Raw genomic sequence first — 56,824 nt, forward strand, 5'->3', positions numbered from 1 at the left:
ACAACGGAGTCGCAACCGGCACAATCCACTGAAGCTGAGCTTCCTGTGCATCATTTACTGATTGGCGGCATGAGCTGCGCCAGCTGCGTAAGCCGCGTGGAACAGGCGCTGCAAAAAGTGCCGGGCGTCAGCCAGGCTCGCGTCAATCTCGGTGAGCGCAGCGCGCTGATCATGGGTGATGCAAGCGCCGAAGCGCTGGTGAGCGCGGTCGATCAGGCTGGTTATTCCGCCGAAGTGATCGAGGATGAACAAACCCGCCGCGAACGCCAGCAGGTTAGCGCGCAGCACGCCATGCGCCGTTTTAGCTGGCAATCGGCGCTGGCGTTGCTGCTCGGCGTGCCGATGATGGTTTGGGGCATGCTCGGCGACAACATGATGCTGAGCGCAGATAACCAAACGCTGTGGCGCACGCTCGGCGTGATTACCTTGCTGGTGATGGTGATGGCCGGCGGCCACTTCTATCGCAGCGCGTGGCGCAGTTTGCGTCACGGCACAGCCACCATGGACACGCTGGTGGCGCTGGGAACCGGCGCGGCGTGGCTCTATTCGATGAGCGTCGCCCTTTGGCCCGAATTCTTCCCGCATCAGGCGCGTCATCTCTATTTTGAAGCCAGCGTGATGATCGTTGGCCTGATCAATCTCGGCCACGCGCTGGAGCAGCGCGCACGCCAGCGCGCCTCGCAGGCGCTGGAACGATTACTGGATTTAACCCCGGCGCAGGCGCGGGTCATCAGCGATCAGGGTGAAACGCTGTTGCCGCTCAGCGAGGTTCAGTCCGGCATGACGCTGAAGCTGGTCACTGGCGATCGCGTACCGGTGGACGGTGAGGTCGCCAGCGGTGAAGCCTGGCTGGATGAAGCGATGCTGACCGGTGAAGCAGTGCCGCAGGCCAAACAGCCGGGAGATAAAATCTTTGCCGGTACGCTGGTACAAGACGGCACGCTGCACTTTGTGGCGCGCGCCATCGGCAGCCACACCACGTTGGCGCGCATTATCAATCTGGTGCGTCAGGCGCAAAGCAGCAAACCGGATATTGGCCGACTGGCGGATCGCATCTCCGCCGTATTTGTGCCGGTGGTGGTGGCGCTTGCGCTGCTGAGCGGGGTGATTTGGTATCTGGCGGGTCCGCAGCCGCAACTGGCTTACACGCTGGTAATTGTCACCACGGTGCTGATCATCGCCTGCCCTTGCGCTTTGGGTTTAGCCACGCCGATGTCGGTGATTGCGGGCGTCGGGCGCGCCGCAGAGCTGGGCGTGCTGGTGCGTGACGCCGATGCGCTGCAGCGAGCCAGCGAAGTCGATACTATCGTGTTCGATAAAACCGGCACCCTGACGCGCGGCACGCCGCAGGTCAGCGATGTGGTGCTGTATGGCGAGTGGAATCGCGAGCAGGTGCTCAGCGCGGCGGCGCAGATGGAGCAAGGCTCCAGCCATCCGCTCGCCAAAGCGATTCTTGAGGCTGCGCCTGCGGTGAACGCCGAAGCGGTTAAGCAATTTCGTACAATACGCGGCAAAGGCATCAGCGCTACAGTGGTAAACAGAACGCTGCTGCTGGGGAATCAGGCGCTGCTGGATGAGCAGCAGGTTGATTACCGCGCCGCGCAGGACGATATCGCGCGCTTCGCCGCACAAGGCGCAACGCCGGTGCTACTGGCCGACAATCAGCAGCTGCTGGGATTGATCGCGCTGCGTGACAGCTTGCGTCCCGAGAGTAAAGCGGCGCTGCAGCGTCTGCATCAGCAAGGTTATCGCCTGATTATGCTGACCGGCGATCACCAGAAAACCGCGCAGGCCATTGCCGCCGAAGCGGGTATTGATGAAGTGATTGCCGGCGTGTTGCCGGATGGTAAAGCGCAGGCGATTAAGCAGCTACAGCAGCAAGGCCGCAAAGTGGTGATGGTCGGCGACGGCATTAATGATGCGCCCGCGCTGGCGCAGGCGGATGTCGGCATTGCAATGGGCGGCGGCAGCGATGTGGCGGTAGAAACCGCCGCCATGACGCTGATGCGCAACGATCTGCACTGCGTCGCCGATGCGCTGTCGATCTCCAGCGCTACGCTGCGCAATATGCGGCAAAATCTGTTGGGCGCCTTTATCTACAACAGCCTCGGGATTCCCATTGCGGCCGGCGTGCTCTATCCGTTTACCGGCATGCTGCTGAGCCCGATTGTCGCGGGCGCGGCGATGGCGCTGTCATCCATTACCGTGGTGAGCAACGCTAACCGTTTGTTGCGCTTCAAGCCCGCGCAACGGCAATAGCCATTCCAGCCCTGTTTTTCATGAGATGAAATCGCTAGCATGGTTTTTTGCCTTAAAAAGGACAGGGAATGAGACACGGTCTGTGGCACAGCATCCAACAACGGATCGCGACCCTTTTTCCGCCCAGTTACAGCTGGCCGGCCATGGATATTCAGCTGGGCGATCGTCGTTTGCATTTGGCGGGCAGCATTCACATGGGCACGCGCGATATGCAGCCGCTGCCTGCCGGGCTATTGCGCCAGCTGCATAAAGCCGACGCGCTGATTGTCGAAGCCGATATCACTCAAGGCGAATCGCCGTTCAGCAATGATGATGAACATCCGCCGCTGGCAATGCGACTCGACGACGACGTGCTGCAGCGCTTGCAGGCCTTGTGCGATGAGCTTTCGCTGTCACTGAGCCTGTTCGATACGCTGCCGTTCTGGCAGATCGCGCTGATGTTGCAGGCGCAACAGGCGCAGCGGCTGGGATTACGTCCGCAGTTTGGTATCGATTATCAGCTGTTGCAGGCGGCCAAAGCGGCCAACAAACGCATTATCGAGCTGGAAGGTCCGGAAACGCAGATCGCCCTGCTGAAATCGCTGCCGCAGGATGGTTTGCCGCTGTTGCTGGATACGCTGGAACACTGGCACACCAACGCGCGCCTGCTGCAAACCATGATCAGCTGGTGGCTGGATGCGCCGCCCACCCAGCAACCGGTGGCGCTGCCGACCACCTTTAGCAGCGAGCTGAACGACACGCTGATGCGCAACCGCAACCAGCACTGGCGCGAGCTGCTGCTGGCGTTACCGAAAGGGCGTTATGTGGTGGCGGTGGGCGCACTGCATCTGTATGGCGATGATAATTTGCCGGGACTGCTGAAGAGCTGATTTATGCACATTTCTTAGCGGCGCAATTTATTGCGCGATAAATCGCGCCGCTACGGGCTTGTGCGGTTGATTAATTGTGCGTTCGGCAGAAAAAAAGAAGGCCAATAATACTATTGGCCCGTCAAAGAGGAATTTGTTTATGATTTTGGTTATCACCAACAATCTCTTGCTAGCGCGGGCCAATTCTCGCGCAAAGTTCAGAATTTCGCCACTGTTTTTCCATCAAAACTGAAATAAGAATTTTCCTAACAAGGACCGATCATGACGCCCGCGGTAAAACTTCTGGAAAAACAAAAAGTCACCTTTACCCTGCATCCCTACCACCACGATAGCCACGAAACCAATTTTGGCGACGAAGCGGTGCGTAAGCTTAATCTGGATGCGCGCCAGGTGTTCAAAACCTTGCTGGTATCGCTCAACGGCGATGCTAAAGCGCTGGCGGTTGCGGTAACGCCGGTCTCAACCCAATTGGATCTAAAAAAGGTCGCCAAAGCGCTGGGCGCGAAGAAAGCGGATATGGCCGATACGCAGCTGGCACAGCGCGTGACCGGTTATCTGGTAGGCGGCATTAGCCCGCTGGGACAGAAAAAGCGTCTGCCAACGGTGATCGATCGGCAGGCAGCGGAGTTTGCCACCATCTTTATCTCCGGCGGCAAACGCGGGCTGGATATCGAGCTGGCCGCGCAAGATTTGTCTCGCCTGCTGGATGCGCCGCTGGCCGACGTCGCACGGCGCGATTAGTCGGGCTGCTGGGCGCAGAGTTGATCGATCATCCAGCGCCCGGCCGGTCCCGGCGGATTACGCCGCGACCACACCACATCAACCGCGATATGCTGCGGCCAGCCCGGCACCGGCAACTCCTTCAGCACCTGATGACCAAACTGCTCCACCAGCCAGCGCGGTAATATACTCCAGCCAAAACCCTGCTCTGCCATCTCTAACAGCAATAAATAAGATGGCGCCGACCACACGCGTCCGGCGGGCAAGGGATCGCGATTTTGTACCCAGGTATTGAGTCGCAGATGCCGCAACTCACCTAACTGCCCTTCACTCACCTGCTGAGCCTGCGACAGCGCATGATCCTGATGAAGGTAAATCGCCATCTGCGCCCCCACTTGCAAGCGTGCCACCGCCAAATCCGGCGGCAATTGTGGCTGCGCCCGCACCACGCCAAGGTGCACGCGCCCGGCTTGTATCAAATCTAATGCATCAGCATCCTCGGCGATCATGCATTCAAAATCGATATCTGGATAACGCACCTCAAACCGGTTAAGCAGATTTTCATGGTGATCCGCTTGCCAAAAATCGGAGATCGCCAGGCTAAGGCGCGGTTCTACGCCCTGCGACAAGCGCACTGCCAGCTCATCCAGCCGCTGGCTGGCGGCCAGAATCTGCTGCACCTGCGCAAACGCGCGCTGGCCATGCTCGGTCAATATCGGATTACGTCCGCTGCGATCAAACAGCGTGAAACCCAAATCGTCTTCCAGATTAGCGATCGCGTTACTGATGGTGGACTGGCTTTTAGACAACGCGCGCGCCGCCGCCGAAAAGGATCCGCTGGCCACGGTTTGCACAAATGCCTCAAGGGATTCCGGGGAATATTTCATGTTGAACCATCGCTTTTATCGATAGGTGATCATTTTATCTTAGCATCACCCAGTGCGAAAATAGGGGTTATCACCAATAAGGAGGTTTATATGCGTACCCGTTCGCTGAAAGAACGTTTTTGTCATGCCGCAGGCTTTGAAGGGTTAGCACTTATCACTGTTGCGCCGCTGGCTGCCTGGATCATGGAGAAACCGCTGTTTCAGATGGGCGCGCTGGCGATTATGCTGTCAACCGTCGCCATGCTGTGGAACATGATCTATAACACCGGCTTTGACCGCATCTGGCCGCCGCAGGTGAAACGCGGATTCGGTTTACGCGCCATGCATGCGCTGGGCTTTGAAGGCGGTTTTATCCTGATTGGCTTGCCGATTGCCGCCTGGATGCTGAATATTTCGCTGCTGGAAGCCTTTGTGCTAGAAGTGGCGTTCTTCCTGTTCTTCCTGCCCTATACCATGGTTTACAACTGGATGTGGGATAAGTTGCGCCACCGTTGGGTGACGCAGAAATCCTGTCGGGCCTGATGTGCGTATAAAAAGTGGTCGCCATAAATGGCGACCTACGAGCGCAGAGTTCAATGTTGTGCGGCGCGCGGCCAGATCCACGCCAGAATCATTTGCGGGTAGCTTGGTTTGCGTTGCTTCTCCAGCGCTTTGTTGCGCTCTTCAATTTGTGCTGCCGTCAGATGCACAATCCCGCCAGGTTGATAATCCGCTACCTTCAGCGGTGAATGCTGGCTGACATACTCACGCAGCACATCCGCATCGCGCTGCCCGCTGTTGCTGAAGCCAGCATGGGTTTCAATGTTCGGATAACCATCGCCGCCGCTGGCGTTAAAGCTGTTAGTCGCCATGCGGTAGGTTTTATCCTTTTGCAGCGGTTCGCCATTAATCTTCACGTCGCTGACGCCTTTACCATCCGCCACCAGGCTGATGTTGCTGAACTGCGCGAAGCCGCCGGAGTCCACTTTAATATTGGCAACCGTCGCCAGATAATTCAGCACTTCATTACCCTTCAGCGTCACCGACACCACCTGATTGCCAAACGGCTGCACCTGCAACAAATCGCGCCAGCTGAGATTACCCTGCGCCAGCGAAGTGCGAATGCCACCGCCGCTCATCACCGCAAAGTCCGCTTTGGTCGCCGCCATTTGGGCGCGCAAAATTAGCTGCCCAAGATTGGTCTGCTCAAAGCGTACCTTGTCGCGCTCACCGACAAACACGCCGTCGCTGCTGCCGACGTTGACATCCAGTTTCTTGCCAGCACGCAGTTGATACGGCGTTAACAGCTTCATCATCGCGCTGTTTTTCGGGATCTCTTCCTGCCAGGTGAGCCAGGATTCGCTGCCATCAAGATTTTTTACCTTGTGCTTGAGGTTGACCGGGATCAGCTGGTAATTCTCCAGCGTCAGCTCGCCATTGCGGAAGGTGAAGTCGCCGCGCCCAACAAATTTGCCCCACTCTTTTGCCTGCATGATCCACACGCCGTTTTGCCGATCCGGCTGGCAGGGCTGGCCTGGCTGATAATCTTTTACGCTGACGTTCTCTTTCTCCATGCACACCGCATCCTGTGAATGGCCGCCAATGATCACGTTGATGGTCCCCGGCGGCAGGCTGCGCGCCAGCTCCACGTCGCCCGGCGCATTGCTGCCGTGCTGACCGTCGTCGTAGTGGCCCATGTGTGTCAGCGCGATGATCACATCAGGCTTTTCGCTGGCGCGTAGTTCCGTCACCGCTTTTTCGGTCTCTTTCACCGGATCGCGAATATCAATCGTCGCAATGTTTTCCGGATTGGCGATGCGCAGCGTGTCGGTGGTGGTCAGGCCGATCACCGCAATCTTCAGCCCCATGCGGTTAAAGGTTGCCCACGGCTTAAATAAGCGCGTGTCGGTGCCTTTTTGATAGATGTTGGCCGAAAGGAACGGAAATTTGGCCCACTTCTGCTGCTGTTGCAGCACGCTAAGCGGTTTGTCGAATTCGTGGTTGCCCAACGCCATGGCGTCATAGCCCACCAGGTTCATGCCGCGAATGTCGGGTTCAGCATCCAGCATGTCTGACTCTGGCACGCCGGTGTTCACATCGCCCGCCGACAGGATCAGCGCGCCGCCACCTTTGGCCTGCACATCGTAGCGCTGTTGATCCATCAGCGTTTTCTGTGCCGCAAGGCCATATTCGCCCTGTGCGTTCGGCCAGTAACGACCGTGATGATCGTTGGTGTGCAGAATGCTGAAACGATAACTGCGATCCGTTTGCCACGCCTGCGCCAGCATCGGCAGCAGTAACACTGTCAGCGCCAGCCAGCGCCCTTTTCGCGGTGATAAAAACAAAGTCGATCTCCTTATTCTGCGTTTTTCCACTTAGCGGTGGACTTAATGTGCGTTATCGCCCTTCTGTGTCGCACAGATGGCTGGCTAACTCAAGATGAAACACGCATTGCATCATGGCACAGCGTGACGACCAGCGTTTTTAAATTCGCTTCAAGCTGGGACTGACAACCCAATTCTACACCTGGCGGTGACTTTATCGACTTAGGACCGCTTTAACCGTAACAACCCCTGCTGCGAAGCCAATTTCCCCCTGCAACTATTTTTTCCGCGCCACCCTTCATTCTGCGTAATTCCAGCCGATATCGTGAGATAACTGACGAAAATGGAGCTTCAGCTGCGTTTTAGTCTCATTTTTTCAATTTAGTGGGCTTTAACCGCTCAAATGTTTAAACGCGGTAAGGAATTGTGCATTACACTAGGTTGTTACAAGCGGATACATTTGCACACAAGGAGACAGGCATGCATCACACCACACCGTTGATCACTACCATTGTCGGGGGACTGGTCCTCGCATTTCTCCTTGGTATGCTGGCAAACCGCCTGCGCATCTCACCGTTAGTCGGTTATCTTCTGGCTGGCGTCCTGGCCGGCCCCTTCACGCCAGGCTTTGTCGCGGATACCAACCTTGCCCCTGAACTGGCTGAACTCGGCGTTATTCTGCTGATGTTCGGCGTCGGTTTGCACTTCTCGCTGAAGGATTTGATGTCGGTAAAGTCCATCGCCATTCCTGGCGCCATCGCGCAAATCGCCGTGGCGACGCTGCTGGGAATGGGACTTTCATGGACAATGGGCTGGTCGTGGATGACCGGTTTGGTATTTGGGTTGTGTCTTTCCACCGCCAGCACCGTGGTGCTACTGCGCGCGCTGGAAGAGCGTCAGCTGATTGATAGCCAGCGCGGGCAAATCGCCATTGGCTGGTTGATCGTGGAAGATTTGGTGATGGTGCTGACGCTGGTGCTGCTGCCAGCCATCGCCGGCATGCTGGAACAGGGCAACGCCAGCCCAACGCTGCTGTTGTGGGATCTGCTGCTGACCATCGGTAAAGTCGTCGCCTTTATGGTGCTGATGATGGTGGTAGGCCGTCGCGTGGTGCCATGGATTCTGGCAAAAAGTGCCGCGACCGGTTCGCGTGAGCTGTTTACCCTTGCGGTGTTAGCGCTGGCGCTCGGTATCGCCTTTGGCGCCGTCGAATTCTTTGATGTCTCCTTCGCCCTCGGCGCCTTCTTTGCCGGCATGGTGCTGAACGAATCTGAACTCAGCCACCGCGCGGCGCACGATACCTTGCCGCTGCGGGATGCGTTCGCCGTCCTGTTCTTTGTGTCCGTCGGCATGCTGTTTGACCCGATGATCCTGATTGAGCAGCCGCTGGCGGTGCTTGGCGCGCTGGCGATTATCGTGCTGGGTAAATCTATTGCTGCCTGGCTGCTGGTAACGCTGCTGGGTCATTCACGTCGCACCGCGATGACCATTTCGGTGAGCCTGGCGCAGATTGGTGAATTCGCCTTTATTCTCGCCGGCCTCGGCATCTCGCTCGGCATGCTGAGCGAGGAAGGCCGCAATCTGGTGCTGGCGGCGGCGATTCTCTCCATCATGCTTAACCCGATTCTGTTTAGCGTGCTGGAACGCTACCTCGACAAAACCGAGACCATAGAAGAACAGACGCTGGAAGAAGCGATCGAAGAAGAGAAGCAGATTCCGGTGGATATCTGCAATCACGCAGTTTTAGTAGGTTATGGCCGCGTCGGCAGCCTGCTGGGGCAAAAGCTGATGGAAGCGGATGTGCCGCTGGTGGTGGTGGAGAACTCCCGTCCGCGCGTTGAAGCGCTGCGCGAGCAAGGGATCAAAGCGGTGCTGGGCAATGCGGCACGCGTGGATACCATGGAACTGGCGCGCCTCGACTGCGCCCGCTGGCTGCTGCTGACCATTCCGAATGGCTACGAAGCCGGTGAAGTCGTGACGGCAGCGCGCGAGAAGCGTCCGGACATTGAGATTATTGCCCGTGCGCATTATGACGATGAAGTGGCCTACATAATGGAGCGCGGCGCGAATCGCGTAGTGATGGGCGAGCGTGAGATCGCTAACAGCATGTTGCATGTGCTGGAAGAAGAGATTGCGCAGAACCCGATTGTACGTGAGTGCCCAATTTAAGTGAGTGTGGTCTTTAGCAAGGTCGCCATTAACGGCGTAATGCCGATCAGTTAAGCACCTTATCAAATCACCGCACATTCCGTAGCGGCGCGATTTATCGCGCAATAAATTGCGCCGCTACAATGTGTGCTCTCGGTAATTAAGGGTTTTCATGCCTTAACTGACGAGCATTACGCCATGAACGGCGACCTTGCGTTTTATCTGTCCCAATACGACTCTTCTAAGCTGTCTTCCCGCTCCGGCAGGCCGCGCGTCAGGCGCGGTGAATGCTGGTTCAGTACCTGATAACTTACCCGGTTCGCGTATTTACACACCTGTGCCAGCGACGAATAGGTCAGGTAGGCGCGGCCGTGTTTGCTGGAGTTCGGCACTTTTTGGCGGTGGAAGTTGTTAGCGGTGATGTCATGCAGCAGCGCCGCCAGCGCACCATCGCCCGCGCCATTGGTGTTCATGATCTTCTCTGGGCCGCCCATATATGGCGCGATATGCGAGAAGATGCGCAGCGGCTGTTCGCAATCCTTGTGGCGCATCGCGCGGCTAAATTCATATTGGTTGAACTCAGCCAGCGCGCCCGGCAGCAGCGGATGGTTGGTTTTGCGCTTGTACTCCTCTTCAGTGAAACCGGCCATGTACAAACCGGTTGGCCCGGCGGTACACAGCACCAAATCCACCCAATCCAGCGCCATATTCGACGCCAGTAGCGGATCCTGCTCGCCGGTCAGCGCAAAGGCTTCTTCTTCGTTCATCGCCACAATTGAGACGTGATCGCGCAGGAAATCGCGCCAGAACTGCGGATTATCCTGAATCACGTATTTGGTGCCGAGCGTCAATACCACCGGCACGTTGTGTTTTTTGGCGTAGTCGATGGCGCGTAAAGTGGCTTCCGGCATCGGTTCGCCCGGCTGACAGCGCACCAGATAGGAAGTCAGCACCAGCGCCGACGCGCCCGCAATAACCTCTTCCGGAATGCTGTTGGCCTGCAGCTGGTTCATCAAGCCGGGACTGATGGCAAAGGTACGCTCGCCCTGCTCGCCAATCAGCGTAAAGCAGCGGCCAATCGCGCCATCGACGCCCTGCAGGAAGTTAAGATCCATGCGGCTGGAGGTGTTGCACAGGTAGCGATAGGCGTAGCCGCCGATCTGGATGTTATTGCACATCACGCCGAGCAGCACCGAGCGGTCATCTGCCAGCACCGAATAGTTATGCAGGGTATTTCCGATGGTGCCACCGGCAAATTGATGGCTGATGAGCGCTTCGCGCATCAGTTCGTTGTAGAGCGCCTCGGCGGTAGCATCGTCGATCACCAGCGAGTGACCGGCGCTTAAACCGTAACGCTGCAGAAAGTCGTCGTCGACTTTGGCTTCAATATCCACCAGCGTCTGGTCGATACCCACCACCCAACTGCCCTCTTCCTGCTCTTGCTGCGTGGCTTGCAGCAGCGGATCGCGCGCGTTGACGGGGAAATAGTGTTTGGATTTGCGTTTGCCGGGAAATTTCATCGAGAGTGCCGTCAGGGAAAATCAGGCAGAGAATGATATCACACTCTCTGCCACACCCTTAACGGCGCGCGTTGACCAGTTGCACCATCATTTCAATGTGCTCCGCATCGGCGTTGAGCGCAGGAATGTACTCGAACTTTTCGCCGCCGGCATGCAGGAAGATCTCGCAGTTCTCACCGCTGATCTCCTCCAGCGTTTCAAGGCAATCCGCCGCAAAGCCCGGACTCATCACCTGCACATGCTTGATGCCTTTGGCCGGCAAACTTTTCATGGTTTCGTCGGTGTACGGCGTCAGCCACGGCTCGCGACCAAAGCGCGACTGGAAGGTCATCATGATTTTGTGCGGCGCAATGCCCAACGCCGCGGCCAGCGCATCGGTGGTGTCTTTGCAACGCAGCGGATAATCATCGCCTTCATTGGCGAAACGCTGCGGAATGCCGTGATAGGACAGCACCAGAAGATCCGGTTCGCCATGCAGCGCAAACGAGCGCTCAACCGAGGCTTTCAGCGCGGCGATGTAAGCCGGATGCTCCGCGTAATCGCGGATAAACGCCACTTCCGGCAGCGAGCGCAGTGGTTTAAAGCTGGTGGCTAAGCCGTCCCATACTGCGGCAACCGTCGAGCAGGAGAACTGCGGATAGAGCGGCAGCACGATGAGTTTGGTCACGCCCTGATCCAGCAAGCGTTTCAGCGCGCTGTCGAGGCTTGGCTGGCCGTAGCTCATGCCCAGTTCAACCGGCATATCGAGGCGCTGCGCCAATGCGTCACGCTGACGCTTGCTGAACACCATCAGCGGTGAACCTTCATCCATCCATACGGAAGCATACAGTTTCGATACGCGTGGCGAGCGAAAAGGCACGATGATGAAATTGAGAATCGGCCACCACAGTAAGCGCGGTGTATCAACCACTCGTGGATCGCCGAGGAATTGTTTCAGATAGCGTTTAACCGCAGGTGTTGTGGGTGCGTCTGGTGTGCCTAAGTTAACCAGCAAAACCCCGGGCTTTTCTTGCCTCATGGTATTTCCTTGATGTCGAAACGAATGGGTCGAATGCAAAATCAGGGGGAAATTGTAGCGGAAATTAAAGGAGGGGAAAGCAATTGCTGCAAAAGGGCCGGACAACCGGCCCCTCAACGCATTAACCGAGAATCGTGGCCAATTGCGTGCTCACTTCGGCGACAGGACGCGTGCCGTCGATTTTGTGATATTCGGTGTTGCCGTCTTGCGCTTCTTTGCCGTAGTAGGCAATCAGCGGCGCAGTCAGTTGATGGTATTCCACCAGACGCTTACGCACGGTCTCTTCCTGGTCATCTTTACGCGTGGTCAGCTCTTCGCCGGTCAGGTCATCTTTACCTTCCACTTTCGGTGGATTGTAAGTGACGTGATAAACGCGGCCCGATGGCGTATGTACGCGGCGGCCAACAATACGATCCACAATCAGCTCGTCCGGTACAGCGAACTCCAGCACGTAGTCAACCTTGATGCCCGCTTCTTTCATCGCGTCAGCCTGCGGGATAGTGCGTGGGAAGCCATCGAGCAGGAAACCGTTTTTGCAGTCTTCCTGCGCGATACGCTCTTTAACCAGCGCAATCACCAGCTCGTCAGTCACCAGTTTACCGGCATCCATGATCGCTTTTGCCTGTTGGCCCAGTTCCGTACCTGCTTTGACTGCCGCACGTAACATGTCACCGGTGGAGATTTGCGGAATACCGTATTTCTCCATGATGAATTGAGCCTGAGTGCCTTTACCTGCGCCCGGAGCTCCGAGCAGAATAATACGCATTGCGTAATTCCCCTTGCGAATCGCATTGTTCAATCTGAGAAGGCGAAGAACATACCATTATGGCCCGCACACCACAAGGAAACGGGCGCGCTCGCCACGAAAGGTCTACTTTGACCTGCTTTGTCAGCAAATACCAGCAGAGTGCCCGTTTTTAGGAATCACGGCTAAGCATGAGTAGGTCTTTGAGGCGTTTTTTCAGTGCGGGTGTGACGTTCAGCTGTTTGTTGACCCCGCCGCGCACGTCGGCGCGCAAGCGTAATTGCGCCTGTTCGGGCAGCACCTGAACATCCTGCGGCAATTCACTGGCATTGAGGCCGTTCGGCAGCGGAAAAAGCGCAAAGGGTAATCCCGGTTGCTGAATGGAGTGCAGGATGAATGGCGAGTCGAGCGCGATTTTTTCCACCATCGCAATATTGTACGGACGCCATTCGCTCTCCTTCATCATTGCCAGCGCCTGTTCTGGCGCGCCACCGAGCGCTAATCCTTGCTCAAACAGCCGCAGCTCACTGCGCACCAATGTGCTGAAATCGGCGGTGCGCAATGCGATTAACACCAGATCGCCGCATAACGCCGAATGGCGATCAAGGCGGGCGACAAACAGTCGCGCATCGCTCACCAGCCGTTTGTGTAGCTGCGTGGCAAACGACTCCGATGCATCGGTGACGCCGTGGCTTTGACATTCGCTCAACGCACGCACGCGACCTTGCTGCATATCAACATGATCCACCAGCGCAATGTTGCCCGCCGTCATTGGCAAGGTAGGCAGCACGCTCAGTTCACTAACCGGATAGTGCGAGGCATAGCGCGTGTGATTACGTGATTGCTCCTGACGGAGAAACAGCTGGGAAAGCAGCACTCGCGAGATATGCAAAGAGGGAGCGAAAAAGAGATCGAAATTTTCAAGCCGGTAATAGCGGGAAAGCGAGCCGCGAAGCTTATCGCGCGCCGCCGCCGCCCTGGCAGAAGCAAGTTGTGGAGCCATCGCGTGGTATGTCTCTGGTTATTATGCTGTGTGTGGGAGGTGAAACCTGCGGTGATAGTCGGCGTAAAACACAGAGAGCCGTAGCCGTCAACCTGCCAGAATCTGGTGGAAAGGTTAGGCCAATGCGGCTGGACATTAAAATGATATAAACTGACAATCCCTGTTAGGTTTTTACACAGGGGACGAGTATGACCGTGCTTCCATCGTTACGTGCACTGCACTATTTCCACCAGGCGGCACTGTTCAGCAGTTTTAGCGTAGCGGCCGAACGTCTGCATGTCACCCATAGCGCCATTAGCCATCAGGTTCGACAGCTGGAGAGCTGGATGGGGAAGCCGCTGTTTGTGCGTACTAATGGACGCGTCAAATTAACCTCACACGGTGAACGTTTGCTGGTGAGTTGTCAGAAAGCCTTTAGCGAGCTCTCCACCACCTGCGAAAGCATCCGTACCGGCATGCGCCATCATATCAGCGTCTCCTGCGCGCCCAGCTTTCTCTCGCAATGGCTGATTCCGCGCATCGCCAGCTTCTATCAGCGCTATCCCGATATTGAAGTGCAGTTTCAGCCGCTGGTAGAGATTGACCAGCTGCGCAGCGAGCATACCGATGTGCTGATTCTCAGCGCCGAGCAGTCGCCGGATGACGATATTGATGCCACTTTGATCAGCGATGATTACATCGGCCCGCTGTGCGCCCCGCAGTTTGCCGCCCGCTTTCAAAGCGAGCAGGATCTCGCCTCACTGCCGCTGCTGCACGCCGATACGCGGCTGCATGCGTGGGCCGAATGGGCGAAAACCAGCGGCGTACGCGGCAATTACTGGATCGGCAAGCATTTCGATAATTTGACGTTAGCCATTCAGGCGGCGAGAAACGGATTGGGCGTGATTATGGCGCCACGCTTGCTGGTGCGTCAGGAGTTGAGTGACGGCACCTTGATCGCACCGCTGGGCTTTGTGCGCGTCGATCGCGCCACGTTGATGATGACCAAGACTTCGCGTCAGCACGATGCAGAGATTACGTTGTTTCGCGATTGGTTGCGGGATCAGGCGCAGATTTAACAGCAGATATAAAAAAGGTCGCCATTCATGGCGACCTTTCGGGTTTGGTGCGATTACGCCGTCAGCAACTGGTTCATGCGACGGATGAACTGGTTTGGATCGTCAAGCGTACCGCGCTCGGCGAGCAGCGCCTGATCCAGCAGCAGCTCAACCCACTCGGCAAAGCGCGTCTCGTCCTGGGTATCAGCCACGCGTTTCACCAGCGTATGATCCGGATTGATCTCGAAAATGTACTTCACGTCCGGCACGTCCTGACCGGCCGCGGCAAACAGCTTCGCCATCTGCGTGGTCATTTCGTTAGCATCGGTGGTGACGATCGCTGGCGTGTCAGTGAGACGATGCGTCAGACGCACCTCTTTCACACGCTCGCCCAGCAGCGTTTTCACGCGCTCAACAAACGGCTCCAGCGCCTTCTCCGCTTCTTTCTGCTCTTCGGTCTCTTCATCGGCCAGTTTGCTCAGCGAATCATCCGCTTTGCTGACTGACTGGAAGGTTTTGCCGTCGAACTCGGTGAGGTAGCTCATCATCCATTCGTCGATACGATCGGAGAGCAGCAGCACTTCGATGCCTTTCTTGCGGAACAGTTCCAGATGCGGGCTGCTCTTCGCAGCGGCATAGCTGTCGGCGGTGATGTAGTAAATCTTGTCCTGACCTTCCACCATGCGCGTCACGTAATCGTCGAGCGAAACGGTCTGCTCAGCGCTTTCGCTCTGGCTGGTGGCAAAGCGCAGCAGTTTGGCAATCTGTTGCTGGTTAGCGTTGTCTTCGGCTGGACCTTCTTTCAGTACCAGACCGAACTCTTTCCAGAACTGCTGATATTTTTCCGCGTCGTCTTTCGCCAGCTTCTCTAACATCTGCAGGCTACGCTTGGTCAGCGCGCCACGCAGGCTCTGGGTCACACGGCTGTCCTGCAGGATTTCACGCGAAACGTTGAGCGGCAGATCGTTGGAATCTATCAAACCACGCACGAAGCGCAGGTAGTTCGGCATGAACTGCTCGGCATCGTCCATGATGAACACGCGCTGTACGTAGAGTTTCAGGCCGTGCTTGCTGTCGCGGTTCCACATGTCGAACGGCGCACGCGCCGGGATATACAGCAGGCTGGTGTATTCCTGCTTACCTTCCACGCGGTTATGGCTCCAGATCGCCGGATCGCTGAAATCGTGGGCGATGTGTTTGTAGAACTCGTTGTACTCGTCGTCGCTGATCTCAGACTTGTTGCGCGTCCACAGCGCCTGGGCTTTGTTGATCTTTTCCCAGGTGGTGGTGTCGCTCTCTTCGTCTTTGCTTTCAATCTCAACCGGCAGCGCGATGTGATCGGAGTATTTGCTGATCACGTTACGCACGCGCCACGCATCAAGGAAATCATCTTCGCCTTCACGGAAGTGCAGCGTGATTTCGGTACCGCGATCGGCTTTCTCAATCTCCGCCAGCGTATATTCGCCTTCGCCAGCAGATTCCCAGAACACCGCTTCATCGGCTTTAGCGCCGGCGGCGCGGGTGCGCACGGTGACTTTATCCGCCACAATGAACGCAGAGTAGAAGCCCACGCCAAACTGGCCGATCAGCTGGCTGTCTTTCGCCTGGTCGGAGCCCATGGATTCGAGGAAGGATTTGGTGCCGGATTTAGCGATGGTGCCGAGGTTCTCAATCACCTCATCACGGCGCATACCGATGCCGTTATCGCTGAGCGTCAGCGTGCGATTTTCCGGATTGACCGAGATACGTACGCGCAGGTCGCCGTCGCCTTCATACAGATCGGGCGTCGACAGCGCGCGGAAGCGCAGTTTGTCGGCGGCATCTGAAGCGTTGGAAATCAGCTCGCGCAGGAAAATCTCTTTATTTGAATAGAGTGAATGGATCATCAGGTGCAGAAGTTGTTTTACCTCTGACTGGAAGCCACGCGTCTCTTGTCCTTTCATGGTCATTGCTACCTCAACTGAATCGGGGTTGATGATACGTTGAGAGAGAAATGGGGATGAAGGAGAGGATTTCAAGCCGATGTCTGTGAAGACATCGGCAAGTGATTAGAAATTAATCTTGTGGCGTCCGGCGAGCGAGTGCGACAGCGTGGTGCCATCGACCATTTCCAGCTCACCACCGACCGGCACACCGTGTGCAATGCGGCTGGCATCAACGCCATATTGTCCGCACAACTCGGCGATGTAGTTGGCTGTGGCTTCCCCTTCCACCGTGGGATTGGTGGCGAGGATCACTTCGGTTAAGGTTTCGCGCTCGAGACGCTGCTCCAGCCGATCCAGGCCGATATCCTGTGGACCAATGCCATCCAGCGGTGACAAGTGCCCCATCAGCACAAAGTAGCGGCCGCCAAACTGGCCGGTCTGCTCAATGGCGTGGATATCTGCCGGGCTCTCCACCACACAAATCTGGCCGTTTTGCTGACGACGCGGATTGGCGCAGATGGTGCAGATTTCCTGTTCGGTGAAGGTACGGCAATCGGCGCAGTGACCGATTTCCGACATGGCGCGGGTCAATGCCTGCGCCAGACGCATGCCACCGCTACGATCGCGCTGCAACAGCTGAAAAGCCATACGCTGCGCCGACTTCGGGCCAACGCCCGGCAGGCAGCGCAACGACTCCATCAAAGATTCAAGCAGTGGACTGGTTTGCATCAGAACGGCATCTTGAAGCCGGGCGGCAGCTGCATACCTGAAGAGACCGCAGCCATCTTCTCTTTCTGCGTTTCGTCAATACGGCGTGCCGCATCGTTGAAGGCCGCGGCGATCAGATCTTCCAGCATGTCTTTGTCATCTTCCAGCAAGCTAGGATCGACTTCAACACGACGGCAGTTGTGCGCACCGTTGATGGTTACTTTAACCAAGCCAGCGCCTGATTCACCGGTCACTTCGATCGCGGCGATCTCTTCCTGCACTTTGGCCATTTTGTCTTGCATCTGCTGGGCCTGTTTCATCAGGTTGCCCAATCCGCCTTTACCAAACATAGTTTTCTCTCTCTGCTGGGGCTGCGCGCAGTTGACGCGCGGCAGCATGTTCACACCGGTCGAATACTCTCTTCATCCAAATCGGCATCGAAGAATCGACGCAATGTCTGAATATGGGTATCGCTTTCGATCGACTGTCGCGCCTGCGACAGCTTCTCTTCATAAATGGCCTGACGCCACTCCAGTGGCGTCAATACCGTAGGATTATCGTCTTCAATAATCGTCAATTCAACCGGCTGACCGGCAGACTGACTTAGCGCTTCCGCCAGCGCCTGCCTGGCAGAAGCTGAATTCAGATGGCGCTGACTGCTGCGCAGATGCAGCGTAACGCCTGCTTCGCCCACCTCTTTCCACGCATTGAGCGCCACTTGCTGCACCAGTTTTGGTAGCGTCAGCGCGGCGATTTCAGCAGCCCACGCATCGCGCTGCTGGGCTTCTTCCGCCAGACGCAGCGCCAGCTCAGGGGTTTTCTCATGCTCCAGTGCCGAACGCAAGGCTTTTGGCGTCGCCACCGGCTCCGCTTTAACCTCTACCGGCAGCTGCGTTTTCCAGCGATAAGCTTCCGGTTTGGCCGGGGCTTTTACCGTGGGTTCGGACGCACGTTGTTGCACACGTTCAGTGACGCTAGCGAGACGTTCCAGCGCCGGATTCGCCGGCCGCGCGGAACGCGCTGCCGGCTCACTCTTTTTTGCTTTGCCGGCTCCCTGACGCAGCAACTGCGTTCGCGCCTGTAACAACTGGCTGGTGGAGTCAGGTAACGGATCGGGCGCGGGCTGCATGTCTGGATAATCATCCGACACCGGCGGCGCGTCAGGGTTTGGCGGTGCCATCTGCGGCTGCGCAGCCGGTGCGGGCGCGGCTTTCGCTGCGGCTTGTGGCGCAGCAACCTGCGGCGCAGCTTGTGGCGTCAAGGTGGGACGCGCCACCGGCTCCGCAATCGTTGCCTGCGGATGGAACGCCAGCGCCCGCAGCAGCGTCATCTCTACGCCTAAGCGCCGATCCGGTGCCAGCGGCAGATCTTTACGTCCCATCAACAACGTTTGGTAATAGAGCTGCACGTCAGCCGGTGGCAGCACGCGCGCTAACTCGCGCAGGCGATCGGCCTGGCTGAGATCGTCCTCGCTGAGCGAGCTTGGCAGCAGCTGCACCATCGCAATGCGGTGCAGTAAACGCAGCATCTCGACCAGCAGCGCTTCCCACTCAACCCCACGCGACGCGGCCTGATTCAGCAGCGCCATCACCTGTTCACCCTGGCCATCCACCAGCGCTTCAATCAGCGCCAGCGGCTGTTCATCGTCGAGCGTGCCGAGCATTTGTGCCACGGTGTCACGCGTTACGCTGCCCTGCCCCATGGCAATCGCCTGGTCGGTCAGACTCAGCGCGTCGCGCATGCTGCCATCAGCGGCGCGTGCCAGCAGATGCAGCGCGCGCGGTTCGGCAGCAATCTGCTCCTGCTGCAACACATGCGCCAGCTGCTGCTGGATTTGCTCCACGTCCAGCGCTTTGAGATGGAATTGCAGGCAACGGGACAGAATCGTCACAGGCAGCTTCTGCGGATCGGTGGTCGCCAGCAGGAATTTCACGTGCGATGGCGGCTCTTCCAGCGTTTTCAGCAGCGCGTTGAAGCTGTGACGCGACAGCATGTGCACTTCATCGATCAGATAGACCTTGAAGCGACCGCGCGCTGGCGCGTACTGCACGTTATCGAGCAGATCGCGCGTATCTTCAACTTTGGTGCGTGATGCGGCATCGATCTCAATCAGATCGACAAAACGGCCCTGCTCGATTTCGCGGCAGTTATCGCATTGCCCGCACGGCGTTGACGTGATGCCGGTTTCACAGTTAAGCCCCTTCGCCAGCAGACGGGCGATCGAGGTTTTCCCGACGCCGCGTGTGCCAGAAAAGAGATAAGCATGATGGATTCGTCCCAGTGACAACCCGTTGGCCAGCGCAGTCAGCACATGTTCCTGACCGACTACGTCAGCGAAGGCCTGGGGACGCCATTTTCGCGCAAGTACCTGATAGCTCATGTGGATTCAATCACTGGAATTTAGGGAGAAGGGAGAAAATGCGGCTTCGCAAACCCTGTTTATTTTGGCAGTAGTTTAACAGTCACCAGCGGATCAGCAACCACTAACTTTGCAGAGGTGGCGCCCCGCCGTGCAGCGGAGCGCGCAGGCCTTAGTGGCCGGGGAAATTCACCAGGCTGAAGCACTCGACGCCCATGGCAGTCAGGCGGGCTTCACCGGTCAGGTCAAACAGATTAATCACGAATGCGGCGTCTTTCACTTCTCCACCGGCGCGGCGGATCAGCTTCACCGTTGCTTCCAGCGTGCCGCCAGTCGCCAGCAGATCGTCCACCACCAGCACCACATCGCCTGGTTTGATGGCATCTTTGTGCAGTTCCAGCGCATCGGTGCCGTACTCCAGCTCGTAGCTTTCGCTGAAAGTTTCACGCGGCAGTTTGCCCGGCTTACGCACCGGCACAAAACCCACGCCCAAACCCAGCGCCACCGGTGCGCCAAACAGGAAGCCACGCGCTTCCGTTCCCACCACCTTGGTGATGCCTTTGTTACGATAACGCTCCACCAGAATGGCGATCGACGCGGCATACGCCTGCGGATCTTCCATAAGACTGGTCACGTCACGGAACAGAATGCCCGGCTTCGGATAGTCAGGAATGCTTTTAATGCTGTTTTTGATGAGTTCAAGCTGCTGCGCAGTTGCGGTCATAAATGTTACGCCTGGAGAAAATATCTAATACGCGCAGCTTCTCTAGCGCCAAACCCCGGAAACCGGGTTAAGCGAAGTCGTTTATAAGGGAAGCCACGCACGAAGATGCCCAAATCTATGCAAATACCCGGCTAAATGCAACCCTCACGCTACTGTTGTGGCGGGTTGGCATCCTCGGTTACAACCGGAATGCGCCACATAAAAAGCAGCAGCAGGCACAGCATCGCGCCTAACAGGATGCGCACCCACAGCAGGTTTACTAAATAAAGGGACACCGAAAAGGTAATCACAATCAGCAACATGGCGCGCCCTTTGGCGCCGGGCGGCATGGCACGATGCTGCTGCCAGTGGCGAATAAAGCGACCAAACGGCGACTTCCATAGCAACCAATGATGGAAACGCGGCGACGAGCGGGCAAAACACCAGGCCGCCAGCAACACAAATGGCGTCGTCGGTAATAAAGGTAATACAATGCCCAGCGTACCTAGCACAATCGCCAGCCAGCCAAGGCTCAGTAGTAAAATGCGCTGCATGCCTGATGCCTGAATAAGTCAAAAACAGCGTTACGTTAACACAGTCGGAAACAGAGTGATGCCCCAACCGCCCGCCCAGCAACGTCTCCATGCCATGTTAGAGTTACTGCGCCAGCAGATTGCGCAGCAGCCGGATGGTGCCTGTCGTCAGCCCCGTTTTGATTCTCACCTGTTTCGCACCAGCGGCACGCGCCTGGCGGATTATCTGCGCGAACTGGAAGTCAATGTGACGCAGTTAACCGCTGCTGACACTGATGTGGAGCGCCGTCAATGGCTGGCGGAGAAAGTGCTGGATCAAATTGCCGCATTACAGCGCGAATGCCAGAGCCAGCAGCTGCGCGTCAAGCGCGAGCGGCCACGTGTCGATGCACGCCAGGCCAAGCGTGAAGAGTATCAAGGCTACGAAAAACGCTTACTGGCGATGATTGCTCAGCGCGAGCAGCATCTGGCGCGCGCTGAAACGCTGAGCGTTCAGCAGCAGTTAATTCGTGAAGTCGATCAGCTGCAAGAACGTTTGGCACGCTGCCGCGCCGCTATCTACAAACTGGAGTTGCCGCCTATGCCGCGCTGAACGCGGCGCTTTTTCCTCTATACTCATTGCGGTGAGAAAAAGGAGTAAAATCATGACGCTGGTATTATGGATTGTGATCGGTTTAGCGGCAGGCTGGCTCAAACGGGTGATTTTTCCCGGTCGTCCGGGAGGATTTGTGCCGACGTTGATACTGGCGGTGATTGGCGCGCTGATTGGCGGCTATATCGCCACCTACTTCACCACCGGCGATCTGGCCGCCCTGCATCCAGCCGGTTTCGCCAGCGCACTGCTGGGCGCACTATTAATGCTGCTGGTCGCGGCGAAATTACGTATTTAGGAGAAAAAATGTCACTGGACAGCGCACCCGACGACATCAAACTTGCCGTCGATCTGATTCAACTGCTTGAAGAGAATAATGTCCCTACCGCCACCGTGCTGGCTGCGTTGGCGATTGTTCAGCGGGATTATGAGCAGAAACAAGCGGCGGAAATCAAGGCCGACTAAGCAGCGTTGGACTTAGGCGCAACATATCAAGAAACGCATCCACCAGCTGAGGCGCATCGGCTGCCAAATCAAAACTTTGCGGGTTGAACAGCCAGCTTTCCATCATGCCATTAATATAGCCGCGCATCAGTAGCGCCGCCTGACGCGTATTCAGGTTCTCAGGCAATTGGCTGGCATCAATACAAAGACGTAGTACAGTTTCAATTCGATCGTAACACGCTTGCAGTAAGCTCTGCTGCATATCCTGTAACGTCGACATTTCGCCAACAAACTCACATTTGTGAAAGATAATCTCCATTAATGCGCGTCTTTGCGGATCCTTTGCTGTGGCGTCAAGGATATAGATCAACATAGAACGAACAACAGAAAGTGGATCGCCCGGGTATTTTGTCTGATACTCAAGTTCCACATCGTCCAGCCCAGCGTCACAACGCAGCCAGATTTCCTGTAAGAGATCGGCTTTATTTTTGAAGTGCCAGTAGATAGCCCCGCGCGTGACGCCGGCCGCTGTTGCGATATCCGCCAGAGACGTGGCGGCCACACCATGTTCGGAAAAGTGTGCTAATGCGGCGTCAAGAATTTGATGCCGTGTTTCAAGAGCTTGCGCTTTGGTTTTTCGTGCCATGCTGGGCTTGTTTTACAAACTTGTAAGTTTACATACATTTGTGAATGTATGTACCATAGCATGACCCGTGTTTTAACGCAGCAATGGGTTTATCGGTTTGTGATCCATTGATCATTTGATATCGGACACTAGAGGTTTATTTATGAATAAAAACAGAGGATTAGCGCCTCTGGCGGCCGTCCTGATGCTATCAGGCAGCTTTGTGTTAACAGGATGTGATGATAATAAATCCCAGCAAGCCGCCCAGCAGCAGCCCCCAGAAGTGGGTGTTGTAACGTTAAAAAACGAACCCTTGAAAATTACCACCGAGCTGCCGGGCCGTACCTCGGCTTTCCGCGTTGCGGAAGTTCGCCCTCAGGTGTCAGGAATTATCCTCAAGCGTAATTTTGTTGAAGGTAGTGATGTAAAAGCCGGTCAGTCGCTTTATCAGATTGATCCCGCAACCTATCAGGCGGCCTACGACAGCGCTAAAGCGGATCTCGCCCAGGCTGAAGCCAATGCGCGTGTTGCGCAGTTAACCATTACTCGCTATAAGCCGCTGCTGGGTACCAAGTACATCAGTCAGCAGGACTATGACACCGCCGCTGGCACCGCAGCCCAAACTGCTGCTGCCGCCCAGGCTGCGCGTGCCAACGTCGAAACTGCGCGCATCAATCTGGCGTATACCAAAGTGACGTCACCCATCAGCGGCCGTATTGGTAAATCGTCGGTAACCGAAGGTGCGCTGGTTTCCAACGGGCAAACCACTGCCCTGGCGACCGTGCAACAGCTCGATCCTATGTATGTCGATGTGACCCAATCCAGTGATGATTTCCTGCGTCTGCGCGCAGAGCTGGAATCCGGTCAGTTGAAACAGAACGACGGTAAGGCCAACGTCACCCTGCTGATGCAAAACGGTAACGCATACCCGCAGACAGGCACATTGGAATTCTCTGATGTGAGCGTGGATGAAACCACCGGCTCGATCACGCTGCGCGCCATCTTCCCGAACCCGGACAATCGCCTGCTGCCAGGCATGTTTGTTCGTGCGCGTCTGGATGAGGGCACCAATCCCACCGCACTGCTGGTGCCGCAACAGGGCGTAACACGCACCCCAACCGGTCAGGCAACCGCAATGGTGGTTGGCGCAGATAATAAAGTGGAATCGCGTAACATCACCGCTAATCAGGCATTTGGCGACAAATGGCTGGTGACGGAAGGTCTAAAAGAAGGCGATCGGGTGATCACCACCGGTATCCAGCGTGCCAAACCGGGTGCGCAGGTGACGCCAAAAGAAGTCTCCGATGATGCCAAAGCTGCACCAGAATCACCGTCTGCTAAATCATCGTCATAACAGGAGCCACTGATACATGGCTAAGTTCTTTATTGATCGCCCCATTTTTGCGTGGGTGCTCGCCATCATCATCATGTTGGCCGGTGTGCTATCGATTATCAGCCTGCCGATTGAGCAATATCCCAATGTTGCACCGCCGGCGGTTGAAATCCAGGCCACCTATCCGGGTGCTGATGCGAAAACGCTGCAAGATTCGGTGACGCAGGTCATCGAGCAAAACATGAACGGTATCGATGGACTGATGTATATGTCCTCGAGCAGTGACTCGTCGGGGACATTGACGCTGACGCTGACCTTCCAATCCGGTACTGATGCCGATATCGCGCAGGTTCAGGTGCAGAACAAACTGCAGCTGGCCACGCCGTTACTGCCACAGGAAGTACAGCAACAGGGTATTCAGGTTAAGAAATCCTCTAGCAGCTTCCTGATGGTGGCGGGTTTTGTCAGTGATGACGGCACCATGACGCAGAATGATATTTCTGACTATGTTGCTTCAAACATCAAAGATCCGGTTAGCCGTATGCCGGGTGTCGGTGATACTCAGGTGTTTGGTGCGCAGTATGCGATGCGCATCTGGCTGGACCCACACAAGCTGAACAACTATTCACTGACACCAGTGGATGTGATCAATGCGCTGAAAGTCCAGAACACCCAGATCGCCGCGGGTCAGTTGGGCGGTACGCCACCTGTACCGGGCCAACAGCTGAATGCCTCGATCATTGCGCAAACCCGTCTGACATCGACAGATGAGTTCGGCAATATTCTGCTGAAGGTGAATCAGGATGGTTCGCAGGTACGTCTGCGTGACGTGGCGAAGATTGAACTCGGTGGTGAAAACTACGAGATCATCGCGCGTTATAACGGCAAACCGGCTTCCGGTATCGGTATCAAACTGGCCACCGGCGCTAATGCACTGGACACCGCCGATGCGGTGAAAGCTGAACTGGCGAAACTGGAGCCGTTCTTCCCGGCAGGCATGAAAACGGTTTATCCGTACGACACCACACCGTTCGTGAAAATTTCGATTTTCGAAGTGGTGAAAACGCTGTTTGAAGCAATCGTGCTGGTGTTCCTGGTGATGTATCTGTTCCTGCAGAACTTCCGTGCGACGCTGATTCCAACCATCGCCGTTCCTGTTGTGTTGCTCGGAACCTTTGCGATCATCAGTGCCTTTGGCTACTCGATAAACACCCTGACGATGTTCGGGATGGTGCTCGCCATCGGCCTGCTGGTGGATGACGCCATCGTGGTGGTAGAGAACGTCGAACGTGTAATGGCGGAAGAAGGCTTACCGCCGAAAGAAGCGACCAAACGTTCGATGGAGCAGATTCAGGGCGCATTGGTCGGTATTGCCTTGGTGCTGTCAGCGGTATTTATTCCAATGGCGTTCTTCGGTGGTTCAACCGGCGTCATTTATCGCCAGTTCTCCATCACCATCGTTTCGGCGATGGCGCTGTCGGTGCTGGTGGCGTTGATCCTGACGCCTGCGCTTTGTGCCACCATGCTGAAGCCAGTGGAGAAAGGCGCTCACGGCAAAACCACCGGTTTCTTCGGCTGGTTTAACCGCCTGTTTGATAAGAGCACCAACCACTACGTTGATAGTGTTGGTCATATCATTCGCAGCACCGGCCGTTACCTGCTGATTTATCTGGTGATCGTGGTCGGCATGGCGTACCTGTTCCTGAAACTGCCTACCTCATTCCTGCCGGAAGAGGATCAGGGTTTGTTACTGGCGCAGGCGCAATTGCCAGCCGGTGCTACCCAGGAACGTACCCAGAAAGTATTGGATCAGGTGACGGATTACTTCCTGACCAAAGAGAAAGACAGCGTTAATTCCGTGTTTACCGTTAACGGCTTCGGCTTCGCCGGTCGTGGACAGAACACCGGTATTGCGTTCGTCAGCCTCAAGCCGTGGGATGAGCGTGGCGATGCCAACCTGAAAGTGCCTGCGATTGCCGGTCGTGCCATGCAGGCGCTCGGTCAAATCAAAGATGCGATGGTGTTCCCGTTCAACCTGCCAGCAATTATCGAACTGGGTAACGCCACCGGCTTCGACTTCATGCTGACCGATCAGGGCAACCTGGGTCACGAGAAGCTGACCGCCGCGCGTAACCAGCTGTTTGGCATGATCGCCCAGCATTCGGATACGCTGGTGGGTGTGCGTCCAAACGGCATGGAAGATACGCCGCAGTACAAACTGATCATCGATCAGGAGAAAGCGCAGGCGCTGGGTGTGTCGCTGTCCGACATCAATACCACGCTGGCTTCAGCATGGGGCGGTTCTTACGTCAACGACTTCATCGACCGCGGTCGCGTGAAGAAGGTGTACGTTATGGGCAAGGCCGATTCACGTATGTTGCCGGACGATATCAGTAAATGGTACGTGCGCAACAGCGGCGGCACCATGGTACCGTTCTCCGCCTTCTCTTCGGCGAAGTGGCAGTACGGTTCACCGCGTCTGGAACGTTACAACGGCTTGCCATCGATGGAGATTCTGGGCCAGGCTGCGCCAGGCAAGAGCTCCGGTGATGCCATGAACCTGATGGAAGAGTTGGCAGGAAAACTGCCGGCGGGTATTGGTTACGACTGGACCGGCATGTCCTATCAGGAACGCTTGTCAGGTAACCAGGCTCCGGCGCTGTATGCTATCTCACTGATTGTGGTGTTCCTGTGTCTGGCCGCGCTGTATGAGAGCTGGTCGATTCCGTTCTCGGTCATGTTGGTGGTACCGCTGGGTGTTGTCGGCGCACTGATCTTCACCACGCTGCGCGGCTTAAGTAACGACGTCTACTTTGTGGTGGGCTTGTTGACTACCATAGGATTGTCGGCGAAGAACGCCATCCTGATTGTCGAATTCGCCAAGGATTTGATGGAGAAGGAAGGTAAAGGGTTGGTGGAATCCACGCTGGAAGCATCCCGTATGCGTCTGCGTCCGATTTTGATGACCTCACTCGCCTTTATCCTCGGCGTAATGCCGCTGGCGATCAGCACCGGTGCGGGTTCTGGCGCACAAAATGCGGTAGGTACCGGCGTAATGGGCGGGATGGTAACAGCGACCGCGCTGGCTATCTTCTTCGTTCCGGTGTTCTTCGTGGTGGTACGTCGCCGCTTCAGTAAGAACAAAGGTGACCTGGAACACGGTCATCCGGTTGAGCACAAACACTAAGTTTTACTCTTCCCCAAAAAGGCCGCTGATGCGGCCTTTTTTATTGCTGTTTCCCTGCCCCGCCAAAATCCCTGCGTTTTTCACGGTTGCAATCAGCCATATTCGGGCTCATACTATTGTTATAGTATAACATTACATAGCGAGGTTACTATGAAACCGAATATCCATCCTCTTTATCGCCCAGTGGTGTTCCACGACACCTCGGCCAACGAATACTTTAAAGTCGGCTCCACCATCAAAACCGAGCGCACCATTGAGTATGAAGGTGAAGTGCTGCCGTATGTCACGCTGGATGTCTCGTCAAAATCTCACGTGTTCTACACCGGTAAGCAGAAAGACTTTGCTAAAGAAGGCAGCACCGCGCGCTTCAACCAGCGTTTCGGCAGCTTCCTGTCGCGCAACAAGTAACGCTGGAGAGAACAGATGCAGGTATTGAGTTCATTGCGCTCTGCAAAGACGCGCCATAAGGATTGCAAAGTCGTGCGTCGTAAAGGTCGCATCTATGTGATTTGCAAAACTAACCCGCGCTTTAAGGCGGTTCAGGGAAGAAAGAAAAAAAGGTAGGAAAGTGTCGTGATAGTTGGCCGGGATGCTCCCCGGCCTTTTTTTTACTTCATGCTATGCAAAATGGCGTCAACATTGTGTTTGAACGCGGCGACATAGGTGGCTGCTGGGCCATTCGCTTCCGACAGCGCCTCAGGATAAAGTTCCCCGCCCGGCTGCGCGCCGGTTTCGCTGGCAATCTGTTTTACCAGTCGCGGATCGGTTTGATTCTCCATGAAGTAGGTTTTGATGTGCTCGGCCTTCAGTTGTTGGATGATCGAGGCCACGTCGCTGGCGCTGGCTTCCGCTTCGGTAGAGAAACCCACCGGCGCCAGGAAACTGACGCCATAGCGTTGGCCAAAGTAGCCAAAGGCATCATGGCTGGTCAGCACTTTACGCTTGCTCTTCGGCACTTCGGCAAAGGCATTTTTCGCCCAGCTATCCAGCTTCTGCAGCTGCTGAATGTAACTTTCACCGCTTTTACGAATATCCGCCGCATCTTCTGGATCGGCTTTGATCAGCGCATTCATCACATTAGTGGCGTAGATCACACCGTTTTGCATGCTGTTCCACGCGTGCGGATCGGTGACGCTTTTGCCGTCCTCTTCCATCTTGCGCGTGTTGACACCGTTCGATGCCACCACGATGGTGCCTTTATAGCCTGACGCGCTGATCAGGCGATCCATCCAGCCTTCCATGCCCAAACCGCTCACGAATACCACATCCGCCTTCGACAGCGCCTGGCTATCCTGCGGCGTCGGTTCGAAGGTGTGCGGATCGCCATTCGGCCCGACCAGCGATTTCACGTTAACGTGATCGCCACCAACCTGTTTAACGATATCCGCCAGCACGGTAAAGCTCGCCACAACATCAACGCTTTTCGCCAGCGACAGCGGGCTTGCCAGCATGGCGCCAATCGCCAGACTCAGCGGTAACTTTTTCATTCCTATCCCCTTATTGGTTTGGTTATCGACGGCGCAACAGGCCGCCACATGGTCCTGTCAAAACAGAAAGCAGAAACAGCACCGCAGCACTGAGCACCACCGCCGGTCCAGCCGGCAGCGAGAAATGCCACGAAAGAATCAGGCCGATAAATGCTGAGACGATCGCCAGCAGCATGGCGATGCCGAGCATGTAAGCCAGATGGCGGCTCCAGAAGCGTGCGCTGGTGGCCGGCAGCATCATCAATCCCACCGACATCAGCGTGCCCAGCACCTGAAAGCCCGCCACCAGATTGAGCACCACCAGCATCAGAAACAGACCGTGCACCAGCGGTGCGCTCCATTTGCCCTGAGCGCGCAGGAAATCGGGATCGAAGGCATCGATCACCAGCGGACGGAAGATCACTGCCAGCAGCAGCAAGGTCGTAGCCGCAATGCCGCCGACCAGCAGAATCGCCGCGTTATCCACCGCCAGCAGCGATCCAAATAACACGTGCAGCAGATCGACGCTGGAGCCGCGCAGCGACACCAGCGTGACGCCGAGTGCAAGAGAGCCGAGGTAAAAGCCGGAAAAGCTGGCATCCTCTTTGAGATGCGTATAACGGCTGACCGCTCCCGAGAGCAGCGCCACCGCCAATCCGGCAATCAGGCCGCCGATACCCATCGCCACCAGCGATAATCCCGATACCAGATAACCAATCGCCGCGCCGGGTAACACAGCATGTGATAAGGCATCGCCGACCAGACTCATGCGGCGCAGGGAAAGGAAAACGCCCAGCGGCGTGGCGCTGATCGCTAATGCAACGCAGGCCACCAGCGCACGGCGCATAAAACCAAATTCGATAAAGGGTTGAAGTAATGTCACGACGCTACCCTACGCAATGTTGGCGTTTGTGCGGAATCAGCGTCATCGAGCGATAACACATCCTGAAAATAGCGCGCCACCAGCGGACGATCGTGTAGCACGACTAATAACGTGGTGCCCGCCTGCTGCTGCTGTTCGAGGATCGACATCAGCAAGGTGACGGTTTGGCTATCAATGCCGTTGAAGGGTTCATCCAGCAGCCAGAGCTGGCTGCGCTGCAGCATTAAGCGCGCGAACAGCACGCGCTGCAGTTGCCCACCAGATAACGTCGATGGCTGCGCATCGGCGAACTCACGCATTTGTACCGCATCCAGCGCGGCATCGATTTCCAGGCGCAAGGCGCGATTGATACCACCAAACCAGCCGCAGCGTGGCCAGCAGCCCATCGCCACCAGTTCATAGGCAGTAAGAGGAAAGCGGGTTTCAAGTTCACTGCGTTGCGGTAACCAGCCCAGCGCTTTGCGTGGGATGTGCAATTCGCAGTTGCCGGAAATTGGCGGTAGTAAGCCGGCAATGGTTTTTAATAATGTCGATTTGCCGGTGCCGTTAGCGCCAATCAGCGCCGTCATGCTGCCTGTTGCCAGCTCACCGTTAACGACCGGCGTCACCGCACGGCCTTGATAACCGGCTTGTAAGCGGTTGAAATGTATCATTTCTGCATGCCCCAATATAAGGCCAGCGCTAGCAATGCAATCAGCATCAGCGCAACCAGCAAACGGCCGCCAAGGGAAAGAAGTAAACCGCTGTGATTCATACTCAACAACCAATAATGTTATAACATAACAATTATCATACCCGACTCATCCTCCATTGCGCCCAGGCAAAAGTGTTTCAAAAGTTGATCGATCATAAAGATAGCCGCGCTAATTCGCCGTTTCGCCATGATTGTGTTATGAAACCCATCACAACGATTACTCTTTCTGTTTATTAGCGACTTGCAATGTCACTCAATAAGCTCAATGATAGAAACATCATTCTTTTACTGGATACAAAATGCCGTCTATTATTCATTGTGATATTGCTGTGGATGAGGACGATTGCGAAAAGTTGGTTAGAATTATCCAGGGGAATATTCTCAAAATAGCCGAGGCATTAGCCGGTGATTTACAGTGGTATTCTCAAAACGCGCAATTAGTTCCCGATAGCTTCCAGATTATTTCTATTCAACCAACCGACAATAATCGATTTAAAATGCTTTACGATTTCAGCTGGAATTTATTTAATCCTTGCCTGGATTTAAATGAAACGTTTACGCGTCGTGAAGAAGTGTTGTTTCAGGTAAAGCCCGGCGCGCTGGTGTTTGACGTGATTGACAATGAGCGCCCCTCTCCTGCTGATGAATTGTAATATTTGGTAATTGAGGTGAGCAAAGCTAATGATTGTGGATTACATTTAAGGAGTCGCTGAATTCAATTTTATTCGATATCGCTTCCTGGTAGCTTTTCTTAATCTCGCCGCGCTGCGGTAACTGTGCTAGCTATGGAGGGGAAAAAGATGGACGAATACTCACCGAAACGGCATGATATTGCCCAGCTTAAATACCTGTGTGAGAACCTGTTCGACGAAAGTATGGCGACATTGACTGACAGCCATCATGGTTGGGTTAATGATCCTACTTCGGAAAGCAATTTACAGCTCAACGATTTGATTGAGCATATCGCTTCTTTCACGATGAATTACAAAATTAAGCACGTTGAAGATGAAGCCCTGATTACGCAAATCGATGAATATCTTGACGATACCTTTATGCTGTTCAGCAGCTATGGAATCAATACTCAGGATCTACAACGGTGGCAGCGTTCAGCAAAACGCTTATTTAATCTGTTTGCCGAAGAGTGCGCTTATCTCCAACAACCTAGCCATTCCTTTTAGCACCAGACTGAGACCGGTTTATTTATGAGCAACCAAGCCTTAACTAAAACAGATTATTTGATGCGACTGCGCCGCTGTCGCTCAATCGATACCCTTGAACGGGTTATCGAAAAAAACAAGTATGAATTACCTGATAATGAACTCGCGGTATTCTATTCGGCAGCCGATCATCGTCTGGCTGAACTGACAATGAATAAGCTTTACGATAAAGTACCGGTTTCTGTCTGGAAGTTCGTCCGCTAAGTTTTTCCCCTAACAGCCGATCTGCACCATCATCGTTTTGATCAAGGATTGAATCACCGGCAAAGGATTGCCAGATTTCTCTGTGCGTAAAATTCTGTGGAGTATGAGGCGGGTACAAATTGGTGGGGGCCCTGCCAGCTACATCCCGGCACACGCGTCGCCTGCTGCGGCTGCTTCCTTCCGGATCTGACCGAGTTCACAAGTTAGCATTGCGGGAGAACCAACAGGGCCCCCATTGACAAGCCCTCATTTCGAGAGCGCAGGCATTATCAAGTATGCCCCCGGCAATTGCAAGCGCAGGCCCGACAACCGTTGGTTTCTTGCACAAGCACACATCAATGCGCTGATGTCTACCCTTCTGCATGCTAAAGTTTGCCCTTTCCAGATAAAAATAGGTGCGCATATGAGCGACCAAAACAATTTTTCTGAGCGCGTCTGGCAGATCATCGCGGCCATTCCGCCAGGAAAGGTCACTACTTACGGGGATGTTGCGCAATTAGCGGGTTCGCCGCGCGCGGCACGCCAGGTGGGTGGCGTATTACGCCGTTTGCCGGAAGGCAGTAAATTACCCTGGTTTCGCGTTATCAATCGCCATGGCCGCATTTCACTGCAGGGTGACGACTTGTTTCGTCAGCGCGATGCGCTGGAAGCGGAAGGGATTGAAGTTAGCGATGCTGGGGAGATCGAGTTAGAGAAATATCGGTGGGAGATTTAGCGGTGCGATATGTCGCGCACAAGCCTGCAGCCAATCGCACTGAACGTCGCACGCTGGAAAGCATCGTTGTGGAGTAAAGCGTCACACACCATGGATGGCGTGTGACGAGCGTTCTGGGACGAGACAGCGACTTTACGGAACAACGATGCTTTCCGGCGCTCTCCCGTCCCATCAATCGAAATTACAGACTTGTCGGTGCCGGCACCGAAGCAGATGGCGTCACCTGCGTAGGTGAAGTCGAAGGCACTGTTGTTGCTGCTCCCGGCTGGGTTTGCATCGCGACGTTGGTCACTGGCACCAACAGCAGTTCGGCTTTTGTGCCGCCCTGATTAATCACCGGTTTCACCGTATCGGTGATAAACGCCAGCTTGCCATCAATCGAAATCGCCGCACTCAACAGAATGCGCGCGTTCGGCTGGATGTCAGCCGGGTTAAACGGCAAGACAAACTGGAACGGCGACTGTTTCCCTTCAGTACGCACCACGCGCTGCGACAGCACTTTTGAAGGCGCGTCGGCCAGCGATGCATCTGATAGCGTAACGGTCAGCACAGAATCCGGCGGCAGCGCAATGCGCTGGCGGATATACACCGAACCACTGACATTAGGCTGCGCAATCGCGGCCTGCTGCCCCGCTACCGCTGAGCCGAGTGTGGGTGTGGCTACCGGCTTGCTGTGGTCCGCACAACCGGTAATCGCCGCAGCCAGGGTCATACCGCTAATAACTTGCCAGAGTTTCATCGATGTCGTCTCCTTATGAACACTATGATTGTCGGCGGTAAATTTATTGCTTAGCTTTTCAGCCGCCGAATGACCTTAATTCTGGCACAAATATCGGCATTGCGCCTAAACCCTCCGCCAGCCCGCTGAAATCGCGGCAAAATCATTGACGGAAACTGGTCGGATCTTTCACACTGACGCGATAAGTCACGCTGAGGAATCCGCTATGAGCCAGGCACTGCACAACCTGCTTAATTTATTAAATCTGGAAAAACTGGAAGAAGGCCTGTTTCGTGGTCAGAGCGAAGATCTGGGCTTGCGCCAGGTGTTTGGTGGCCAGGTAGTCGGCCAGGCGCTGTATGCCGCGAAACAAACGGTGCCGGAAGAGCGCATCATTCACTCCTTCCACAGCTACTTTCTGCGTCCGGGCGATAGCCAAAAAGCCATCATTTATGATGTCGAAACGCTGCGTGACGGCAAAAGCTTCAGCGCACGCCGCGTTAGCGCGGTACAGAATGGTCAGCCGATCTTCTACATGACGGCTTCGTTCCAGGCACCTGAAAGCGGCTTCGAGCATCAGAATGAAATGCCGCAGGTGCCGGGCCCGGATAATCTACCATCGGAACAGGATTTGGCGAAGAAACTGGCCGCGCATCTGCCACTCAAGCTGAAAGAAAAATTCCTCGCCGAGCGTCCGCTGGATATTCGTCCGGTGCAAATTCATAACCCGCTGAAAGGCCACGTCGATGAGCCGCTGCGTCAGGTGTGGATTCGTGCCAACGGCGAGTTACCGGCCGATCGTCGTATCCATCAATACCTGCTGGGCTATGCCTCGGATCTCAACTTCCTGCCGGTGGCGCTGCAGCCGCACGGTAAAGGCTTCCTCGAAGCCGATATGCAAGTTGCAACCATCGATCACTCAATGTGGTTCCATCGTCCGTTCGACTTGTCTGAATGGCTGCTGTACAGCGTAGTGAGCACTTCCGCCTCGGGCGCGCGCGGTTTTGTGCGGGGTGAGTTTTATACCCAGAATGGCCGACTGGTGGCGACCACGGTGCAGGAAGGCGTGATGCGCCAACGCGACGCATAAAAAAAGGGGCGATAGAATCGCCCCTCTGTTTTTTTATAATTTTAGCGCACTGCTCTTCTTTAGCCCGGCGGTTACTGGTTGTAAGCGTTCTCGCCGTGGCTGTTTACATCCAGACCTTCACGTTCCTGATCTTCCGGAACACGCAGTCCAACAATCATATCCGCCAGTTTGAAGCCGATGAAGGCTACAACTGCAGTCCAGACGATGGTCACACCCACGCTGAACAGCTGAATCCAAACCTGATGGCCCATGGTCACGCCTTCTGCGTAGCCTACGCCGCCCAGTGAAGAGGACGCGAACACGCCGGTCAGGATACAACCAAGGATGCCACACACGCCGTGCACACCGAACACATCACATGGGTCATCAACGCGCAGCCATTTCTTCAGGGTTGTTACGCCCCACAGACCGGCTAAACCACCCGCCAGACCTATAATCAGCGCGCCGCCGACACCGACATAACCACAAGCAGGGGTAATCGCCACCAGACCGGCGATGAAGCCCGAGCAGGCGCCAAGCAGAGAAGGTTTACCGCGTACCGCCCACTCGCCAAACACCCACGACAGCACCGCACCCGCTGTAGCCACCACGGTATTCAGGAACGCCAGCGCAGCGATTTCGTTAGCTGAGGAAGCAGAACCAGCGTTGAAGCCGAACCAGCCCACATACAGAATCGCGGTACCGAGGAACACCATCGGCAGGTTGTGTGGTTTGAAGGCCTCTTTGCCGAAACCAGCACGTTTGCCCACCAGATAAGCCCCCACCAGGCCTGCAACGGCGGCGTTGATGTGAACCACGGTGCCGCCCGCGAAGTCGAGCGCGCCATCTTGCGCCAGCAAGCCACCAGCCCATACCATGTGTGCGATTGGCAGATAAGCCAGCGTCAGCCATACCACCACGAAGATCAATACCGCAGAGAAGCGAATACGTTCAGCCAGCGCACCAACAATCAGGCCGACGGTGATACAGGCGAAGGAAGCCTGGAACGCGATGTGAATGTACTGATAGAAGCTGCCCATCAGCGCTTTCAGCTCAATATTTTTCAGCATTGCCCACTGGAAGCTACCGAAGAAGGCGTTGCCTTCACTGAACGCCAGTGAGTAGCCGTAAATTACCCACAGCACGCAAACCAGTGAGAAGGTCACCGCAACCTGCGTCAGCATCGACAGCACGTTCTTGCCGCGAATCAAACCGCCGTAGAACAGCGCAATGCCGGGAATCGACATAAACAGTACCAAGGCGGTACAGATCATCATAAAGGCGTTATCGGCTTTATCCGCTACTGCAGGGGCGGCCGCCATCGCCAGAGAAGGTAACAGCGCAAGGCTGGTGAGGCCCAACTTCGTTATCAGTTTATTCATTTCTTTCCATCCCATCACAATTCAGAGCCCCAGTTACAGTGCTGCTTCGTCGGTCTCGCCGGTACGAATACGAATGACGCGCTGCAGTTCTGCGACGAAAATCTTGCCGTCGCCAATTTTGCCGGTATACGCGGCTTTGCTGATGACATCGACCACTTCATCAAGCTGGTCGTCCGCAATAGCGATATCAATTTTTACTTTTGGCAGGAAGTTAACGCTGTACTCGGCACCGCGATAAAGCTCTGCGTGACCTTTCTGGCGACCGAAACCTTTAACCTCGGTAACTGTCAGTCCCTGAATGCCAATAGAGGATAAGGCTTCACGCACGTCCTCCAGCTTAAATGGTTTGATTACCACGGTAACCAGCTTCATACGTTCCCCTCCGGATAAGAAATTGAGTGAGTCTTTGCGGACACGTAGGGATACAAGCAAAGGCTGTGCCATAAATAAAAAAAGGGGAATGTCAGTAGCATAGGCGCGCTGCATCACGCTTCGTTATGTGAAGCACAGCGCAAATCGCGGGGTAAGAAGAGGAAAGGTGTTGCAATATTGCACTTCTTTGGTGCTTCAAGCCTCAAAGAAGTGCATCAATACAGAACATTCCGATAAAACTGTGCAAAAAAGGTGCAATTCACCCTTCAGCTTGTACGGGGATGCCCGCCGCGAGTTCATCGCCGGCCTGCTGCAGCTGATACATTTGCCAGTAACGGCCCTGCTCGGCCAGCAGCTCAGCATGCGTACCGCGTTCAACCACCTGACCGCGATGCAGCACTAAAATCTGATCGGCTTCGGTAATGGTGGAAAGGCGATGCGCAATCACCACCAGCGTGCTGTGCTGGCGTAGTGCACGTAACGCCTGCTGAATCGCCTGTTCCGTGCCGGAATCGATATTGGCCGTGGCTTCGTCGAGGATCAGGATTTGTGGCAATGACACCAGCACGCGCGCCAGCGCCAGCAGCTGTTTCTGCCCAACCGACAGATTATTGCCCTGCTCGCCTAAACGCGTATGGATGCCGTCCGCCATGCTGCGCGCCAGCGGTGCCAGCTGCACCGTCTCTAGCGCCTGCCACACCTGATCTTCCGGGATATCGCGCCCCAAACGCACGTTGGCCAGCAGCGAATCCGCCAGCACCACCGGATCCTGTTGCACCATCGCAACGCTTTGACGTAAAGCGGCGTGCGACAGCTGCGGCAGCGGGCGACCATCCAGTTCGATACTGCCGCGTGTCACCGGGTAATAGCCCATCAGCAGATTCGCCAGCGTACTTTTCCCGCTGCCGGTGTGCCCCACCAGCGCAACAAAATGACGCGCCGGCACTTCGAGATTGATGTGGCTGAGCACATCGCGATTATCGCGATAGGCAAAGCTCACATCACGCAGCGAGATGCTACCGGAGGCTAGCGGCAGACTATCGCTGCCATAACCTTGCTGCTCCGCATCCATCAGTCCAAAGATACGCTCGCCGGACACCACCGCCTGTTGCAGCATCGACTGCTGCGTGGTGAGTTCAATCAGCGGTTCATTGAGGCGGCCAAGATAGGTAATAAAGGCATACAGCACACCGACTTCAAACACGCCCGGCGTGGCGAAGCTGAACAGCATCAGCAAACCGCACAGAATCATCGCCGAAAACAGACTCAACAACGGGCGCAACAAAAAGCCATCCAGCCGCAGCGTTTCCATACGTGCCAGATAGTGTGAACGGCTGGCTTCGCCCATGCGTTCACCAAAGCGCGCCTGCTGGCGGAACTGCTGGATCACGCTCATGCCGTTGATCACTTCATTGAAGCCGTTGTTGATGTCCGCCAGATAGCTGCGCACGCGACGCGCAATCGGCGTGCTAAAGCGCTGATAAATCAGCATCACCGTTAGCACCAGCGGGAAAATCACGATCGCTACCAACGCCATGCGCCAGTCGAGGGAGAACATCGCCACCAGCATCGCGCCAATCAACGCGGCGGCGCGCAAAACTGTGGCCACCACGGTAACGTAGAGATCTTTGATCACTTCGGTGTCGTTGGTGACGCGCGAGATGATTTGGCCGACCGGCTGCGTATCGAAGGCGCTGAGCGGCTGGCGCAACGCCGCGTTCATCACGTCCACGCGCAATTGCTGCACCACGCCAATCGCCGCGCGGTTAAACAGCAACGCCTGAAAATAGTGCAAACCGGCGGCCAGCAATTGCAGTAGGACAAAGCCCACCAGCAGCCCCGCGACGATGCCCCACGGCATCTGATGTTTCGCCACCAGATTATCGATGAAGTAGCTTACCAGCACCGGTCCGGTGACTTCGGCTGCCGCCGCAATCCACAGCATGCCGACCGCCAGCCACAGCGATTTACGCCACGGTTTGCCATACGCCAGCAGTCGTTTCAGCGTCGGCCATAAACGTTGTGATTTAGCCACGGCTTGCTCCTTCTGCCACTTCATCGTCATCCAGTGCGGCTTCCAGCTGCTGATAACGGTACATATCGCGATACCAACCCTCTTTGCCCGCCAGAGTTTCATGATCGCCACGCTGCGCCACGGCACCCTGCTGCAGCACCAGAATTTCACTCGCTTCAGTGAGCGCCGACAAACGATGCGCGCTGATAATCAAGGTACGCCCTTTGCCCCACTGACGCAGATTATGCAGGATGTCATGTTCAGTGCGGCCATCAACCGCCGATAGCGCGTCATCCAGAATCAGGATTTCGGCATTCAGCAGCAGCGCGCGTGCAATCGCGATGCGCTGCTTCTGTCCGCCCGATAACATCACGCCGCGTTCGCCCACTTCGGTCTCATAACCTTGTGGCAGGCGCAGAATATCATCGTGCACGCAGGCCATGGTTGCCACACGTTCCAGCTCTTGCTGCGTCGCATTCGGGCGACCCAGCGCCAGATTGGCGGCAATGGTGTCAGAGAACAGGAAAGGCGTCTGGCTGACGACCGCCAGCCGGCTGCGCCAGCTATCGAGCCGCAACTGCGGCAGCGGCGTATTATGGTAGCGAATATCGCCTTGATCGATGTCGAAGTGGCGCTGAATCAAGCTTAGGAGCGTGCTCTTGCCGCAGCCGGTTGGCCCACATAATCCCAGCATTTGGCCCGGTTTTAACTGGAAATTAAGATGGCTCAGCACCGGGCCAGAACTGGCCGGATAGCGGAACTCACGAATGGCAACCTGCAGGATGCCAGGTTCGGGCGGTAAAACTTTCTGACCATCTTCAACCGCTGGCGCTTCCGCCAGTAATGAACGGATACGGCTCCACGCCGCACTGCCGCGCTCAACGATGTTGATCATCCACGCCAGCGCCAGCATGGGCCAAATCATCAGGCCGAGGTACATTACAAAGCTGGTGAGCTGCCCAAGCGTCAAACTGCCGTTCCACACCATCCAGCCGCCACCGGCAATTGCCAGTAGGTTAGAGAAGCCGACGGCGATATAAATGATCGGATCGAATCGCGCATCCACGCGCGCCACATGCAGGTTTTTCTTGCCGGTATCAGCAGCGATGCCGGCAAACTGCTGCGACTGGTGATCTTCGAGACCAAATGCTTTGATCATACGGATGCTGGTCAGGCTTTCCTGGGTTTGATCGTTCAGGCTTGAAAACGCCGCCTGCGCCACTTTGAAACGTTGATGCAAGCGGGCACCGTCTTTCTGGATGGCGAAAGCCATAATTGGCATCGGGATCAGCGCCAATAACGTCAGTTGCCAGCTAATTTGGGTGCTCATCACAATCAGCACCACCAATCCCATCACCAGCGAATCCACCAGCGTCAGCACGCCTTCACCGGCGGCAAACACCACGCGATCCACATCATTGGTGGCGCGGGCGATCAGATCGCCAGTGCGATGGCGCAGATAAAATGCCGGATGCTGGCGGCTGAGCTGGCGATAAAAATCTTCACGTAGCTCAACGGCTAATTGATAGGATGCGCCAAACAGCAGCACGCGCCAGACGTAGCGCAGCAGATAGACAATCACCGCCGTCACCAGCATCACGCCGATCCACATAAAGATCTGCCCGGCGCTTAAATTATGCTGGGTGACGCCGTCGACAATTACGCCAACCACGTGCGGTGGCAGCAATTGCAGTAAGGCAATAACGATCAGCAAGCTGACGGCGCCCAGATATCGCCGCCACTCGCGCAGGAAATACCAACTTAACTGGCTGAATAATTGCACAAGCGTGTCTCTTTCTGTGCCCGTTAGGGCGCTACCGGCAAGGCGGTGGTGTATTTAATCTCTTCCATGGCAAAACTGGAGGTCACATCTATCAGTCCCGGTACGCCGTTCACCAGGCGCTTATAAAAGCTGTCGTAACTCTTCATGTCCGCGACCTGAATGCGCAGCAAATAATCGTATTCGCCCGCCATGCGGTAAAACGCCATCACTTCCGGCATTTGCTGCACCACGGCGACAAATTGCTTAAACCACTCGCTGCTGTGCTGCTGAGTTTTGACAAACATAAAAGCGGTAAGTGACAGACCGATTTTTTCGCCGTCCACCAGCGCCACACGCGCACGAATAATGCCATCATCTTCCAGTTTTTTCAGGCGTTTCCAGCACGGCGTGGTGGTGAGATTCACCGCATCGGCCAACGTCTGCAGCGACAATGTGCAATCCTGCTGCAGCATTGCCAGCAAAGCGCGGTCAGTTTTATCTAACATTTGCCACTCCCGGAGAAAAATTTTCTCTAAGCGCACCATTATACCGCGATTAAAGCAACCTCTTTTTCCTGCCAGTGCCTTACACTGTGCGCAATAATGATTACGGAAATGCCACATGCAAACGCCCTGGGTTCGCCACGCCATCAATGAAATTAACGCAGATTTTCAGCGCTCTGCGGATACGCATCTGATCCGCTTTAAGCTGGATGATTTTCCCGGCATTCACTTCTATCTCAAGGATGAAAGCACGCATCCCAGCGGCAGCTTAAAACATCGTTTGGCGCGTTCCCTGTTTCTCTATGGCCTGGCGAATGGCTGGATCCACGAAAATACGCCGATCATTGAAGCCTCATCCGGCAGTACTGCAGTATCGGAAGCTTACTTCGCGCGTTTGCTCGGTTTGCCCTTTATCGCTGTGATGCCCGCCAGCACCGCGAAACGCAAAATCGAGATGATTGGTTTTTACGGTGGCGAGTGCCATTTCGTCGCCGATCCCTGCCAGCTGTACAGCGAATCCGAGCGTTTAGCACGTGAACTCAACGGCCACTTTATGGACCAGTTCACCTACGCAGAACGTGCCACTGATTGGCGCGGCAACAACAACATCGCCGAAAGCATTTTCCGCCAGATGTCACACGAACCCTTCCCGGTGCCGCATACGGTGATCATGAGCGCCGGTACCGGCGGCACCTCGGCAACGCTGGGCCGCTATATCCGCTATCAGGGCCATGACACGCGCCTGCTGGTGGTCGATCCGCAGCATTCAGTGTTCTTTGATTACTGGCAGAGCCGCGACAAAACGCTGCGCAGCGAACGCGGCAGCCTGATTGAAGGCATTGGTCGTCCGCGCGTGGAACCGTCGTTTTTACCCGACGTGATTGATGAGATGATGAAAGTGCCGGATGGCGCGACTATCGCCGCAATGCTGCAGCTGGAAAAGGTGCTGGGACGTCGCCCTGGCGCTTCAACCGGTACCAACTTCTGGGGCATGATGCAGGTGGCAAAACGCATGCGGGAAAAGGGTGAGCAGGGTTCTCTGGTGACGTTGCTGTGTGACAGCGGTGAGCGCTATCCCGACACCTATTACAATGCGCAGTGGGTAGAGCAGAATATCGGCGACATTGCGCCGTGGGTTCATGAGCTGCAATAAAAAACCGGACATCCTGTCCGGTTCACTGTAAGCCTCAGCATTCGGGGGAATAATCGAGGTGTGGTGTGGTCATCCAGTGATTAAGGTAGTGAGACACCGCCTGTGTCTCGCAATGTCCGATAATCGGTAAATGGGGCAACGACGCTTTCAGTTGATGCATGGCGTTGCCCATAATGAAACCGCTGCCAACACGTTCCAGCATTTCGCGATCGTTCATGGCATCGCCAAACGCCATACAATCCGCCAGCGACAGCGAAAGATGCTGGCACAAACGTCCCAATGCCGCGCCTTTATGGCAATCGACCGGCAACACCTCCAGACAATCCCACGCAGAGAAGCAAATGTTGGCCCGCTCGCCCAACGCGGCCTGCAATTCGCTTTTTAACGCCTGCAACATTTCATGTGGCGCAATAAAACAGATTTTCGTGACTTCATGCGCCGACATCTGACGCAAATCGCGCAGCTGATAATGGAAGCCACTCATCGCATGCGCTTCCAGCACGCCGAGCAGCGGCTTATCGGTAAACCAGCCCTCATCGTTGAAAACATGAATCGAGGCCGGCGTTTGCCAATGCGTATGAATCACCTCTTCCGCCACCGATGGCGATAAATCGCAGCCGTAAAGTTGGTTGCCTTCCAAATCGTGAATGCGCGTGCCGTTGCCGGTAATCAGCCACGCAGGCAAGGTGATTTGTTCGCGTACTCGCTGCATATCCATGAGATGACGCCCGGTGGCAAACGCCAACGTGACGCCGCGTTGATGCAACGCATGCAGGCTTGCCAGCGTTTCATTACCTAACCGGTGCGAAGGCAGCAACAGCGTGCCGTCCATATCAAATGCCGCGAGGCGAGCCATGCGAATTCTCCTGTCTGAGTGAGGCAGGTACTATCGCCTGGTAATTACGGAACTAATAGTGAATACTTTTTAAAAACTGTTCCGGGTTTAGCTATGCGTGAACTTCATCGGGTCAATCAATTTCAGCGCCTGTGGCAACTCAGCCACGGCGAAACTCAACGCCTCAGCGTCGCCGCGATGGCGCAACACTGCTTTTGCAGCGAGCGCCATCTGCGCACGCTGCTGCGTCAGTGGCAGGATGCCGGCTGGCTGCAGTGGCGCGGTGAATCCGGGCGTGGCAAACAGGGTGAGCTAACTTTCCTGGTGTCGCCGGAACAGCTGCGCCAGCAGTTGTTAACGCAGCAACTCGACGCCGGCGAGGCGGTACAGGCGCTGCAGGTGCTCGATCTGCATCCCGAGCGATTAGTAAAATTGCTGCGACCACTGATGGGCGGTCAGTGGCAGAAGCAATCGCCGGTGCTGCGCATTCCTTACTACCGCGCGATGGAGCCGTTGCGTCCGCTGCAGCTGACCGGACGTGCCGAGCAACATCTGGCGCGCCAGGTTTTCTCCGGGTTAACGCGCTTTCGCGATAACGATGTTGAAGGCGATCTCGCTCACCATTGGCAGCATGATGCCAGCGGCCGTGACTGGTATTTCTGGCTGCGCCCACAGCTCAGCTGGCACAACGATGAACCGGTGCAGGCGGCACAGTTGGTTGAGCAACTGCAACAGATCAGGCATTCGCCACGCGGTGCGCGGCTGCTGGCGGCGATTGAACAGATTGAAGCGCCGCATCCGCTAGCGATACATATTCAACTGCGTGAAAGCGATTACTGGCTGCCGCAGCGGCTGGCGCACCAGTTCTGTCTGTTACCGCATCCTGAATTCGCCGATATCGGTAGCGGGCCGTGGAAACTCACGCATTTCACCGCTGAGATGGTGCGGCTGGAGAGCCATGCGCGCTGGCATTTGCAGCGCCCGCTGATCCAGCGGATGGAATACTGGATCACACCGCAGCTGTTTGATCGTGATCTCGGCACCAGCTGCAGCCATCCGGTGCAAATCGCCATTGGCGATCCTGACGAACTCGGCTCGCTACGTCCGGTTGATCGCAGTATCAGCCTGGGATTTTGCTATCTGGCGCCACGCATCTCGGCGAACTTCAGTGCCGAACAGGCCCAATCGCTGATTGCCCTGATTCAGCGCAGCGGTGTGATTCAGCAACTGCCGCTGGATGAGGGTTTAATCACACCGAGCCATGAGCTGCTTCCTGGCTGGCCGGTACCGCGCGCCGAAAGAGAGACGATTGCACTGCCGCCCACATTAACGCTGCATTACCACTTGCCGGTCGAACTGCATGTGATGGCACAGGCGTTAATTCCACTGCTGGCGCAACACGGCTGCGCCCTCACCTGCATCTTCCATGACGTAAAAAGCTGGCGTGACGATAGCGATCTCAGTGAGGCCGATGTGGTGATGGGCGATCGACTGATTGGCGATGCACCACTGTTTACGCTGGTGAACTGGCTGGAGAACGATCCGGTCTGGCAGCCGCTACGCGAACAGGTTCTGCAAACGCCACTGAGCGCGATTGCCCAACAACCTGATGCACTGCAGCGCAGTGAATTGACTCAGCAACTGTTTCAGCAGCTGATGTGCGATGGCCACTTACTGCCGCTGTTTAACTATCGCTATCAGGTTTTTGCGCCGCCCGGCGTGGAGGGCATCCAGCTTAATAGTTTGGGATGGTTTGATTTCACCCGCGCCTGGATTCCGCCGCCAACCACAGCTAGCGCTGTTCAGCCTGCGTCCGAGCCAGTACCATAAGCGCACTGATTTTTGGGGAAGAAAAAATGAAACGAGCCGTTGTGGTATTCAGTGGCGGACAAGACTCCACCACCTGTTTAATTCAGGCGCTGCAACACTATGATGAAGTGCATTGCGTTACTTTTGATTACGGCCAACGCCATCGTGAAGAGATCGAGGTTGCGGCTGAGCTGTCGCACAAGCTGGGCGCGCGCGCACACAAAGTGCTGGACGTTACGCTGCTCAACGAGTTAGCCGTCAGCAGCCTGACGCGCGACAACATTCCGGTGCCGACCTATGATCCCAATGCCAGCGGTTTGCCGAGTACCTTTGTACCGGGCCGCAATATCCTGTTCCTGACGCTGGCATCGATTTATGCCTATCAGGTCGAAGCCGAAGCGGTGATCACCGGCGTGTGCGAAACCGATTTCTCCGGCTACCCGGATTGCCGTGATGAGTTTGTTAAAGCACTGAATAACGCCGTCAGCCTCGGCATGGCGCGCAATATTCGCTTTGAGACGCCGCTGATGTGGCTGAATAAAGCGGAAACCTGGGCGCTGGCCGATTACTGGCAGCAGCTGCCGCTGGTACGCGCTGAAACGCTTACCTGCTACAACGGCGTAAAAGGTGATGGCTGTGGCGAATGCGCGGCCTGTCATTTACGCGCCCGTGGCCTGGCAGATTATCAGGCGAACGCGCCGGCGGTGATGGCAGCGATGAAACAAAAAAGCGGCCTCAACTGATTCAGGCCGCAGGGTAAACTGGCGTCATCGGCGCCAGTTATTCATTTTCCACCATCAATGACATCAGACGCTCGCGCAACTCCCCTTCCATCGGCACCGCTTTTTGCGTGCGCAAATCGATACAGACAAAGGTCAGCGCGGCATCGGCCACCACCGAATTATCACTGGCCAGCAAGACACGCTGCGCAATGATGCCACTTTTACCGCTGAGCTGTGACACTTCACTTTCAATATTCAATACGTCGCCCAATACCGCCGGACGACGATAGTTGATGTTGATATTCACCACCACAAACGCCAGTTGCTGCTCCATCAGCCAATGAAACGCATCGACATCCTCCAGCCACTGCCAGCGCGCCTCTTCCAGAAATTCCAGATAGCGCGCGTTATTCACGTGCTGATAAACATCCAGATGATAACCGCGCACTTTAATTGTGGTTTGCATTGTTGCTCCTTGTTCAGGCTGAGAATGACAACTGGTAAGACCTGTTGAGCATAGCACAGCCTGAATCCGGGCTTTTTCAATCCTTCAAAGTCGCGAGACGCTTCACAGTTTAAGCCGGGCGCTGTTGCGCTCAATCAGGGCGCTACCAATGCCCGGCACCTCCTTGAGCTGTTCAATGGCGGTAAAGGGCCCGTATTGTTCGCGATAACTGACAATCGCCTGCGCCTTCTTCAGCCCGATACCGTTCATACCAGCCGCCAGTTGTTCGGCAGTGGCTGAATTGATGCTGACCTGTCCTTCCTGTGGCGTGGAGACTTGCGTCGCCTGCGTTTCACTGGGACTTTCGGCAGCCGCCAGTCCGGTGGTATAAACTGCGCCGCCCAGCGCCAGCGTAATGCATAGGGCTTGAAACGTTGATTTAACCATGCTGTGTTTCTCCTTGTGTTTGACAGCAACAGCAGGGTGTCACAGCTCAATTCAACGCTCAAAAGGGCAATTATAGAAATGGAAAAGGCCGCATAAGCGGCCTTTCGGGTATTGCAGTGATTTAACTTTTTTTGTGAGGCTTACTGGTTTTGTGCTGCGGCGCCGTACTTAATCTTCGCCTCTTTACGCAGGTTTTCCAGCAGCGCTTCAAAGGCGATTTGCGCGTTATTCTGCGTTACGCCTTTTACCATCTCATCGATCTGCGCCTGCGGCATATTGCCCGCGCTGACTTTATCCAGCGCGATCAGCACCACATTGCCCTGCATATCTTCGCTCACGCCCCACGACGGTTTATTGTCGGCAGGTTGTGGCAGATTGAAGGCTGACTGAGCAACAGGATCCTGCGCGTTGCGATCGAACGATTTGCTGGCGCTGAGCGTCAGGCCTGCAGCCTTCAGTGCATCCGCTTTACCGGCTTTCAAATCGGCCAGCAGCTTATCTGCTTGTGCTTTCGCCTGCTGCGTCGCTTTATCATGCTTCAGCGAGTCTACGATCTGTGCTTTTACCTGATCCAGCGGCTTCACCGCTTCCGGTTTGTGCTCGCTGATACGCAGGACATAGGCACGATCGCCATCCACAGAGATGATGTCGGAGTTGTTACCCGGCGCACCATTCTGGCCTACCAGACCACCGTTGAAGATCGCCTGTTTAACCTGATCGAAATTCAACTCGTCTGGCAGGTTATCGCGGGTGATCCAATTGGTTTCTACCACTTTCAAGCCGGAAGCCTGCGCGGCGCCCGCCAACGATTCGTTGTCGTTGCTGGCTGCTTCGCTGACTTTCTGCTGAATTTTGTAGAAGGCATCAACCGCTTTCTCTTGTTTTACTTTATCGGCAACGATGTCATGAACATCGGCCAGCGGCTTAACCTGCTCCGGCTGGATATCATCCAGACGCACCACCAGGAAGCCAACCGACGATTTGATAGCGCCGGAAAGCTGGCCTTTCTGCGTCAGATTGGCGTTTTTCAACTCGTCTGGCGTAGTGCTCGGCTCCAGCCAACCCATGTCACCGCCTTTGCGGGCTGAGATTGGGTCGATGGATTTGCTTTTTGCCAGCGCAGCGAAATCTTCGCCTTTCTTCAGCGCGTCAACCACGGCGTTAGCGTCAGATTCCGTCCTGGTCTGGATCACGCTGTAGCGATTACGCTGTGGCTGTGAATAATCCGCTTTATGTTGATCGTACCAGCTTTGAATGTCCGCTTCGCTGGCCGTTTCCTGCATGCTAGCGGCATCCATTTTGATGTAGCTTACGCGGAACTGTTCAGGCGCCATGAAGCTATTCTGATGCTGCTGGTAATATTGGCTGACTTCGTCGTCGCTGACCGTCTGCTTAGCCGCCAGCGCGTTGACATCAATCACCGCCTGACGCACTTCACGCTGCTGAGACACCAGATCCACCAGCTTGCTGGTTTCGCCTTTTAGCATGAAATCGGTGTTAGCAATTGCGTTAATCAGCTGCTGCGTCGCAAGCTGCTTGCGCAGCGCTTCGGCATACTGATCGGCAGTGAAGCCCATGCTGGTGATCAGGCCGCTGTATTTGGCGTTGTCGAATTTACCGTTGGTCTGGAAAGCTTTCTGATTGAAGATCGCCTGTTTCACCTGATCATCGCTGATGCCGATGTGCAGATCTTTGATGTACTGATCAAGTAACGCCTGATCGATCAACTGCGACAGCGCCTGCTGGCGCATCTGCTGCATGTAGCCTTCGTTGCTGGCTAACTGCGAGAACTGATCGCCCAGCATCTGCTGCTGACGATTGCGCTCGTTGTTATAACCCTGCTCCAGCTCTGCACGGCTGATCTCGTGGCCGTTAACTTTGGCAGCATAATCACCGCCGCCACCGATCAGGTAGTTGCCCACCCCGGTGAGTACGAAAGACAGGATGATCAATCCCAGAATAATCTTGAGCACGACATGATTCGACGCCGCGCGTAAATTGTCCATCATGGTATGACAACACTCCGCTGTAGTGTGAATGTAAAGCTCTAACACGATGTCATCATCGTGCAACTGCTGTTCAGGCTGGCAGTTGGCAACCATGCGGAGACAACAACCAAAGGCTATCGCCGCGCATCAAGAATAAAAAAGGCACATCAAAAATGATGTGCCCGTATGTTACATGAGAACGGCTTTTGCGTCCTCAATCCACGGAAGAAAATGCTTCAATGGATGTATCAGCGGTCATTAATTGACGGAATCTTTCAGTGCTTTACCAGCACGGAAGCCCGGAACTTTACCAGCCGGAATGGTGAGCTCTTTACCCGTTTGTGGGTTACGGCCTGTACGAGCTGCACGCTCACGTACAGAGAAAGTACCGAAACCAACCAGTGCTACTTCATCACCGCCCTTCAGAGCTTCGGTAACGGAGTCCATGAATGCATCTAAAACACGTCCCGCTGCCGCTTTAGAAATGTCAGCATCTGCAGCAATTTTGTCGATCAACTGTGACTTATTCACTCTCTTCATCCCCTCTTTTATTATTCACATCGCACCCGTGCTTCCCGCCCGGTGCGAACGCGCAGCCAGTTATATCAAGCCTGTGGAGCTGAAACAACGGTATTCATCTTAATCGTTGATCCAGCAGCCCACTAAGTTAGCGGCACAAAAAAAAGCTGGCAAGCACCATTTTGCCTGCCAGCTTCGCTTTTTAGCGGTTTATGCCGCTAATCACTATTTTGCGGTCGCAACCTGCATGCCGTAAGGCGCATTTTCCAGTGCCAGGTTCAGCACTTCTTCAATACGCTTCACCGGATGAATCTCGAGATCGGCAATCACGTTCTGGGGAATATCCTCCAGATCGCGCTTGTTTTCGTCCGGGATCAGCACGGTTTTGATGCCGCCACGGTGTGCCGCCAGCAACTTCTCTTTCAGGCCACCAATCGGCAGAACCAGACCACGCAGGGTGATTTCACCGGTCATTGCGACATCAGAACGCACCGGGTTACCGGTTAAGCATGACACCAGCGCGGTGCACATGGCGATACCGGCGCTCGGGCCATCTTTCGGTGTCGCACCTTCTGGTACGTGCACGTGGATGTCGCGTTTCTCGTAGAAATCACCGTTGATGCCCAGTTTCTCTGCACGCGCGCGCACCACAGTCAGCGCGGCCTGAATCGATTCCTGCATCACTTCGCCCAGCGAACCGGTGTACGTCAGCTTGCCTTTACCTGGTACGCAGGCGGTTTCAATGGTCAGCAGATCGCCGCCCACTTCCGTCCACGCCAGACCGGTCACCTGACCCACACGGCTTTCGCTCTCTGCGCGACCATAATCAAAGCGCTGCACGCCAAGGAAATCCTTGAGATTATCGCCATTGATCACGATGTGCTTTTTCGACTTATCCATCAGCAGCGCCTTCACTGCTTTACGGCACAGCTTGGAGAGTTCGCGCTCCAGACTACGCACGCCCGCTTCACGCGTGTAGTAGCGGATGATGCCAACAATCGCGCTGTCGTCGACGGTGATCTCTTTCTCTTTCAGCGCATTACGTTCAATCTGCTTCGGCAGCAAATGTTGCTTCGCGATGTTCAGCTTTTCATCTTCGGTGTAACCGGAGAGACGAATCACTTCCATACGGTCAAGCAACGGTGCTGGGATGTTCATGGAGTTTGAGGTCGCCACGAACATAACGTCAGAGAGATCGTAATCCACTTCCAGATAGTGATCGTTAAACGCGATGTTCTGCTCAGGATCCAGCACCTCAAGCAGCGCTGAAGCCGGATCGCCACGCATGTCAGAAGACATTTTGTCGATCTCATCCAGCAGGAACAGCGGGTTTTTGACGCCCACTTTCGCCATTTTCTGGATCAGCTTGCCAGGCATAGAACCGATGTAGGTACGACGATGTCCGCGGATTTCCGCTTCATCACGCACGCCACCCAGCGCCATACGCACGTATTTACGTCCGGTGGCCTTAGCAATCGACTGTCCCAGCGAGGTTTTACCCACGCCCGGCGGTCCAACGAGGCAGAGAATTGGGCCTTTGATTTTGCTAACGCGACTCTGCACCGCAAGATACTCAAGGATGCGATCTTTGACGCGCTCCAGACCGTAATGGTCGATATCCAGCGTTTCCTGCGCTTTACGCAGGTCTTTTTTCACCTTGCTGCGCGCCACCCACGGAACCTGAACCATCCAGTCGATGTAGCCACGCACCACGGTCGCTTCTGCAGACATCGGCGACATCATCTTCAGCTTCTGCAGCTCAGCTTCGGCTTTTTCACGCGCTTCGGTCGGCATTTTGGCCGCTTCAATCTTACGTTTCAGCGCCTCGTACTCATCCGGCGCATCATCCATTTCGCCCAGCTCTTTCTGAATGGCTTTCATTTGCTCATTCAGGTAGTACTCACGCTGGCTTTTTTCCATCTGCTTTTTAACGCGGTTGCGAATACGCTTCTCAACCTGCAGCAGATCGATTTCTGATTCCATCATCGCCATCAGATATTCCAGACGTTCATTGACGTCGGACATCTCCAGCACGGACTGTTTATCAGCCAGTTTCAGCGGCATATGCGCTGCGACGGTATCGGCCAGACGGGCCGCATCGTCGATGCTGTTGAGGGAGGTTAAGACCTCAGGTGGGATTTTTTTATTGAGCTTGATGTAGCCTTCGAACTGGTTGATGGCCGTGCGCACCAGCACTTCCTGCTCGCGCTCTTCAATTTCTGGCGAGACAAGGTATTCGGCCTGGGCAACAAAATGGTCGCCATTATCAGCCAGCGTGGTGATGTGCGCGCGCTGTAAACCTTCGACCAGCACTTTTACCGTGCCGTCTGGAAGTTTCAGCATCTGCAATACAGAAGCGACGGTCCCTACTGAGAAGAGATCGTTAATGCCAGGTTCATCCGTTGAAGCCTCTTTCTGTGCAACCAGCATGATCTTTTTATCATGATCCATCGCGGCTTCGAGGCACCGAATCGATTTTTCCCGGCCAACAAACAACGGAATTACCATGTGCGGATAAACCACCACGTCGCGCAACGGCAACACGGGGATTTCAATGCGTTCAGAACGCTCAGGATTCATAGAGCTCTCTCTTAGTTTAATGTCCGCCAGGTGATGGGTACCGCGCAATAGAGGTTTTGCAGTTAAACCCACAGGATATTGAGTATATGGGGATGCTTGTACGACATTCAATGTCACTGGCGAGAGAAAAACAAAAGGGGAAAGATTTTTCCCCTTTTTTAAGATAACAACGTGGTGCAATTGTTTATTTATTCACCAGAAGCCTGGGCTTCATGCTTTCCATAAATCAACATCGGCTCGGATTGACCTTCAATGACTGATTCATCAATCACCACTTTTTCAACGTCATCCATCGAAGGCAGGTCGTACATGGTTTCAAGTAACGCACCTTCAACGATAGAACGCAGACCACGCGCACCGGTTTTACGTGACATCGCTTTTTTAGCGATTGCCGTTAAGGCTTCGTCGCGGAATTCCAGTTCTACGCCTTCCAGATTGAACAGCGCCTGATACTGTTTGGTTAGCGCATTCTTCGGCTCACGCAGGATCTGAATCAGCGCTTCTTCACTCAGTTCGCTCAGCGTTGCCACAACCGGCAAACGACCGATGAACTCAGGAATCAGGCCAAACTTGATCAAATCTTCTGGCTCAACCTGAGACAGCAATTCGCCTTCACTCGCCTTCTGGGATTTGCCCTTCACGGTTGCACCGAAGCCGATGCCGGACCCGGTTTCAACACGCTGGGAGATCACCTTGTCGAGACCGGCGAATGCGCCACCACAGATAAACAGAATCTTGGAGGTATCAACCTGCAAGAACTCCTGCTGCGGATGTTTACGTCCGCCCTGCGGCGGTACGGCAGCCACGGTGCCTTCAATCAGTTTCAACAGCGCTTGCTGTACGCCTTCGCCCGAGACGTCACGGGTGATCGACGGGTTGTCAGACTTACGAGAAATCTTGTCGATTTCATCGATGTAGACAATGCCGCGCTGCGCTTTCTGCACGTCGTAATCACACTTCTGCAGCAGCTTCTGGATGATGTTTTCAACGTCTTCACCCACATAACCCGCTTCGGTCAGCGTGGTGGCATCCGCCATCGTGAAGGGCACATCCAGCAAGCGCGCCAGCGTTTCTGCCAATAGTGTTTTACCGCTACCGGTTGGACCGATAAGCAAAATGTTACTTTTGCCCAGTTCAATACCGTTGCTGGTATCGCCATTGCGCAGGCGTTTGTAGTGGTTATACACCGCTACTGCCAGCACTTTCTTCGCCCTTTCCTGACCAATAACATAGTCATCAAGGTGATGGCGGATTTCATGCGGCGTCGGCAGTGAGCTACGCTCGCGGTGCGGCGCAACTTCCTTAATCTCTTCGCGAATGATGTCGTTGCAAAGATCAACGCATTCATCGCAAATGTACACTGACGGCCCGGCAATTAGCTTACGGACTTCATGCTGGCTTTTGCCGCAGAAAGAGCAGTACAGCAACTTACCTGAACCGTCTTTGCGCTTATCTGTCATCAGCTAACCTCTTTTCTTTCTCAGACCAAATTTGTTGTACGGCGCTGGCCGTACATCAACGGCCGATATGCATTCAACTCATCTGCCTGCTACCCGTTAACTATAGCGTAAGGGGCAGACAGATGTGTCTTATTGGCGATGCGTCAGGATTGAGTCAACCAAACCGTACTCAACCGCCTCGCCCGCAGAGAGGAAACGATCGCGCTCAGTGTCGCGTTCAATCTCTTCCAGCGATTTGCCAGTGTGCTCAGCCATCAGCTCATTCATGCGCTGCTTCACTTTCAGGATTTCGCGCGCATGGATTTCGATATCCGTCGCCTGGCCCTGATAGCCGCCCAACGGCTGATGAATCATCACACGTGAATTAGGCAGGCAGAAACGTTTGCCTTTGGTGCCTGCTGTCAGCAGGAACGCACCCATTGAACAAGCCTGACCCATACAGATGGTGCTGACATCCGGCTTGATAAACTTCATTGTGTCATAAATCGACATCCCAGCAGTAATCACGCCGCCTGGCGAGTTAATGTAGAGATAAATGTCTTTTTCAGGATTCTCAGCTTCCAGAAACAGCATCTGCGCCACGATCAGGTTAGCCATATGATCTTCAACCTGACCAGTCAGGAAGATCACACGCTCTTTGAGCAGGCGAGAGTAGATGTCGTAAGAACGCTCGCCGCGCGAGGTTTGTTCGACCACCATTGGCACCAGCGCCATGTGCGGTGCAGTAAATTCACGATCGCCACTGTATGACATTACCGTCTCCTGATAAATTTCATTGGCAACATTCTGTACCGATTTTACGTGAGGCGCGCCGGGAAAACTATGCGCTGCAGTCTCACTCCGCAGTAACAAGACGGTTAATCAGTCAGTCTCACTGTTTTCATGCATTCTCCCTGTATCTGGGGATGCTGCCCAGTTGTTTCAAGCATAACAACCTTTTGCCCATTCGCTAACACGGAAAAAGAGCTTAGCGGATAATTTGCCGATTAATTAAGCAAATAGAGGGCAAATCGGTGTATTTGGCGCCAGAAACGAAAAAGCCCGCGACTTTTCAGTCACGGGCTTAGCACTAACGGTTAACGAATGAATCAGGCCGCAGAGGTCTGGTTCATCAGTTCCTGGAAGTTAGTGGCTTTATCGGTCACTTTCGCTTTCGCCAGTACCGCTTCAACCGCTTGCTCTTCCAGAGCCACGTTGCGCATGTTGTTCATCAGCTCGCTGTTCTTGCTGTAGAACTCGATCACTTCCTGCGGATCTTCGTACGCAGAAGCCATCTCTTCGATCAGCGTTTTAACGCGATCTTCGTCAGCCTGCAGTTCGTTGATACGAATCACTTCGCCCAACAGCAGACCCACAACGACGCGACGTTTAGCCTGCTCTTCGAACAGTTCGCGTGGCAGTTCCAGCGCTTGCTTCTCGTTGCCACCAAAACGCTGTGCAGCCTGACGACGCAGAACGTCAATTTCGCTGTCGATCAGCGCAACCGGAACGTCGATGTCGTTGGCGTTAACCAGACCGTCGATTGCCTGCGTCTTGACGCGGTTACGGATAGCACCTTTCAGCTCGCGATCCATGTTCTTACGCACTTCAGCACGCAGACCGGCAACTGAACCATCTTCCACGCCAAAGCGCTTGATGAACTCTTCAGTCAGCTCTGGCAGTTCGCGAGTTTCAACTTTCTTCAGCACGATTTCGAACTTCGCATCTTTCCCTTTCAGGTTTTCTGCATGGTAATCGTCTGGGAATTTCACGTCGATAGTGAAGGTTTCGCCGGCTTTGTGGCCAACAACGCCCTCTTCGAAGCCTGGGATCATACGGCCCTGGCCCATTGCCAGCACGAAGTCAGAGGCTTTGCCGCCTTCAAACTCTTCGCCGTCAACAGAACCGCTGAAGTCGATGGTCGCGCGATCTTCAGCTGTCGCTGCGGCATCGCTCTCTTTCCAGGTCGCCTGCTGCTTCTGCAGGGTTTCCAGCATGGTATCAACGTCAGCGTCTGTCACTTCTACCACTGGCTTCTCAACTTCGATTGCGTCCAGGCCTTTCAGCTCAACTTCTGGATACACTTCGAACTCAACCGCGTAGGTGAAGTCTTCGCCTTCTTTATATTCGCCCGGCACATAGTTTGGTGCGCCAGCCGGATTGATTTTCTCTTTGATGATGGCGTCAACGAAGTTGCGCGTCATCAGCTCGCCCAGCACGTCCTGGCGAACAGAAGCACCGTAGCGCTGAGAAATGATGTGTGCCGGCACTTTGCCTTTACGGAAACCGTCGATACGGACTTTCTTAGCCACTTCCACCAGTTCTTTCTTTACTGCGCTTTCGATGCTGTCAGCTGCAACAGTAATCGAAATGCGACGGCCCAGACCCTGAGTGGTTTCTACTGAAACTGTCATCTTGTTACCTCAAAAAATCACGTGCTCGGTCAACTTCAGACACCACACATAAAATGCGCCGTATCCAACAACCGGGACGGCCTCTGCAGGCAGAACCAAATCCCTGTCACCAGAAGCGTCCCGAAGACATTCCGGAAAAATAGACGCAGCATTATAGCGGCATCGCTGGAATGAGTCGAGGCTGCAAACTCACCACTTTTTAGCGGTTTTGCTGCTTTTTTGCGCCGTAGATCGCGTTTGAGTGTAATAAATGAAAAGAAAACGGCCCGCAGGCCGTTTTTAAGGATGAGTAAAAAGGGAATTCAGGCGAGCGTTCCCGCGCCGCGACAATTCGGCGAGGCCAAAACCGTATCCTGCAATCCATCCCACTCTTTTTGCGTGTAAGTATGCAGTGCCAGCGCGTGTACGCTGCCCGCTAATTCGGTCGCCAGTTCGCCATAAATAGCGCGATGACGTTGCAGAAAGCGCTGACCGGTAAATCGATCGCTGACAATCACCACTTTAAAGTGACTTTCAGAACCGGCGGGCACGTTATGACGGTAGCTTTCATCATGCACTTCAAGATGTGCAGGCTCGAAAGCGTTACGCAACTTTTCTTCTATTTGTTCGCGAATCATGATTAACACTCCTTTCCGGCGAGCGCTGTGCCCATCTGTTTAAATATTAGTAGGTTTTTCACCGCTTCCGCAGGTTGACCGTAAATAAATCCGCCAGCGCTGCGCATAGTAACTCGCTTATCTCTCAGGTCAACTGGCTGGCGTTTCATCCTGTCCGAAAAAAGCCTTTACAATCAATTTCCATTGGCCCGGGGCTTTTTTCACCGCTGCGCAATGCTATGATGGCCGCAGTTTTGCAAACCAACCCATATGCTAACGAGAATGAGTATGTTGAAAAAACTGTTATTCCCTCTGCTGGCTGCTTTTATTTTGGCCGGCTGTGCCAGCAACAACACCACATTGGATATTCAACCGAAGATTCAATTACCGCAGCAAGATCCAAGCCTGATGGGCGTCACCATCAGCGTTAACGGTGCCGATCAACGTTCCGATCAGGCGCTGGCCAAAGTAAACCGCGACGGTCAGTTGATCACGCTGACACCATCACGCGATCTGCGCTTCCTGCTGCAGGAAGTGTTAGAGAAGCAGATGACGTCACGCGGCTATATGATCGGCCCGAGCGGTGCCGTTGATCTGCAGATCGTGGTGAATGGTCTGTATGCGGATGTGACCCAAGGCAACGTGCGCTACAGCATTACCACCAAGGCGGATATCTCCATCATCGCCACCGCGAAAAACGGTAACAAGCAGGTGAAAAACTATCGCCAGACTTACAGCGTAGAAGGCGCGTTTACCGCCACCAACGCGAAGATCACCAACGCGGTTAACTCAACCCTGAGTGACGTGATTGCTGATATGGCGCAGGACACCAGCGTTCACAACTTCATTAAGCAGAACGCCCGCTAATTTCCGCAGTATTTTGCCCGGCGACTCTCAGCCGGGCTTCATTTCAGGTTGGCTATGACATCTCACTATCTGCGAATTTTTACCCAACGTAATGCGGCGGTATTGCTGCTGCTGGGTTTTGCCTCAGGCTTACCGCTGGCGTTAACCGCCGGGACGTTACAAGCGTGGATGACGGTAGAGAATGTTGACCTGAAAACCATCGGTTTCTTCTCCCTTGTCGGTCAGGCTTACGTGTTTAAGTTCCTGTGGTCGCCGATGATGGATCGCTATACGCCACCGTTTCTTGGCCGCCGTCGCGGCTGGCTGCTGGTCACGCAGTTGGCGCTGATTGGCGGCATTATTGCCATGGGCTTTGTGCAGCCTTCGCGTGACTTAACGCTGCTGGCCGCGCTGGCGGTGCTGGTTGCCTTCTGTTCGGCTTCACAGGATATCGTGTTTGATGCCTGGAAAACCGATGTGCTGCCGCCGGAGGAGCGCGGCAGCGGCGCGGCAATCACCGTGCTGGGCTATCGTCTGGCGATGTTGATTTCAGGCGGACTGGCGCTGTGGATTGCGGATCGCTACCTCGGCTGGCAAGCCACTTACTGGCTGATGGCGTTGCTGATGGTGCCGGGCCTGATCGCCACGTTGCTGGCGAAAGAACCGGTGGCGCCAGCGCGCGAACCGCACTCGCTACGCCAGGCCGTGACATTCCCGCTGAAAGACTTCTTCCAGCGTAACAATGCCTGGCTGCTGATCACGCTAATTATCCTTTACAAGCTTGGCGATGCATTTGCCGCCTCGCTCACCACCACCTTCCTGATTCGCGGCGTCGGCTTTAGCGCGGGCGATGTCGGTCTGGTGAACAAAACGCTGGGTTTGTTGGCCACCATCATTGGTGCGCTGTATGGCGGTGTGCTGATGCAGCGCCTGAGTTTGTTCCGCGCCCTGATGATTTTTGGCGTGCTGCAAGCGGTGTCGAATTTTGCTTACTGGTTGCTGGCGGTAACGCCACCGCACTTGTGGAGCATGGCTAGCGCGGTCTTCATTGAAAACCTGTGCGGCGGCATGGGCACCGCGGCCTTTGTCGCGTTGCTGATGACATTGTGCAACA

At 55.1% G+C, this 56,824-nt stretch carries 55 protein-coding genes, 1 other RNA gene and 1 other annotated feature (2 of these 57 only partly in view); of the genes, 23 read left to right on the forward strand and 33 right to left on the reverse strand.

The genetic code is table 11. From position 1 onward, the window contains the following. The 3 genes from copA to ybaK all read left to right on the forward strand — a co-directional run. A protein-coding gene (gene copA / locus IB226_RS18640; protein ID WP_192236690.1) for a copper-exporting P-type ATPase CopA crosses the window boundary here: on the forward strand, positions 1–2,259 show its 3' portion. 261 nt of this gene lie to the left of the window's left edge; only the last 2,259 of its 2,520 coding nucleotides appear in the window; the start codon falls outside the window, past its left edge; the stop codon is at positions 2,257–2,259. 68 nt (positions 2,260–2,327) lie between these two features. Next, on the forward strand, positions 2,328–3,128 hold the full coding sequence (locus tag IB226_RS18645) for a TraB/GumN family protein (protein ID WP_192236691.1): 801 nt from the start codon (positions 2,328–2,330) through the stop codon (positions 3,126–3,128). A 261-nt stretch (positions 3,129–3,389) separates the two neighbouring features. Then, a complete protein-coding gene (gene ybaK / locus IB226_RS18650) occupies positions 3,390–3,869 on the forward strand; it encodes a Cys-tRNA(Pro)/Cys-tRNA(Cys) deacylase YbaK (protein WP_192236692.1) in 480 nt (159 codons plus the stop codon). Here the strand turns inward: ybaK and IB226_RS18655 are convergent. Continuing rightward, positions 3,866–4,735, reverse strand: coding sequence for a LysR family transcriptional regulator (locus IB226_RS18655; protein ID WP_110865658.1), 870 nt, complete (start codon positions 4,733–4,735; stop codon positions 3,866–3,868). The genes ybaK and IB226_RS18655 overlap by 4 nt on opposite strands. A gap of 90 nt (positions 4,736–4,825) precedes the next feature. Between IB226_RS18655 and IB226_RS18660 the strand changes: the two genes are divergently transcribed. After that, positions 4,826–5,257, forward strand: a complete 432-nt coding sequence (locus tag IB226_RS18660; RefSeq protein ID WP_192236693.1) for a multidrug/biocide efflux PACE transporter — start codon at positions 4,826–4,828, stop codon at positions 5,255–5,257. A 50-nt stretch (positions 5,258–5,307) separates the two neighbouring features. On the opposite strand, the gene ushA is transcribed toward IB226_RS18660, so the two are convergent. Then, positions 5,308–7,059, reverse strand: coding sequence for a bifunctional UDP-sugar hydrolase/5'-nucleotidase UshA (gene ushA, locus IB226_RS18665; protein WP_192236694.1), 1,752 nt, complete (start codon positions 7,057–7,059; stop codon positions 5,308–5,310). Between the two features lie 459 nt (positions 7,060–7,518). On the opposite strand from ushA, the gene ybaL reads away from it, so the two are divergent. Then, positions 7,519–9,207, forward strand: coding sequence for a YbaL family putative K(+) efflux transporter (gene ybaL, locus IB226_RS18670; protein ID WP_137385295.1), 1,689 nt, complete (start codon positions 7,519–7,521; stop codon positions 9,205–9,207). Between the two features lie 197 nt (positions 9,208–9,404). Here ybaL and IB226_RS18675 read toward each other — a convergent pair whose 3' ends face one another. The 4 genes from IB226_RS18675 to IB226_RS18690 form a co-directional block, all read right to left on the reverse strand. Further along, complete coding sequence (locus IB226_RS18675; protein WP_192236695.1) at positions 9,405–10,706, reverse strand: inosine/guanosine kinase; 1,302 nt, start codon at positions 10,704–10,706, stop codon at positions 9,405–9,407. 58 nt (positions 10,707–10,764) lie between these two features. Next, complete coding sequence (hemH, locus tag IB226_RS18680; protein WP_137385293.1) at positions 10,765–11,724, reverse strand: ferrochelatase; 960 nt, start codon at positions 11,722–11,724, stop codon at positions 10,765–10,767. A gap of 121 nt (positions 11,725–11,845) precedes the next feature. Next, on the reverse strand, positions 11,846–12,490 hold the full coding sequence (gene adk, locus IB226_RS18685) for an adenylate kinase (RefSeq protein ID WP_008103865.1): 645 nt from the start codon (positions 12,488–12,490) through the stop codon (positions 11,846–11,848). 151 nt (positions 12,491–12,641) lie between these two features. Continuing rightward, the gene (locus IB226_RS18690; protein WP_192236696.1) at positions 12,642–13,472 is read right to left on the reverse strand and encodes a DUF6024 family protein; all 831 of its coding nucleotides are present in this window, start codon (positions 13,470–13,472) and stop codon (positions 12,642–12,644) included. 188 nt (positions 13,473–13,660) lie between these two features. Between IB226_RS18690 and IB226_RS18695 the strand changes: the two genes are divergently transcribed. After that, the gene (locus IB226_RS18695; protein ID WP_101762395.1) at positions 13,661–14,530 is read left to right on the forward strand and encodes a LysR substrate-binding domain-containing protein; all 870 of its coding nucleotides are present in this window, start codon (positions 13,661–13,663) and stop codon (positions 14,528–14,530) included. Positions 14,531–14,583: 53 nt separating this feature from the next. Here IB226_RS18695 and htpG read toward each other — a convergent pair whose 3' ends face one another. The 6 genes from htpG to IB226_RS18725 all read right to left on the reverse strand — a co-directional run bounded on the left by htpG (position 14,584) and on the right by IB226_RS18725 (position 20,758). Next, a complete protein-coding gene (htpG, locus tag IB226_RS18700) occupies positions 14,584–16,458 on the reverse strand; it encodes a molecular chaperone HtpG (protein WP_101762396.1) in 1,875 nt (624 codons plus the stop codon). Positions 16,459–16,557: 99 nt separating this feature from the next. Then, complete coding sequence (recR, locus tag IB226_RS18705; protein WP_008103873.1) at positions 16,558–17,163, reverse strand: recombination mediator RecR; 606 nt, start codon at positions 17,161–17,163, stop codon at positions 16,558–16,560. Then, entirely contained in the window at positions 17,163–17,492 is a 330-nt protein-coding gene (locus tag IB226_RS18710) for a YbaB/EbfC family nucleoid-associated protein (protein WP_008103874.1), read from the reverse strand. Before IB226_RS18710 ends, recR begins: the two co-directional genes overlap by 1 nt. Positions 17,493–17,542: 50 nt before the next feature. Then, positions 17,543–19,522: a DNA polymerase III subunit gamma/tau gene (dnaX, locus tag IB226_RS18715; protein WP_192236697.1), complete on the reverse strand. Its 1,980-nt coding sequence runs from the start codon at positions 19,520–19,522 to the stop codon at positions 17,543–17,545. Next, positions 18,140–18,201 (reverse strand) — a sequence feature (DnaX frameshifting element). It overlaps the preceding gene by 62 nt. A gap of 151 nt (positions 19,523–19,673) precedes the next feature. Continuing rightward, on the reverse strand, positions 19,674–20,225 hold the full coding sequence (apt, locus tag IB226_RS18720; protein ID WP_008103878.1) for an adenine phosphoribosyltransferase: 552 nt from the start codon (positions 20,223–20,225) through the stop codon (positions 19,674–19,676). A gap of 149 nt (positions 20,226–20,374) precedes the next feature. Continuing rightward, positions 20,375–20,758 (reverse strand): DUF454 family protein, encoded by a 384-nt coding sequence (locus IB226_RS18725; protein ID WP_101762399.1) that lies wholly within the window; start codon positions 20,756–20,758, stop codon positions 20,375–20,377. Positions 20,759–20,816: 58 nt separating this feature from the next. Between IB226_RS18725 and priC the strand changes: the two genes are divergently transcribed. From priC to rsmS, 3 genes are read left to right on the forward strand one after another with little or no spacing between them, the layout of a single operon-like run. Beyond that, positions 20,817–21,329, forward strand: coding sequence for a primosomal replication protein PriC (gene priC, locus IB226_RS18730; RefSeq protein WP_192236698.1), 513 nt, complete (start codon positions 20,817–20,819; stop codon positions 21,327–21,329). A gap of 52 nt (positions 21,330–21,381) precedes the next feature. Beyond that, positions 21,382–21,627, forward strand: a complete 246-nt coding sequence (locus IB226_RS18735) for a GlsB/YeaQ/YmgE family stress response membrane protein (RefSeq protein ID WP_192236699.1) — start codon at positions 21,382–21,384, stop codon at positions 21,625–21,627. An 8-nt stretch (positions 21,628–21,635) separates the two neighbouring features. Next, positions 21,636–21,794 (forward strand): pleiotropic regulatory protein RsmS, encoded by a 159-nt coding sequence (gene rsmS / locus IB226_RS18740; protein ID WP_101762402.1) that lies wholly within the window; start codon positions 21,636–21,638, stop codon positions 21,792–21,794. Here the strand turns inward: rsmS and acrR are convergent. Then, on the reverse strand, positions 21,781–22,419 hold the full coding sequence (gene acrR / locus IB226_RS18745) for a multidrug efflux transporter transcriptional repressor AcrR (protein WP_101762403.1): 639 nt from the start codon (positions 22,417–22,419) through the stop codon (positions 21,781–21,783). The two genes, rsmS and acrR, sit on opposite strands and share 14 nt — an antisense overlap. A gap of 142 nt (positions 22,420–22,561) precedes the next feature. Here acrR and IB226_RS18750 point away from each other — a divergent pair, with 142 nt between their 5' ends. The 4 genes from IB226_RS18750 to ykgO all read left to right on the forward strand — a co-directional run bounded on the left by IB226_RS18750 (position 22,562) and on the right by ykgO (position 27,482). Then, positions 22,562–23,752, forward strand: a complete 1,191-nt coding sequence (locus IB226_RS18750; protein ID WP_101762404.1) for an efflux RND transporter periplasmic adaptor subunit — start codon at positions 22,562–22,564, stop codon at positions 23,750–23,752. A 16-nt stretch (positions 23,753–23,768) separates the two neighbouring features. Next, positions 23,769–26,918, forward strand: a complete 3,150-nt coding sequence (locus tag IB226_RS18755) for a multidrug efflux RND transporter permease subunit AcrB (protein WP_101762405.1) — start codon at positions 23,769–23,771, stop codon at positions 26,916–26,918. Between the two features lie 150 nt (positions 26,919–27,068). Further along, complete coding sequence (locus tag IB226_RS18760; protein ID WP_101762406.1) at positions 27,069–27,326, forward strand: type B 50S ribosomal protein L31; 258 nt, start codon at positions 27,069–27,071, stop codon at positions 27,324–27,326. 15 nt (positions 27,327–27,341) lie between these two features. Continuing rightward, positions 27,342–27,482 carry a type B 50S ribosomal protein L36 gene (gene ykgO, locus IB226_RS18765; RefSeq protein WP_008103894.1) on the forward strand — a complete coding sequence of 47 codons (141 nt, stop codon included), beginning with the start codon at positions 27,342–27,344 and terminating at the stop codon, positions 27,480–27,482. Positions 27,483–27,526: 44 nt separating this feature from the next. Here ykgO and IB226_RS18770 read toward each other — a convergent pair whose 3' ends face one another. Genes IB226_RS18770 through IB226_RS18780 form a run of 3 tightly spaced genes read right to left on the reverse strand, consistent with a single transcriptional unit; the run spans position 27,527 to position 29,920 of the window. Beyond that, entirely contained in the window at positions 27,527–28,405 is an 879-nt protein-coding gene (locus IB226_RS18770) for a metal ABC transporter substrate-binding protein (RefSeq protein ID WP_110867733.1), read from the reverse strand. Between the two features lie 22 nt (positions 28,406–28,427). After that, a complete protein-coding gene (locus IB226_RS18775) occupies positions 28,428–29,267 on the reverse strand; it encodes a metal ABC transporter permease (protein ID WP_101762408.1) in 840 nt (279 codons plus the stop codon). Then, complete coding sequence (locus tag IB226_RS18780; protein ID WP_192236700.1) at positions 29,264–29,920, reverse strand: metal ABC transporter ATP-binding protein; 657 nt, start codon at positions 29,918–29,920, stop codon at positions 29,264–29,266. The genes IB226_RS18775 and IB226_RS18780 overlap by 4 nt, the downstream gene beginning before the upstream one ends. A 340-nt stretch (positions 29,921–30,260) precedes the next feature. Between IB226_RS18780 and IB226_RS18785 the strand changes: the two genes are divergently transcribed. From IB226_RS18785 to IB226_RS18795, 3 genes are all read left to right on the forward strand, one after another. Continuing rightward, a complete protein-coding gene (locus IB226_RS18785; RefSeq protein ID WP_101762410.1) occupies positions 30,261–30,614 on the forward strand; it encodes a hypothetical protein in 354 nt (117 codons plus the stop codon). A 147-nt stretch (positions 30,615–30,761) separates the two neighbouring features. After that, entirely contained in the window at positions 30,762–31,139 is a 378-nt protein-coding gene (gene tomB, locus IB226_RS18790; protein ID WP_007886936.1) for an Hha toxicity modulator TomB, read from the forward strand. Positions 31,140–31,163: 24 nt separating this feature from the next. Further along, positions 31,164–31,382: an HHA domain-containing protein gene (locus tag IB226_RS18795; RefSeq protein WP_007886938.1), complete on the forward strand. Its 219-nt coding sequence runs from the start codon at positions 31,164–31,166 to the stop codon at positions 31,380–31,382. 129 nt (positions 31,383–31,511) lie between these two features. On the opposite strand, the gene ffs is transcribed toward IB226_RS18795, so the two are convergent. After that, positions 31,512–31,608: signal recognition particle sRNA small type (gene ffs, locus IB226_RS18800), an RNA gene on the reverse strand. A 177-nt stretch (positions 31,609–31,785) separates the two neighbouring features. On the opposite strand from ffs, the gene IB226_RS18805 reads away from it, so the two are divergent. Next, the gene (locus IB226_RS18805; RefSeq protein WP_008103902.1) at positions 31,786–32,097 is read left to right on the forward strand and encodes an MGMT family protein; all 312 of its coding nucleotides are present in this window, start codon (positions 31,786–31,788) and stop codon (positions 32,095–32,097) included. Positions 32,098–32,278: 181 nt separating this feature from the next. On the opposite strand, the gene IB226_RS18810 is transcribed toward IB226_RS18805, so the two are convergent. Beyond that, on the reverse strand, positions 32,279–32,836 hold the full coding sequence (locus tag IB226_RS18810) for a YbaY family lipoprotein (protein ID WP_110867736.1): 558 nt from the start codon (positions 32,834–32,836) through the stop codon (positions 32,279–32,281). Positions 32,837–33,041: 205 nt separating this feature from the next. Here IB226_RS18810 and tesB point away from each other — a divergent pair, with 205 nt between their 5' ends. Further along, positions 33,042–33,905, forward strand: a complete 864-nt coding sequence (tesB, locus tag IB226_RS18815) for an acyl-CoA thioesterase II (protein WP_192236701.1) — start codon at positions 33,042–33,044, stop codon at positions 33,903–33,905. Positions 33,906–33,976: 71 nt separating this feature from the next. Here the strand turns inward: tesB and amtB are convergent, their stop codons facing one another. The 5 genes from amtB to IB226_RS18840 all read right to left on the reverse strand — a co-directional run bounded on the left by amtB (position 33,977) and on the right by IB226_RS18840 (position 39,920). Beyond that, positions 33,977–35,266 carry an ammonium transporter AmtB gene (gene amtB / locus IB226_RS18820; RefSeq protein ID WP_101762414.1) on the reverse strand — a complete coding sequence of 430 codons (1,290 nt, stop codon included), beginning with the start codon at positions 35,264–35,266 and terminating at the stop codon, positions 33,977–33,979. Positions 35,267–35,299: 33 nt separating this feature from the next. Next, positions 35,300–35,638, reverse strand: a complete 339-nt coding sequence (gene glnK, locus IB226_RS18825) for a P-II family nitrogen regulator (protein WP_007886947.1) — start codon at positions 35,636–35,638, stop codon at positions 35,300–35,302. Positions 35,639–35,897: 259 nt separating this feature from the next. Continuing rightward, complete coding sequence (locus IB226_RS18830) at positions 35,898–37,673, reverse strand: SmdB family multidrug efflux ABC transporter permease/ATP-binding protein (RefSeq protein ID WP_192236702.1); 1,776 nt, start codon at positions 37,671–37,673, stop codon at positions 35,898–35,900. Then, complete coding sequence (locus IB226_RS18835; protein ID WP_137385280.1) at positions 37,666–39,435, reverse strand: SmdA family multidrug ABC transporter permease/ATP-binding protein; 1,770 nt, start codon at positions 39,433–39,435, stop codon at positions 37,666–37,668. The genes IB226_RS18830 and IB226_RS18835 overlap by 8 nt, the downstream gene beginning before the upstream one ends. A gap of 23 nt (positions 39,436–39,458) precedes the next feature. Continuing rightward, positions 39,459–39,920 (reverse strand): Lrp/AsnC family transcriptional regulator, encoded by a 462-nt coding sequence (locus tag IB226_RS18840; RefSeq protein WP_137385279.1) that lies wholly within the window; start codon positions 39,918–39,920, stop codon positions 39,459–39,461. Positions 39,921–40,035: 115 nt separating this feature from the next. On the opposite strand from IB226_RS18840, the gene IB226_RS18845 reads away from it, so the two are divergent. Beyond that, the gene (locus IB226_RS18845; protein ID WP_192236703.1) at positions 40,036–41,070 is read left to right on the forward strand and encodes a PLP-dependent cysteine synthase family protein; all 1,035 of its coding nucleotides are present in this window, start codon (positions 40,036–40,038) and stop codon (positions 41,068–41,070) included. A gap of 34 nt (positions 41,071–41,104) precedes the next feature. Here the strand turns inward: IB226_RS18845 and cof are convergent, their stop codons facing one another. Next, positions 41,105–41,926: an HMP-PP phosphatase gene (cof, locus tag IB226_RS18850; RefSeq protein WP_192236704.1), complete on the reverse strand. Its 822-nt coding sequence runs from the start codon at positions 41,924–41,926 to the stop codon at positions 41,105–41,107. Between the two features lie 93 nt (positions 41,927–42,019). On the opposite strand from cof, the gene IB226_RS18855 reads away from it, so the two are divergent. Next, positions 42,020–43,735 carry an SgrR family transcriptional regulator gene (locus IB226_RS18855; protein ID WP_192236705.1) on the forward strand — a complete coding sequence of 572 codons (1,716 nt, stop codon included), beginning with the start codon at positions 42,020–42,022 and terminating at the stop codon, positions 43,733–43,735. Between the two features lie 26 nt (positions 43,736–43,761). Beyond that, positions 43,762–44,457, forward strand: coding sequence for a 7-cyano-7-deazaguanine synthase QueC (gene queC / locus IB226_RS18860; protein ID WP_101762419.1), 696 nt, complete (start codon positions 43,762–43,764; stop codon positions 44,455–44,457). A 37-nt stretch (positions 44,458–44,494) separates the two neighbouring features. On the opposite strand, the gene IB226_RS18865 is transcribed toward queC, so the two are convergent. The 9 genes from IB226_RS18865 to bolA all read right to left on the reverse strand — a co-directional run bounded on the left by IB226_RS18865 (position 44,495) and on the right by bolA (position 54,885). Beyond that, entirely contained in the window at positions 44,495–44,902 is a 408-nt protein-coding gene (locus IB226_RS18865) for a thioesterase family protein (protein WP_101762420.1), read from the reverse strand. A 102-nt stretch (positions 44,903–45,004) separates the two neighbouring features. Next, complete coding sequence (locus tag IB226_RS18870; RefSeq protein ID WP_101762421.1) at positions 45,005–45,328, reverse strand: ComEA family DNA-binding protein; 324 nt, start codon at positions 45,326–45,328, stop codon at positions 45,005–45,007. Between the two features lie 140 nt (positions 45,329–45,468). Then, positions 45,469–47,337, reverse strand: coding sequence for a peptidylprolyl isomerase (gene ppiD / locus IB226_RS18875; RefSeq protein ID WP_192236706.1), 1,869 nt, complete (start codon positions 47,335–47,337; stop codon positions 45,469–45,471). Positions 47,338–47,574: 237 nt separating this feature from the next. After that, on the reverse strand, positions 47,575–47,847 hold the full coding sequence (gene hupB, locus IB226_RS18880) for a nucleoid-associated protein HU-beta (RefSeq protein WP_036648244.1): 273 nt from the start codon (positions 47,845–47,847) through the stop codon (positions 47,575–47,577). A 213-nt stretch (positions 47,848–48,060) separates the two neighbouring features. Continuing rightward, positions 48,061–50,415, reverse strand: a complete 2,355-nt coding sequence (gene lon / locus IB226_RS18885; RefSeq protein ID WP_101762422.1) for an endopeptidase La — start codon at positions 50,413–50,415, stop codon at positions 48,061–48,063. Between the two features lie 188 nt (positions 50,416–50,603). Continuing rightward, on the reverse strand, positions 50,604–51,875 hold the full coding sequence (clpX, locus tag IB226_RS18890) for an ATP-dependent protease ATP-binding subunit ClpX (protein WP_008103932.1): 1,272 nt from the start codon (positions 51,873–51,875) through the stop codon (positions 50,604–50,606). 129 nt (positions 51,876–52,004) lie between these two features. Then, positions 52,005–52,628, reverse strand: a complete 624-nt coding sequence (gene clpP, locus IB226_RS18895) for an ATP-dependent Clp endopeptidase proteolytic subunit ClpP (protein ID WP_007886971.1) — start codon at positions 52,626–52,628, stop codon at positions 52,005–52,007. A 335-nt stretch (positions 52,629–52,963) separates the two neighbouring features. Beyond that, positions 52,964–54,268: a trigger factor gene (gene tig / locus IB226_RS18900; protein ID WP_008103935.1), complete on the reverse strand. Its 1,305-nt coding sequence runs from the start codon at positions 54,266–54,268 to the stop codon at positions 52,964–52,966. 302 nt (positions 54,269–54,570) lie between these two features. Continuing rightward, the gene (gene bolA / locus IB226_RS18905; protein ID WP_008103937.1) at positions 54,571–54,885 is read right to left on the reverse strand and encodes a transcriptional regulator BolA; all 315 of its coding nucleotides are present in this window, start codon (positions 54,883–54,885) and stop codon (positions 54,571–54,573) included. 267 nt (positions 54,886–55,152) lie between these two features. On the opposite strand from bolA, the gene IB226_RS18910 reads away from it, so the two are divergent. Together IB226_RS18910 and ampG are read left to right on the forward strand one after the other, a co-directional pair. Continuing rightward, positions 55,153–55,731: a lipoprotein gene (locus IB226_RS18910; protein WP_007886975.1), complete on the forward strand. Its 579-nt coding sequence runs from the start codon at positions 55,153–55,155 to the stop codon at positions 55,729–55,731. Between the two features lie 54 nt (positions 55,732–55,785). Next, a protein-coding gene (ampG, locus tag IB226_RS18915; RefSeq protein WP_192236707.1) for a muropeptide MFS transporter AmpG crosses the window boundary here: on the forward strand, positions 55,786–56,824 show its 5' portion. Its footprint extends 449 nt past the window's final position; 1,039 of the gene's 1,488 nt are visible here — the first part of the coding sequence; it begins with the start codon at positions 55,786–55,788; its stop codon lies off the right edge, out of view.

Source organism: Pantoea sp. PNT03 (assembly GCF_014852515.1).
In the GTDB taxonomy this organism is placed as follows: domain Bacteria; phylum Pseudomonadota; class Gammaproteobacteria; order Enterobacterales; family Enterobacteriaceae; genus Pantoea; species Pantoea leporis.

Excerpts from the sequence above, each read along its gene's own strand:
- tig (WP_008103935.1), bottom strand. The coding sequence starts at position 54,268 with ATGACAGTTTCAGTAGAAACCACTCAGGGTCTGGGCCGTCGCATTTCG.
- IB226_RS18840 (WP_137385279.1), bottom strand. The coding sequence starts at position 39,920 with ATGTTAGATAAAACTGACCGCGCTTTGCTGGCAATGCTGCAGCAGGAT.
- acrR (WP_101762403.1), bottom strand. The coding sequence starts at position 22,419 with ATGGCACGAAAAACCAAAGCGCAAGCTCTTGAAACACGGCATCAAATT.
- tomB (WP_007886936.1), top strand. The coding sequence starts at position 30,762 with ATGGACGAATACTCACCGAAACGGCATGATATTGCCCAGCTTAAATAC.
- IB226_RS18660 (WP_192236693.1), top strand. The coding sequence starts at position 4,826 with ATGCGTACCCGTTCGCTGAAAGAACGTTTTTGTCATGCCGCAGGCTTT.
- IB226_RS18810 (WP_110867736.1), bottom strand. The coding sequence starts at position 32,836 with ATGAAACTCTGGCAAGTTATTAGCGGTATGACCCTGGCTGCGGCGATT.
- IB226_RS18750 (WP_101762404.1), top strand. The coding sequence starts at position 22,562 with ATGAATAAAAACAGAGGATTAGCGCCTCTGGCGGCCGTCCTGATGCTA.
- glnK (WP_007886947.1), bottom strand. The coding sequence starts at position 35,638 with ATGAAGCTGGTTACCGTGGTAATCAAACCATTTAAGCTGGAGGACGTG.
- rsmS (WP_101762402.1), top strand. The coding sequence starts at position 21,636 with ATGTCACTGGACAGCGCACCCGACGACATCAAACTTGCCGTCGATCTG.
- IB226_RS18755 (WP_101762405.1), top strand. The coding sequence starts at position 23,769 with ATGGCTAAGTTCTTTATTGATCGCCCCATTTTTGCGTGGGTGCTCGCC.
- clpX (WP_008103932.1), bottom strand. The coding sequence starts at position 51,875 with ATGACAGATAAGCGCAAAGACGGTTCAGGTAAGTTGCTGTACTGCTCT.
- IB226_RS18725 (WP_101762399.1), bottom strand. The coding sequence starts at position 20,758 with ATGCAGCGCATTTTACTACTGAGCCTTGGCTGGCTGGCGATTGTGCTA.
- htpG (WP_101762396.1), bottom strand. The coding sequence starts at position 16,458 with ATGACCATGAAAGGACAAGAGACGCGTGGCTTCCAGTCAGAGGTAAAA.
- ybaK (WP_192236692.1), top strand. The coding sequence starts at position 3,390 with ATGACGCCCGCGGTAAAACTTCTGGAAAAACAAAAAGTCACCTTTACC.
- adk (WP_008103865.1), bottom strand. The coding sequence starts at position 12,490 with ATGCGTATTATTCTGCTCGGAGCTCCGGGCGCAGGTAAAGGCACTCAG.
- IB226_RS18785 (WP_101762410.1), top strand. The coding sequence starts at position 30,261 with ATGCCGTCTATTATTCATTGTGATATTGCTGTGGATGAGGACGATTGC.
- IB226_RS18655 (WP_110865658.1), bottom strand. The coding sequence starts at position 4,735 with ATGAAATATTCCCCGGAATCCCTTGAGGCATTTGTGCAAACCGTGGCC.
- priC (WP_192236698.1), top strand. The coding sequence starts at position 20,817 with ATGCCCCAACCGCCCGCCCAGCAACGTCTCCATGCCATGTTAGAGTTA.
- clpP (WP_007886971.1), bottom strand. The coding sequence starts at position 52,628 with ATGTCATACAGTGGCGATCGTGAATTTACTGCACCGCACATGGCGCTG.
- IB226_RS18870 (WP_101762421.1), bottom strand. The coding sequence starts at position 45,328 with ATGGTTAAATCAACGTTTCAAGCCCTATGCATTACGCTGGCGCTGGGC.
- IB226_RS18710 (WP_008103874.1), bottom strand. The coding sequence starts at position 17,492 with ATGTTTGGTAAAGGCGGATTGGGCAACCTGATGAAACAGGCCCAGCAG.
- ybaL (WP_137385295.1), top strand. The coding sequence starts at position 7,519 with ATGCATCACACCACACCGTTGATCACTACCATTGTCGGGGGACTGGTC.
- ppiD (WP_192236706.1), bottom strand. The coding sequence starts at position 47,337 with ATGATGGACAATTTACGCGCGGCGTCGAATCATGTCGTGCTCAAGATT.
- ykgO (WP_008103894.1), top strand. The coding sequence starts at position 27,342 with ATGCAGGTATTGAGTTCATTGCGCTCTGCAAAGACGCGCCATAAGGAT.
- queC (WP_101762419.1), top strand. The coding sequence starts at position 43,762 with ATGAAACGAGCCGTTGTGGTATTCAGTGGCGGACAAGACTCCACCACC.
- IB226_RS18805 (WP_008103902.1), top strand. The coding sequence starts at position 31,786 with ATGAGCGACCAAAACAATTTTTCTGAGCGCGTCTGGCAGATCATCGCG.
- cof (WP_192236704.1), bottom strand. The coding sequence starts at position 41,926 with ATGGCTCGCCTCGCGGCATTTGATATGGACGGCACGCTGTTGCTGCCT.
- IB226_RS18735 (WP_192236699.1), top strand. The coding sequence starts at position 21,382 with ATGACGCTGGTATTATGGATTGTGATCGGTTTAGCGGCAGGCTGGCTC.
- IB226_RS18675 (WP_192236695.1), bottom strand. The coding sequence starts at position 10,706 with ATGAAATTTCCCGGCAAACGCAAATCCAAACACTATTTCCCCGTCAAC.
- IB226_RS18690 (WP_192236696.1), bottom strand. The coding sequence starts at position 13,472 with ATGGCTCCACAACTTGCTTCTGCCAGGGCGGCGGCGGCGCGCGATAAG.
- bolA (WP_008103937.1), bottom strand. The coding sequence starts at position 54,885 with ATGATTCGCGAACAAATAGAAGAAAAGTTGCGTAACGCTTTCGAGCCT.
- IB226_RS18780 (WP_192236700.1), bottom strand. The coding sequence starts at position 29,920 with ATGATACATTTCAACCGCTTACAAGCCGGTTATCAAGGCCGTGCGGTG.
- lon (WP_101762422.1), bottom strand. The coding sequence starts at position 50,415 with ATGAATCCTGAGCGTTCTGAACGCATTGAAATCCCCGTGTTGCCGTTG.
- apt (WP_008103878.1), bottom strand. The coding sequence starts at position 20,225 with ATGACCGCAACTGCGCAGCAGCTTGAACTCATCAAAAACAGCATTAAA.
- IB226_RS18645 (WP_192236691.1), top strand. The coding sequence starts at position 2,328 with ATGAGACACGGTCTGTGGCACAGCATCCAACAACGGATCGCGACCCTT.
- IB226_RS18855 (WP_192236705.1), top strand. The coding sequence starts at position 42,020 with ATGCGTGAACTTCATCGGGTCAATCAATTTCAGCGCCTGTGGCAACTC.
- IB226_RS18845 (WP_192236703.1), top strand. The coding sequence starts at position 40,036 with ATGCAAACGCCCTGGGTTCGCCACGCCATCAATGAAATTAACGCAGAT.
- IB226_RS18760 (WP_101762406.1), top strand. The coding sequence starts at position 27,069 with ATGAAACCGAATATCCATCCTCTTTATCGCCCAGTGGTGTTCCACGAC.
- tesB (WP_192236701.1), top strand. The coding sequence starts at position 33,042 with ATGAGCCAGGCACTGCACAACCTGCTTAATTTATTAAATCTGGAAAAA.
- dnaX (WP_192236697.1), bottom strand. The coding sequence starts at position 19,522 with ATGAGCTATCAGGTACTTGCGCGAAAATGGCGTCCCCAGGCCTTCGCT.
- amtB (WP_101762414.1), bottom strand. The coding sequence starts at position 35,266 with ATGAATAAACTGATAACGAAGTTGGGCCTCACCAGCCTTGCGCTGTTA.
- IB226_RS18795 (WP_007886938.1), top strand. The coding sequence starts at position 31,164 with ATGAGCAACCAAGCCTTAACTAAAACAGATTATTTGATGCGACTGCGC.
- recR (WP_008103873.1), bottom strand. The coding sequence starts at position 17,163 with ATGCAAACCAGTCCACTGCTTGAATCTTTGATGGAGTCGTTGCGCTGC.
- IB226_RS18770 (WP_110867733.1), bottom strand. The coding sequence starts at position 28,405 with ATGAAAAAGTTACCGCTGAGTCTGGCGATTGGCGCCATGCTGGCAAGC.
- IB226_RS18865 (WP_101762420.1), bottom strand. The coding sequence starts at position 44,902 with ATGCAAACCACAATTAAAGTGCGCGGTTATCATCTGGATGTTTATCAG.
- IB226_RS18910 (WP_007886975.1), top strand. The coding sequence starts at position 55,153 with ATGTTGAAAAAACTGTTATTCCCTCTGCTGGCTGCTTTTATTTTGGCC.
- IB226_RS18695 (WP_101762395.1), top strand. The coding sequence starts at position 13,661 with ATGACCGTGCTTCCATCGTTACGTGCACTGCACTATTTCCACCAGGCG.
- hemH (WP_137385293.1), bottom strand. The coding sequence starts at position 11,724 with ATGAGGCAAGAAAAGCCCGGGGTTTTGCTGGTTAACTTAGGCACACCA.